Consider the following 57,118-nt stretch of genomic DNA (forward strand, 5'->3'; position numbering starts at 1 on the left):
GCGACAGTCAGCCCGCTGCCACCGGCGAGGTCACTCAGGCCTTGCCCCCGGTCGTCGAACCCGCTGCGCCGGTGGACCTGTCCGAGAGCGCCACGCAGCGGCGCGCGACGCTGGAATCGCGCGGTCAGGCGAGCCCGGCCGAACCTGCTGCCGCCGAGTCCGCCCCGGCGGACCCGGCCGTATCCGATGAGGCTTCCGGCGAGAGCCGCAGCGGCCTGCTGCGCCGGCGTCGTCGCCCCCTGGAACCGACTCCCAATCTCACCGCCGCCTTTGAGAAGGTGCGCGCCGCCCGCCGCCGTCCGGCACTCGAGCACTCCCGGCAGCGCGCCACCGTGGCCCGATACACCGGTCGGGTGCTGCTCGCGCTCTCGTGCACGCTGGTGCTCGTCGGCACCGGCTACATGTGGAACACCAAGCGCGGCTGGGACGGCAGCTGGAACACCACCGCGGCCATCGACACCAACGATCCCAACATCCGCAACAAGGGTGCCCAGTTCGGCGATGAGACGTATCTGATCGTCGGGACCGACAGCCGGGCCGGCAAGAACGCCAAGATCGGCGGCGGGGACGCCGACACCATCGAGGGTGCCCGCGCCGACACCATCCTGCTGGTGAACATCCCCGCCGACCGCAGCCGGGTGGTCGCGGTGTCGTGGCCGCGTGACCTGCAGGTGGACCGGCCCGAGTGCCAGCAATGGGATGCCGAGACCGGGGAATACGGGGAAGATCTGTATCCGGCCGTCGGCGTCAAACTCAACGGTGTCTACGCCGCAGGCGGGCCGTCGTGCATGGTCAGAACGCTCACCCAGATGAGCGGCCTGAACATCAATCACTTCATCGCCATGGACTTCGAGGGCTTCGAGAAGGTCGTCAATGCGATCGGCGGGGTCAACGTCTGCTCCACCGTCCCGCTGTACGACTACGAGCTCGGCTACATCCTGCGCCGTCCGGGCACCAAGAAGCTGACCGGCAAGCGCGCCCTGAACTATGTGCGCGCCCGCAACATCTCGGTGGAGGGCAACGGCGACTACGGGCGCATCAAACGTCAGCAGCTGTTCATGTCTTCGCTGCTGCGTTCGACGCTGTCCAGCGATGTGCTGTCGAATCCGTCGAAACTGAACCGCATCGTCAGCACGTTCATCGAGTACTCGACGGTCGACGGCGTCGACACCGACTCGCTGATCGAGCTGGCCAACTCCATGGAGGGTGTGGACGCCGGCCGGGTCACCTTCCTGACGATCCCGACCAGCGGCACCTCGATGGACGGGGAGAACAACGAGATCCCGCGCACCGAGGACATCGACGCGATCTTCGATGCGATCATCGACGACAAACCGCTGCCGGGCGAGAAGAAGGAACAGCCCGCCGCCAAGCCCAGCGGCACCCCCGGCAGTGCCGCACGCACCACCAAGACCGCCACCGCCGGTCAGACCGATGCCACCGCCCAGTACCCGGGCAACATCACCGTGCGTGTCCTGAACGGTTCCGGGGAACCCGGTGCGGCCACCGCAGTGATGAACCGGCTGATCGCCGAGGGCATCAACGTGCCTGGCGTCGCCGACGCCTCCAAACGACGCGAGGACACCGTCGTGCGCTACGGATCCGGCGAGAAGGACAGCGCGGCCACCATCGCCAAGATGTTCCCCGGTGCGCGCATCCAGGAGGACCGCACGGTCAAGGCGGGCGTGGAAGTGATCCTCGGCTCCCAGTTCCAGGGCGTCTCGACGGTCGCCTCGCCGCCGGCCCCCGGTAGCACCGTCACCGTCGGGCAACTGCCGCTGGCCAACACCAACAGCGACCTGCCCAACGATCTGTCGGTGACCAACGCCGGCGACACCACCTGCTCCTGAGCTGTTCACGCGGCCGTCACCCGCTGGTCGGTCGATACCGGGCCGGCGGACGTAGCATAGTGCGCATGCGGGATGCCTATCGAGAGCAGATGGACGCGTTGAACGCCCTGCTCGGCGAGATGTGTGACACCGTCGGCGCCGAGATGGAACGGGCCACCCAGGCTCTCCTGGAAGCCGACCTCGAGCTCGCCGAACAGGTGATCACCGACCACGATCAGCTCGCCGAACGGTCCGCCGAGGCCGAGGAGCTGGCCTTCGAGCTGCTGGCGCTGCAGGCTCCGGTCGCCGGTGACCTGCGCAGCGTCGTCGGCGGTTTTCAGCTGGTCTCCGAGATCGACCGGATGGGCGCCCTGGCGCTGCACGTGGCCAAGGTCGCCCGCCGCCGCCATCCGTCCCGCGTCCTGCCCGAGGAGGTGGCCGGCTACTTCGTCGAGATGGGCCGGCTGGCGGTGGAACTGGCGCGCAACGCCCACCAGGTACTCGAGAGCCAGGACTACGAGGATGCCCTGTCTCTGATGGAAGACGACGATGCGATGGACGATCTTCACCGGCATCTGTTCACCGTCATGATGGACCGGGACTGGGAGCACGGTGTCGCCTCGGCCGTCGATGTGACGCTGCTGGGCCGCTACTACGAGCGCTACGCCGACCACGCGGTCTCCATCGCCCGCCGCGTGGTCTTCCAGGCCACCGGCAAGACCCCCGAACAGCTCAAAGAAGCCGGCTGATCCCGGCCCGGTCCCCGACCGGCCTACCGATGCAGAAGGCCTCGACGGTGATCCGTCGAGGCCTTCGCCTTCGCCCTGCGGGCCGCTAGCCGAAGCGGCCCGAGATGTAGTCCTCGGTCTGCGTGCAGGTCGGGTTGGCGAAGATCTCCGCCGTCGGTCCGACCTCCACCAGTTCGCCCGGCTGACCGGTCGCGGCCAGGTTGAAAAACGCCGTCTGGTCGCTCACCCGGGCCGCCTGCTGCATGTTGTGGGTGACGATGACAATCGTGTACTGCTGCTTCAGCTCGGTCATCAAGTCCTCGATCGCCAGCGTGGAGATCGGGTCCAGCGCCGAACACGGCTCGTCCATGAGCAGGACCTGCGGGGCCACCGCGATGGCGCGGGCGATGCACAGGCGCTGCTGCTGGCCGCCGGAGAGGGCGCCGCCGGGCTTGTTCAGCCGGTCCTTCACCTCGTCCCACAGGTTCGCTCCACGCAGGCTGGTCTCGGCGACCTCGTCCAGCCGGGCCTTATCGCGCACCCCGGCCAGTTTCAGCCCGGCCACCACGTTGTCGCGGATCGACATCGTCGGAAACGGATTCGGGCGCTGAAAAACCATGCCGACGGTGGTGCGCACACCGACCGGATCGACGCCCTTGCCGTACAGGTCCAGATCGTCCAGCAGCACGGTGCCGGTCGACCGGGCCCCCGGTGTCACCTCGTGCATCCGGTTGAGTGTGCGCAGTACCGTCGACTTCCCACACCCGGACGGGCCGATGAACGCGGTCACCGTCTGCGGTGGAATCGTCAGGGAGACGTCCTTGACCGCGTGGAAGTCGCCGTAGTAGATGTTCAGGTCGGACAGGGTCAGGCTCTTGGCCACGATCAGCCTCTTTCGGTCTTGATTCGGGAGCGCCGCGCCAGCAACCGCGCGGCCAGATAGACGATCGCCACCACGATGACGAGCGTGAGAGCGGCACCCCAGACCAGGTCGTAGCCGGAGGGGCCCGCGTTGTAGTTCTGCAGCATCATCAGCGGCAGCGACTGCTGATTGCCGTCGAACGGATTGATGTTCATCGCCCGGGTCGATCCCACCAGGATCAGCACCGGAGCCGACTCGCCCATCACGCGGGCGATCGACAGCATGACGCCGGTGATGATGCCGCCCATCGCGGTCGGCAGCACCACCTGCAGAATCGTCTTCCACTTGGGAACACCGAGCGCATAGGAGGCTTCCCGCAGCTCGTTCGGCACAATCTTGAGCATCTCTTCGGTCGAACGCACCACCAGCGGCACCATCAGCAGCACCAGTGCCAGCGCCACGGCGAAACCCGATCGCGGCAGATCCAGCGTGGTCCGCCAGACGGCGAAGACGAACAGCGCCGCCACGATCGAGGGCACCCCGGCCAGCACGTCCACCATGAAGGTGGTGATCCGCACCAGCCGGGAGCGGCGGTCGGCGTATTCGACCAGGAAGACCGCCACCGCGATGCCCAGCGGCACCGACACCACGCTGGCCAGCAGGGTCTGGATCAGGGTGCCGACGATGGCGTTGGCGGCTCCGCCGTACCGCTCGGACGCGGTCCACCATCCCGGATCGAGGATCGGGCCGATCCCCCGGGACACCAGCGTCCACACCAGCCAGCCCAGCGGCAGCACCGCCAGCACCACCGCCGCGACCACCGCGATGCGGACGGCCGCATCCACGATCCGGCGGCGCGGCGAGGCGGTGCGCAGGACCGGCCCGGCCGGCCTCGTCATCGTCGTCATATCAGGTTCCCCTTCGGGTGATCACCGAACGCGCGGCGGCGTTGACGATGAAGGTGAGGATGAAGAGCACCAGACCGGCCGAGATGTAGGCGCCGGTCTTGGCCGGGCTGTCGAATTCGGCGGCGTTGTTCGCGATCACCGTCGCGAAGGTCTGTCCGCTCTCCATCAGGTTGAAGTCGATCGGTCCGACGGTCGAGATGATCAGCAGCAGCGCCATCGTCTCGCCCAGGGCGCGGCCCAGCCCCAGCATCGAACCGCTGAGGTAGCCGGAGAAACCAAACGGCAGCACCGCGGTGCGCACCACCTCCCAGCGAGTGGCGCCCAGCGCCAGCGCGGCCTCCCGCTGCGCCGGCGGAGTCTTAGCGAAGACCTCGCGGGTGACGGCGGTGATCACCGGCAGAATCATCACCGCCAGCACGATGCCCGCGGTGAGCAGGGTGCCGCCGGTGGACATGTTCGCCGCATTCTGTGGCGGCTGGAAGAACGGCAGCCAGCCCAGATCATCCACCAGCCAGCGGTTGACGCCCACCAGCGCCGGCCCCAGCACCAGAATCCCCCACAGGCCGTAGACGATCGACGGCACCGCCGCCAGCAGGTCGACCAGGTAAGTGATCGGCCGGGCCAGACGCGGTGGCGCGTATTCGGTGACGAACAGCGCGATCCCCAGCGCCACCGGCATGGCGATGAGCAGTGCGATCACCGAGACCACCACCGTGGCGTAGAACTGCGCCGGGATACCGAATTTCAGATCCGGTCCCGACACCACCCAGGTTCCGGTGTAGGTGAAGAAGTTCTCGGTGTTCTTCGTCAGCGCCGGGATCGCCTGAATCAGCAGAAACAGGGCGATCAGGCCGATGGCGGCGGTGACCAGCAGACCCGAGCCGGTGGCCAGCGTCGCCATCATCCGGTCGCCGAAACGGGAGACCGTGGCCAGGCCGCGCGGTGAGCGTGGGCGCTCCTCCGGTGGCCGGTCCTGTGCAGGCCCGGCGTGGTCGCGGGCCGTCGGTGAGGTCATCAGCTGGGTCGGCGCCGGGGCGGTCACAGCGCGTCGATCGTGCCGCGCAGAGTCTGCGCATAGCCCTGCGGCAGGGGTACGAAGCCGAGCTCGGTCAGCCCGTCCTGTCCGCGGTCCAGGATGGTGGTGAACGACGACTTCATCGCCTCGGCCAGACCGGCCTCGGTGTAGCCGGCCGAGCACACCACCGAGTACGGCGTCAGCAGCAGCGGGTAGGCACCCTTCTCGGTCTGCGCGTACAGCGCATCGGTATCGACAACGAGGTCCTTGCTGCCCGGCTCGGCGAAGGTGATGTTCTCCAGGGCGGCAGCCGCCGAACGCGCGGTCAATTCGGTGGGCCCGGCGCCGAAGTCCAGGCGGGCCACCCCCAGCTGGTTCTCGGTGGCGAAGCCCCACTCGACGTAGGTCACCGCGCCGGGGGTCTTCTTGACGGTATCGCCGACACCGGTCGACTTGGCCGCCCCGGAGCCGCCGGCGCCCGCCCACTCCTTACTCGGCTGATACGGCCACTGTGCCGGCGCCGCACCGCGCAGATAGCGGGTGAAGTTGTCGGTGGTCCCCGACGAATCCGAGCGGTGTACCGGCACGACCGGGGTGTCCGGCAGCGTGACCCCCGGGTTGAGGGCGGCGATCTCGGGATCATTCCACCGGTCGATCTTGGAATCGAAGATCTTCGCCAGGACCGGTGCGTTCAGGGTCAGGTCGCTGACGCCGGGCAGGTGGTAGGCGATGGCCACCGGACCCACCACCAGGGGCAGGTGCCAGGCCGGGTTGCCGTTGCAGCGTTCGGTGGCAGCGGTCGCCTCCTGCGCCGACAGTGGTGAGTCGGTGCCGGCGAAGTCCACATCGCCGGACAGGAACTTCTTGATCCCGGCGCCCGAACCCGAACCGGTGTAGTCCAGGACGGCGCCGCCGTCGTCGGTGAGCACATCGGCGAAGTGCGTCATCGCCTTCTGCTGAGCCGTGGAGCCCTCACCGGTGATCACCGGACCGGAACCGGAGCCGCAGGCGGTCAGCAGCAGCCCGGCGGCCAGGGCGGCCGAGAGCGCGGAAACCGAGCGGACGCCGATCAGCCGGCGGCCGGGGGCAGAGACGCCGGACGGGGACGACGCATACGAGGACGACGGAGACGGGGAGGACGAGTGCGGGGATAACGGAGACATGCCGCGAAGTTATCCACGCCTGGTGGAGCCGAGGCGGCGGCAATGTGACCGGAAAGCGAACTCTGTCCGACTACCGGTTGGCCCCGACTACCGGTCGGCCCCTCTTGTTAGCGGTAGGCCACATCGATCGCGTACTGCTCGAAGCCGAGCCGGCGGTAAGTGGCCAGTGCCGCACTGTTGTCGCCCTCGACGTACAGCTCCACCTCGCCCAGACCGCGGTCGGCCAGATAGTGGAGTCCGGCCAGGGTCAGCAGCGACCCGAGTCCACGGCCCTGGGCCTGCGGATCCACGCCCACCACGTAGACCTCGCCCAGCGGCGCTGGGCCCTTCTCCCCCGCCGGATGCACCTTGGTCCAGTGAAAGCCCAGCAGTCGTTCGGAGTCGTCGGCGTCGAAGGCCAGGAACAGCCCGGCCGGATCGAACCAGTCCGCGCCGGTCCGATCGGCCATCTGCCGGGCCGACCAGCCGCCCTGTTCCGGATGCCAGTGGAAGGCGGCGTTGTTCACCCGCAGAATCTCGGGATCGTCGGCCGGTCCGGCATAGGTGCGCACCACGATGTCCGACCGTCGGGGCAACGGCGGCAGCCCGGCCCGCTGTCCGGGGGTCCGGACCAGCGGCCGGCGCAGCTGCAACAACTCCCGGACCTTGGTCAGACCCAGTGCCGCCGCCAGCTCGGTCGCCGCGTCCAGATCCCCGTGCGCCCAGACCTGCGGCGCACCGTCACCGGCCTGCCGCCCTTCGGCCAGGGCCGCCGCCAGCAGCCGGGAACCCTCGCCGGCGCCGCGGTGGGCCGGATCCACCACGGCCTCGATCGCCGCACCACCGGCCGGTGAGACGACGACACCGGCATAGCCGTGGCCGGTGAGCACATGCCGCGAGTCGGGGGCGGTCAGCGCCAGCCGGAACTGCTCGGACAGCGGGGCGACCCCGTCGGCGGCTTCGGCGGCGGCGATCAGCGCGCCGATCGACTCGGCGTCGGCCGGTTCGAGGGGTCCGTGGACGATGCGAGGTACAGCGGTATCGGTCACGCCTTCACGGTAGCGGTCCCCGCGTGCGCGGCAGCGGGATCGGGGGTCTGGCCGCTGCCGGACCGCGCCGGTGCCACCGGCTCCGCGCCGTCCCGGGGCCGCGGTGGGCGGACCGCCTTGTACCCCACATTGCGGACCGTACCGATCAGCGACTCGTGTTCGCTGCCCAGCTTCGCGCGCAGGCGGCGTACATGGACGTCGACGGTGCGGGTGCCGCCGAAGAAGTCGTAGCCCCACACCTCGTGCAGCAGTTGCGCCCGGGTGAACACCCGGCCGGCATTCTGCGCGAGGTATTTCAGCAGCTCGAACTCCTTGTAGGTCAGATCGATCGGCCGGCCCCGCAGCCGCACGGTGTAGGTGGCCTCGTCGATCACCAGCTCGCCCAGCGTCACCCGGTCGTCGGCCGGGTCTGCGCCCTGGCTACGTGCCATCAGCAGCCGCAGCCGCGCATCCAGTTCGGCCGGCCCGATCTGTGGCAGCAGGAAGTCGTCGATCCCCCAGTCCGCGGTCAGCGCCACCAGGCCGCCTTCGGTCAGCACCGCACCGACCCGCGAACCGCCGGTCTGCAGCAGTCGGCACAGAGCACGGGCGCCGGCCAGGTCCCGGCGGGCATCGACCAGGACCGCATCGGCATCGCCGACGTCGACCAGCGAGGAGGTTTCGGCCGGGGCGATCCGCACCCGGTGCGGTAACAGGGACAGGGAGCTCAGCACCGCGTCCGCGGTGGACTCATCGGTCAACAGCAACAGATCCACTACCACTCCCATCTCGAGGTGGCTCATATGTGGGCTGTCGATCGACGCTGGTCGCAGCACCAAGAACTCGAATGACAGAATAGCGGCAATGTCGACTCCATCCCGAATCTCCGGTGCCGCGCGGCTGCGTCGCGGGCTCGCCTGGTCGGCTGTCGCGGTGGCGATCGTGCTGGCGGCGGCGTTCCTGGCCGATCTGGTCATCGCCTCGCGCGCCGAGCATCGGCTGGCCCGGGCGGTGCTGGAATCACCGGCGGTGGTCTACGAGCCCGAGGTGATGCTCACCGCCTTCCCGTTCCTGCCGGCCGCCGGTTCCGGCGAGTTCGGTCTGGTGCACATCAGTGCGCGCGGCGTCCCGATCGGCGGCTGCGCGGACCGGGGTGCCTGCAGCGCCGATGTCGACGCCCGCCTGCACGATGCCCGCCTGGGGGATGTCTGGGACCTGACCGGCTCCACCCCGCTGGCATTCGAGCGGCTCACCGCCGAGACCCGGATCAACTCGGTCAATCTGGGCCGGCTGATGGGCATCGTCGACCTGTACATCAACACCCCGGCCCCCGTGGACAAGGTCGGTGGCGGCGGACCCGGCGATGGGCTGCTGGAGCGGACCGAAGGCATCCTGCTCAGCGGCACCGTCCCGTTCCCCGGCTCACCGGCCCGCGACGGCAAGTACCCGCCGTCGGCATCGGAGTACTCCTACCCCAAGGCGAAGGTGAGTGTGAGCGCACGTGTCGCCGTCGTCGACGGACGGGTGGTGATCGAGGCGACCGACTTCTACACCGGTCCCGAAGAGCACTTCGCCGACCCGGTGCCCGCGGAGTTTCGCTCACACGTACTTAAACTCTTCTCGGCGACGCTGCCGGATCTGCCTCTCGCCTGGGGAGTACCCGTGACCAGCGCATTGTCCCGCGGCAGCGATCTGATTCTGCTCGGTGAGCGTTCGGGCGGCACCGTCGAGGCGCGGGACTACTGACGCTCCGGCGGTACGTTCGGCTCAGTGAAGTTCCCGGCGGCAGCGGCGGGACGACAGAACCGAAAGGAACGCCACATGGCACGCACCGATGTGCTGGTCAGCGCCGACTGGGCTGAACAGAATCTGGACAACCCCGAGGTGGTCTTCGTCGAGGTCGACGAGGACACCTCGATCTACGACCTGAACCACATTCCCGGTGCGGTGCGCCTGGACTGGCGCAAGGATCTGCAGGATCCGGTGCGCCGGGACTTCCTGGACGCCGACGGCTTCGCGGCACTGCTGTCGCAGCGTGGCATCGGCAACGACGACATCGTCGTGCTCTACGGCGGCAACAACAACTGGTTCGCCGCCTACGCCTACTGGTACTTCAAGATCTACGGCCACAAGGACGTGCGCCTGCTCGACGGCGGCCGCAAGAAGTGGGAGCTCGACGGCCGCCCGCTGAACTCGGACACCGTCACCCGCGAGGCCACCACCTACGTCGCCGCCCCGGCCGATACCTCGATCCGCGCCTTCCGCGACGAGGTGGTCGAGTCGATCGGCCTCAAGAATCTGGTCGACGTGCGCAGCCCCGACGAGTTCAGCGGCAAGATCTCCGCTCCGGCGCACCTGCCGCAGGAGCAGGCGCAGCAGCGCGGCCACGTCCCCGGTGCGATCAACATCCCGTGGTCGGCCACCGCGAACGAGGACGGCACCTTCAAGAGCGACGACGCCCTCAACGCCCTCTACATCGAGAAGGGCTTCGACGACGCCAAGGAGACCATCGCCTACTGCCGTATCGGCGAGCGCTCGAGCCACACCTGGTTCGTGCTGCAGGAACTGCTGGGCAAGAAGAACGTCAAGAACTACGACGGCAGCTGGGTCGAATACGGCTCCCTGGTCGGTGTCCCCGTCGAGATCTGATCCCCGCGATCTGAATCTCCCGTGATCTGAGAGGAACTACAACCATGTGTGCAGCACCCAAGCAGGGGCAGACCATTCCGGCCGGCGTCGACGTCGAGAAGGAGACCGTGCTGACCGGACAGGTGGTCGACGCCGCCGGCACCCCGGTCCCCGGCGCCTTCGTCCGGCTGCTCGACCAGTCCGGCGAGTTCACCGCCGAGGTCGTGGCCTCGGCGACCGGCGACTTCCGATTCTTCGCCGCCCCGGGAACCTGGACGCTGCGGGCACTGAGCTCGCAGGGCAACGGCACCGCGACCGTCGCGCCGGAGGGCCCCGGCATCCACGGACAGGACGTGACCGTCGCACAGTGATACACCCGCCGACACCCCGCCTGGGTGCCGGCGATCCCCCAGCCTGGACCCCGGCTGCCGTTCGGCAGGCGGGGTCCGGTGCATCCGGGGGCCCGGACCGCGACGAACCGCGGTGAGTGGGATAGGCCATAACAGTGCTGACCGGAGCATGAATCGACACCGGCAGGGGGTATCATCGAGCCGTGGTCATCTTCTTTGAGGTTCTGCTGGGGCTCGCCTCGCTGCTGATCGTGTGGTGCGCCCTCTACATCATCTACCGTCTGGTCAACGACGAGTCATGACTCGCTCGGGCAACGAGGCCATCGCCGACGCCGAGCAGCGTGCTGCCGAGACCGCGGACAAGAACGTCCCGACGGTCGGCGATCTTCCGCTGCCCGTCGACACCGCGAATCTGCGGCTCGGCCCCGATCTGCACCCGGGACTGCTCGGCCTGCTGCCGCTGGTCGGCGTCTGGGAAGGGGACGGCGAAGGGCACAACCCGGTCTCCGGCGAGGATTACACCTTCGGCCAGCAGATCATCGTCTCCCATGACGGCGGCAACTATCTGTCCTGGCAGTCGCGGTCGTGGGTGACCGACGAGGACGGCGGATACCTCCGCCCGGATCTGCGCGAGTCCGGCTTCTGGCGGATCAGCGAGGACGACACCATCGAGCTGCTGCTCACCCACGCCGAAGGCTCCATCGAGCTGTACTACGGCCGCCCCCTCAATCAGACGTCGTGGAATCTGACCACCGACGTCACCATCCGGACCGAGACCGGTGCACACACCGGCGCGGCCAAGCGCCTGTACGGTCTGGTCCCCGACGGGGATCTGGCCTACGTCGAGGAGCGCCTGGATGCCGAGGGTGATCTGACCCCGCGGCTGTCTGCCAAGCTCCGCCGCGTCATCGGCTGAGCCTCCCCCGGCCCGGTCTGCCGGCTGTTCAGCCGGCGTCTTCTCCCAGACTCAGTAGACGGGCTCCGGCCGCCCCGGCGGCGACCGCATGCTGATGGGTCACCAGCACCACGATCCGGTCCGGACCGAACAGCGCCGTCTGGCCGCGCGAACAGATCCGTTCCAGGATCACCCGGGCATCCTCGATGTCCAGGTGTTCGGCGGGTTCGTCGAGCAGCACGATCGGTGCCGGATGCAGCAGGGCGCGCGCCAGCAGCAGCCGCCGGCGCTGCCCGCCCGACAGTGCCGCGCCGCCGCCGTGCAGATCGGTGTCCAGCCCCTCGGGCAGCCCGGCCACCCAGGGACTCAGGCCGACCCCGTCGAGGGCGGCCATGATCTGGCCGTCGGTCGCGGCCCCGCACGCCACCAGCAGATTCTCTCGCACCGAGGTCGAGAAGATGTGTGCTTCCTCGGCGAAATAGCAGGTCGCGGCCTCCAGATCCACGGCGTGGCCGTCGCGGTGGCGGGCGGTGATCTCCCCGTCCAGCGGTGCCAGCAGACCGGCGAGCGTCATCAGCAGCGTCGACTTCCCGCAACCGCTGCGTCCCACCACCACCAGCCGCTCACCCGGTTCCAGCAGCAGGTCCAGTCCGTCCGCGGGGCCGAGCCGGCGGTCCCAGCCCCACTGCAGTCCGCGGGCCGCCAGGGCGGTCGGTGCCGGATCGATCACCGGATCGGGGCGCGAGACCGTCGCCCCGGCGTCGTCGACCAGTCCCAGGACCCGGCGCGCCGCCTGCCGGCCGGCCTGCCAGGCGATCCCCGCCTCGGTCAACGATCCGGTCATCTCGAACGACGACAGGGGCAGCAGCACCAGCACACCGAACAGCATCGGGGTGAACCGGGTGTCCAGGGAGGAGACGTCCATCAGCGAGCCGGACAGGCCCGAGGCCAGGTCGACGGCGATCAGCGCGGCGGCCACCACGCTCACCCCGAGTGCCAGCGGTGTCGCCGAGGCCGCCGACACCTGCCAGGCCGCACCGGCGTCCGCGGTCTTGGTCACCCGGTCGTCGGCGGCCTGCAGGTCGCCCAGGACCGTCTGTCGCCGGCCGGCGACCACCAGTTCCGGTCCGTGCCACAGCAGCGCGGACGTCTCCTCGGCGACCTCCTCGCGGGCCCGGGCGCTGCGGTCGAGCACCAACGATGAGCCGTGTGCGGCCAGCCACGGCGCCAGGACCCCGCTGACCAGCAGGGCGATCGCCAGCACGACAGCGGCCAGCGGTGACACCACCGCCATGATCGCTACGGCCGCGATGCTGGTGACCGCACCGACCGCCATCGGGATCAGGCCGCGGATCATCGCGCTGCCGATGTCATCAACGTCATCGGCGGTGCGCGCCAGCAGCTGCGACTGCCGCAGCCCCACCGAGTACGCCGGCGAGCCGTCGGCCAGGGACCGGTAGATCCGGGTGCGGGCATTGGCCATCGTGTTGAACGCCGTATCGTGCGTGGCCAGCCGCTCCAGATAGCGGAACAGCGCCCGCGAGATACCCAGGGCGCGCACCGAGGTGACCGCCACCGCCAGGTAGAGCACCGGCGGCATCTGCCAGGCCCGGGTGATCAGCCAGGCCGACAGCGCCGCCAGTCCCAGCGCCGACAACGCGCCGGCCGCACCGAACAGCACCGAAACCACCAGCGGCCGCGTCCCCACGCCGAAGAAACGCAGGGCCCGGATCATCGGGTCACCGGACATCGACGGCCTCCCCTGCCTCGGGGACGGTCTCGTCCCGCGGTTCGGCCCCGGTGCCCGCCGCCAATTCGATCACCGCATCGCCACCGCCGACCGCCACCGGATGGTGTGCCACCATCACCACGGTCGCCCCGGCGTCGGCGCGGGCGGCGATGGCCGCGAGCACACTGTCTTCGCTGTCGGCGTCCAGGTGGGCGGTGGGTTCGTCCAGCAGCAGCAGCGGCGCGGCCGAGGCCAGCACCCGCGTGAGCGCCAGCCGCTGGCGTTGCCCCGCCGACAGACCCGCGCCACCGGCGCCCAGGACCGTCTCCATACCTCGCGGCATCTCGGCCAGCACCTGCGCGAATCCGGTTGCGTGGCAGGCCTGTTCCAGCAGGTCCGGTTCGGGGGCGCCGAACAGCTCCAGGTTCTCGCGCACCGTCCCCGGCAGCACCACCGGATGCTGGGGCAGCCAGGCGATCTGCGACCGATAGCGATCGAGATTCACTCGATTCAGATCCGCGCCCGCCACGCTCACCGTGCCGGCGTCGGGCCGCAACAGCCCCAGGACGACGGAGATCACCGATGACTTTCCGCTGCCGTTGGGTCCGGTCAGGACGGTAACCCGGCCGGGGCGCAGGGTCGCGGTGACCGCGCGCGGTGCCCATCCGTCGCGGCCGCGCACACCCACCTCCGCAAGAACGATCTCCGTTCCCGCGAGGTCGACGTCCACACCGTCGCCGTGCTCCGGACGGCCGCCCTGGGTCTGGTCGTCGCTTTCGATGAACGCCAGCACCTCCCGTGCGGCGGTCATCCCGTCTTCGGAGTTGTGGAACTGGGCGCCGACCGCACGCAGCGGCAGATACGCCTCGGGCGCCAGGATCAGGGCGAGCACACCGGCGTAGAGGGTCATCTCCCCGTGCACCAGCCGCAGGCCGATACTGACCGCCACCAGCGCCACACTCAAGGTGGCGATCAGCTCCAGGGCGGTCCCGGACAGGAAGGCCACGCGCAGCGCCGACATCGTGGTCTTGCGCAGTTTCTGGCCCAGGTTCTGCACCCGCTGGGCCGGTCCCTGTGCGCGCCCCAGTGCCCGCAGGGTCGGCAGCCCGGTGATCAGATCCATCAGCTGAGCGGTCTGATCGCTCATCGCCTCGAGTTTGCGCTCGGTGCGGTCCCGGGTCATCAACCCGATCAGGACCATGAATACCGGGATCAGCGGCAGCGTGCAGATGACGATGATCGCCGAGGTCAGATCCACCATGGCGATCACCACCACCACGACGGGGGTGATGATGGCCGTCGCCAGCAGCGCCGGCAGATAGCCTGCGAAATAGTCGACCAGGCTGTCGAGCCCACGCAGCAGTACTGTCAGCGCCCGTTCGCGCACGGTGAGCAGTTCCCGCGGACCGGTGTGTTGCGGATCGCTGAGCCGATCCACTGCCCGCAGCCGCAGCTCGCCGATGGTGGCGTAGGCGGCCCGGTGCGCATACCGTCCGGCCAGGTAGCCCAGGGCCACACGCACCGCCATCGCCGCCACCAGCACCCACAGATGCAGTGACTGTGCGGCCAGACTGCGTCGTTCCGGATCAGTGATCAGCTCCGCCAGCAGCCCGGCCAGGGCGAAGGCGGCGACCACCGTGGCCACCACCGTCGCGGCCTGGAACACCGCCGTGAAGATCACGTACCAGCGCGCCGACGGCGAATACTTCAGCAGCCGAGGATCCAGCGGGGGCCTGCGCTGGTCGTCGTACCCCTCCGCCGGATCCTCAGCCACGAGTCACTTGCCGGTCTGCACCGAATCCGGGTCCGTCAGCGAGAGCCCGGCCGGGGTGTCCGGCACGTCCTCGATCGACAGCCGCTTGCGGAAGACCCAGTAACTCCATGCCTGGTACATCACCACGATCGGCGTGATCAGGCCAGCCGCCCAGGTCATCACCATCAGGGTGTACTCGCTGGAGGAGCTGTTGACGATCGTCAGCCCCTGATCGGAGCCCAGCGTGGACGGCATGACGTACGGGTACAGGCTGCCGAACAGCAGGACCACCGTGGAGACGATCGCGATCGCGGTGCCCAGGAAGGCCAGGCCCTCCTTCTCCTTGTTGGTCGCATAGACCACCACCAGCGCAGCCGCGGCGCCGATCGCCACGATCGCCCAGGTCCAGGTCTTGCCGTAGGCCAACTGCGTCCACACCAGGAAGGTGCCGGCGATCACCAGCATGGCCAGCGACAGACTCGCTGCGGTCTTCACCGCGTCCTGGCGCATCTGGCCCTTGGTCTTCAGAGCGATGAAGATCGCACCGTGGGTCAGGAACACGACCAGGGTGGTCAGACCGCCGACGATCGCGTACGGATTCAGCAGGTTCCAGAACCCGCCGGTGTAGACGTGGTTCGGATCGCGGAACTCGATCGGGACACCGCGCACGATGTTCGCGAAGGCCACACCCCACAAGATGGCCGGCACCCACGAGCCGATACCGATACCGACGTCGCACCAGCGACGCCACTTCACGTCGCTGATCTTGCCGCGCCATTCGATCGCGACGACCCGGACGATCAGGGCCAGCAGGATCAGGAACAGCGGCAGATAGAAACCGGAGAACATGGTGGCGTACCAGCCGCCGAAGGCCGCGAACAGTGCACCGCCGGCGGTCAGCAGCCACACCTCGTTCCCGTCCCAGACCGGACCGATGGTGTTGATGATCAGACGACGACGCTTGTCACCGTCGGGTTCGGACCGTTTGCCCAGGAAGGGCAGCAGCATGCCGACACCGAAGTCGAAGCCCTCGAGCACGAAGTACCCGGTGAACAGGACTGCGATCAGGACGAACCAGACGATCTGCAGAGTAGTGGGATTCATATCAGCTCACCCTTCTCTAGTAAGCGAAGGAGAGCTTGTCGCTCTCGTCGTCGTCGGTGGTTTCGGCGTCCGGATCAGCAGGAGCCTCGGGGCCCTCGAGCACGTAGCGGCGTTCGATCAGGAACCAGGCCACCCCCAGTGCGGCGTAGAGCAGCGTGAAGATGATCAGCGAGGTCCAGACCAGTCCGGAACTGTTGAACGAGACACCGTCCTGCACCAGCATGTTGATCTTGAACGGATCGGCCTCGTCGGGGTTGGCCCAGTTGGGGGCGACGACCCACGGCTGACGGCCCATCTCGGTGAAGATCCAACCCGAGGCGTTCGCCAGGAACGGCGTCGGCAGCATCCACAGGGCGAGCACCGCGAACTTGCGGGGCACCACCAGTCCGCCGCCGGGCCGCTTCTTACGCAGCAGCCACAGGCCGCCGAAGGCGACGATCACCGAGCCCAGCGCCCAGGTGATCATGGCGCGGAAGCTCCAGTAGGTGACGAACAAGTTCGGGGCGAAGTTCTGCCCGGCCGGGAACGCGGAGCTCTCAGCGACGGTGCGCGCCAGCCGGCCCTCTTCGCGTGCCTTGGCGAAGTCCCGCTCGTACTGCGCCTGCAGTTCCTCCACACCCTGCACACGACTGTCGAAGGTGTGATCGGCCAGGAACGAGAGCATGTTCGGGATGACGATGATGTGGTTGATGTGATCGCAGTTGTTCTGCGTACCGATACTCAGCACCGAGAAGCCGGCGCCATCCGCAGACTCACACAGCGATTCGGCGGCGGCCATCTTCATCGGCTGCTGCTTGAACATCAGCTGCGCCTGGGCGTCACCGGTGATGAACAGACCGATACCCGAGGCGATGGTCATCCACAGGGCGAACAAGGCGACCGGGCGCCACAGCTTGCGGTTGTCGTCCATCAGCTGTTCGGCGCTGGCACCGAGCTGGCTGGGTGCGGTGGTGACCGGTGCGGTACCGGCCTCCAGCTTCTTGGCGCGGATGCTGTTGCGGGCCATCCAGTACAGGCAGACCACCGCCACCACGGTCGCCGCGGTCAGCCAGGCACCCAGGATCACGTGGGGGAAGGCCAGCAGTGTCGTGTTGTTAGTCAGCACCTCGACGATGGAGGTCATCTGGGGGCGCTGCAGCTCCTCGCTCCACTCCACACCGACCGGATGCTGCATGAACGAGTTGGCGGCGATGATGAAGTACGCCGAGGCGGTGACACCGATCGCCACAAGCCAGATCGTGGCCAGGTGAAGCGTTTTGTTCAGTCGCTGCCAGCCGAAGAACCACAGACCCAGGAAGGTCGACTCCAGGAAGAAGGCGAGCAGGCCTTCCAGCGCCAATGGTGCACCGAAGACGTCGGCGACGAACCGGCTGTACTGACTCCAGTTCATGCCGAACTGGAACTCCTGGACGATGCCGGTGGCCACGCCGAGGGCGAAGTTGATCAGGAACAGCTTCCCGAAGAACTTGGTGGCCCGCAGCCACGCCTCGTTACCGGTCTTCCACCAGACGGTCTGCATGATCGCGATCATCGGCGCGAGGCCGATCGTCAGCGGCACCAGGATGAAGTGATACACGGTGGTGATGCCGAACTGCCACCGCGATATGTCGACCACGTTCACGCGGGTCTTCCTTCCAGCCAGGTCGGCGAGCGGGGCTGCCGCTCACGACATCGGTGCACCCTGCGGACCCGAGCAGCCGCAGTGAGGGTGGAACTGCTACCCCCACACTTGTACTACTACTTTCCGTAGTGCGTGCCGTAACCGTACGACTCCGCCGGTGCCCGAGCCAGTCGAAACCGGGCCCTTGTGCCCTGGTCAGCGGCCCGTACTGGACCAAGAGGCGCAGTTCGTGGCTGAAGACACACTCCTCGGCGGCCGATCAGGCGATCGCCGAACGAACCAGCGCCGCCATGTCTACGCCTCCGCCGCCAGCCAGCGGCACCTCGTCGAAGGTATGGATCGATGTCGCCAGGGTCGCCGATAGGAGGTCCTTCAACTTCGAGAGCGCGTCACTGACAACGAGGCCACCAGGGGGCAGGCACAACCTGCAGGCGGGCCCGCTAACCGGGGCCGGTGTGTCTCAGGCAGCGACTCTCCCGGGTGCAGTAGACGCCGACACCGATAGCTGCAGCAGCATGGCCGGGACTGCTACCCCGGACACGATCGGCAAGCAGTTACGCCTCCATCAGCAAGGCCAAGACATCAACAGCCGACGACCCCTCAAGTCGCTCACCGTCCAGACTGCGTACGCGTGCGGCAAGCGTCACCGCGGACACCAGCCACACTCCATCGGCGGCCAGTAGATCGTCGACACTCAGGGAAGCCTCGCGCGCACCCAGCGCTGCTGCGGTGATGCCCGGCAGGATGGGCAGGCTCCGCGGCGGGGTGAGAAGTTCACCCTCGCGAGCGATTACGACAGAGGACCGCGGCCCCTCGTAGACCACCCCCTCCGGTCCGATGAGGATCGCGTCGTCAGCGCCCCGTGCGAGCGCCTCCCGCGAGGCCGCAGCATGCCCGGCGTAGGCCAGTGACTTGATCCGGGCCAGCGGTGGCGGCGACCATTCCAGAGTGACGGCGCTGACCCCGTCGCGGCGGGCGGCCGCGACCCGTTCGGGAACATCGTCGACCGTCAGATAGCAGGTCGGCTCCCCGGGCCGACTCTCCCGTCCGCGCGAGTACACGATCCGCAACATGCCCTCACGGCCGCGGCAGCCCGCACCGCGGACCCACCCCCCGACCGCGACATCGACCGCCCGTCGCAGCGCCGGCACATCGGGGACGGGCAGATCCAGTTCTGCCGCACCGGCCACCAACCGCTGCAGGTGCGGCTCCACCAGGCGGGCCCGCCCCTCGCGCACCAGCAGAGTCTCGAAGACGCCGTCGCCGCGCCGCGCCGCCAGATCGTCGGCGTACAGCAGCGGCTGCTCCGGATCATGCAGTCGTCCGTCGCCGGTCACCAACACCGAGGTCATACCGATCAAACTAGGCCACCGACCGTTGGGGACAGAACTCGTCGGGGCAGAACTCGTCGGGGCAGAACTCGTAGACTCGAAGCCATGGCCGTCGATCCGTCTCCGATCCTGCTTCGTCACTCCACCGCCGTGCCCACTCCGGACGGCGATCTGAGTCCCGGTGTCGCCTGGCACTACGGCGACCCCCTGGGCGAACAACGCACCGCTGTGCGCTCGGCGGTGATCGTCGACCGCAGCGATCGGGCGGTGATCGAGCTGGCCGGTCCCGACCGACTGACCTGGCTGCACACCATCGTGTCCCAGGACGTCGCCGAGCTCGGCGACCGGAAGAGTGCCGAAAGTCTGTCGCTGGACGGCAACGGCCGCGTCGAAGACCACTTCGTCCTCACCGACGTCGACCTGGTCACCTGGGTCGACACCGAGCACGACCGCGGTGACGCTCTGCGCCAATACCTCGAGCGCATGGTCTTCCGTTCCGATGTGACCGTCACCGCCCGCCCGGACATGCGTGTGCTGACGCTGATCGGCCCGCAGGCCCGTACCGGCCGACTGGCCGAGATGCTCGAGATCCATCCCGAAGCCCAGGTGTACGACGCCGGCGATCTGCCTGAGCAGCATCACGAGGACGAGCCGCTGGGGTTCTGGCGGATCATGCCGCCGACCGGGGAGGACCGGGACGTCCCGGTGGTGGATCTGGTGGTCCCCGACACCGAGGTGACCCAGTGGTGGACCGAGATCGTGGCCGCCGGTGCCGGCGAGGCCGGGGTCTGGGCACAGGAGGCCCTGCGCGTGGCCGCCATGCGTCCCCGCCTGGGTATCGACACCGATGAGCGCACCATCGCCCACGAAGCCGACTGGATCGGCGGTCCCGCCGAATACGGCGCGGTCCACCTGGAGAAGGGCTGCTACCGCGGTCAGGAGACGGTGGCCCGCGTGCACAATCTCGGCCGGCCACCGCGCAGGCTGGTGCTCCTGCACCTGGACGGCAGCGCCGGTGATCGTCCGTCGACCGGCGACCCGGTCACCCTCGACGGCCGCGCCGTCGGCCGGATCGGCACCGTCATCGATCATCACGAACTCGGACCCATCGCACTGGCCCTGGTGCGCCGGGCCGTCCCCGTCGACGCGCAACTGACCGTCGGCGACGGTGAGGGCACTGCCGCCCGCATCGATGCCGACTTCTACACCTCGGACGATTCGGTCCCCGCCGGACGGGCCGCAGTGAACCGTCTACGCGGCCGCGACTAGGGAAAACCGCTGTTCAGCGTGCTTCGGCGCGCGCGGCGAGGCCACGAGTCCACACGTTTGCTCCGAACCGGGTAGACTGCTCCGCAGGAATACAAATAACGAGAAGAACGGGGCCGCCACCACGTGGCCGCCCCGTCATTGTGCGAGGGGGTCCCCTATGGGCCGTGGCCGGGCAAAAGCAAAGCAGACGAAGGTTGCTCGTCAGCTCAAGTACGCCACTCCGAACACAGACCTCGATAGCCTGCAGCGTGAGCTGTCAGGCGCCCGCGGTCAATCACACTCTCCTGCCGACGACTGGTCCGATGAGGATGGTTGGGCGCAGGACGACTGGCAGCGCGCCTGACGCGCTCTCACCCGTAGAGCCCTGCACTTCTCGATCGAGGGTGCAGGGTTCTCTGGTGCCTCCCACCTCACCGCCGGATGATCGGCCGGTCGAGCGCCCATTCCTGCGCTGCACCGCACCCGATATCCTCCGGCGCTGACGCTCTGTCCGACTTCGGGAAACCGCTACGGCAGCGTCGTCGGGACTGTTCACGGACCGTCGCCCTCGGGTCGCACGTGCGCGGACGCGCAACGACCCCTCGTCTCGGCCCAAGCATCCTCAGCGCTGATGAACGCTGCAGCCGCACGACTCTTCTGGGCTGACCACCCTGGCAGGACTGGGCCGGTTCCGGCGCCGTGACCTGTCAGGAAAAACCCCGTGTACCGCGATCGCGGTACACGGGGCTGGTCTGGCTCAACTCCCGGGCCGGGCACCCGGCTCAGAAGCGCGGGTAGTCGCCGATCAGTTCGGCGCTGCCCGGCGCTGCGGACTCCTCTGCCCGGTTCACCGAGCCCAGGATCCAGTTGTCGACGTGCCGCGCGGTCAGAATGGCCTGGGCGCGATCGGTGTCCTCCGGCGCCACGATGGCCACCATGCCCACACCCATATTGAAGGTCCGCTCCATCTCGGCGCGCTCCACGCGGCCGCGCTGGGCGATCATCGAGAACACCGGCGCAGGCGCCCAGGACGCGCGCTCGAGTTGCGCGGACAGACCGGCCGGCAGCACGCGCCCCAGATTCTCCGCCAGTCCGCCGCCGGTGACATGGGCAAAGGTGCGCACCTCGGTCTCGGCGGCCAGCGCCAGGCAGTCCTTGGCGTAGATGCGGGTCGGTTCCAGCAGTTCCTCGCCCAGGGTGCGGCCGAACTCCTCGACGTGGCCTTCCAGGTCCATCCGACCCCACTCCAGGAGCACCTTGCGGGCCAGGGAGTAGCCGTTGGAATGCAACCCCGAACTGCCCATGGCGATCACCACATCGCCGGGCCGGACGCGATCGGGACCCAGAATCGAGTCGGCCTCCACCACGCCCACTCCGGTGGCCGAGATGTCGTAGTGGCCGTCTTCCATCAGTCCGGGGTGTTCGGCGGTCTCCCCGCCCAGCAGCGCGCAGCCGGCGTCGTAGCAGCCGTCAGCGATGCCGCGCACGATGTCGGCGACCATCTCCGGCACCACCTTGCCGATGGCGATGTAGTCCTGCAGAAACAGCGGCTCGGCGCCGCAGACCACCAGATCGTCGACGACCATCGCGACCAGGTCCCGGCCGACGGTGTGGTGGATCCCCAGCGCCTGGGCGACGGCCAGTTTGGTGCCGACCCCGTCACTGGAGGCGGCGAGCACCGGCTCGCGGTAGTCGCCCTTGAGGGCGAACAGCCCGGCGAAGCCGCCGAGGCCACCCATCACTTCGGGCCGGGTCGCACGCTTGGCGTGCGGCGCGAACAGTTCAACGGCCCGCTCACCGGCGTCGATGTTCACACCGGCGGCCGCGTACGACGCTCCGGCTCCGCTGTCGAGGGGGTTGGCGGCGCCGTCGCTCATGGTCGAAGCACTCCTGGTCGAGTCGATGGATCAGTCGCAGCTCAGGCTACCGGAGACGGCTACGGCCGCATCACCGCGCTGACGTTGTCGTTGGCTGTGGTGAGCGGGTCCACACCATCGGCGACGGTGGAACTCTTCATCATCGTCTCCAGAACCGCCTTGCCCATCGACGTCTCTTCGGGCAGCGGGATCGGATAGTTGCCGTCGAAACAGGCCTTGCACAGTGATTCGGCGGGCTGTCCGGAGGCCTCGACCATTCCGTCCACACTGAGGTACCCGAGAGAATCGGCGTCGATGGCCTGCCGGACGCCCTCGACCATCGCCTCCTCCGACTCCATCCCGTTGGCGATGAGCTCGGCCGGAGAGGCGAAGTCGATGCCGTAGAAGCACGGCCAGCGCACCGGAGCCGAGGCGATGCGCACATGCACCTCGGCGGCACCGGCTTCGCGGAGCATCCGGATCAGTGCTCGCTGGGTGTTGCCGCGCACGATCGAGTCGTCGACCACCACCAGCCGCTTACCGCGGATCACTTCTTTGAGCGGATTGAGCTTGAGCCGGATACCCAGCTGACGGATCGTCTGGCTCGGCTGGATGAAGGTGCGCCCCACATAGGCGTTCTTCATCAGACCCTGGCCGTAGGGGATGCCCGACTCCTGCGCGTAGCCGACGGCGGCCGGCGTCCCCGACTCGGGCACCGGGATCACCAGATCACCGATCGCCGGCTCCTCCTGGGCCAGCCGGCGCCCGATGTCCACGCGCGCCGAATGGACGCTGCGCCCGTTGATGACGCTGTCGGGGCGGGCCAGGTAGACGTATTCGAAGATGCAGCCCTTGGGGGTGGCTTCGGCGAAGCGGGAGCTGCGCACTCCGTCGGCGTCGATCGCGAGCAACTCGCCCGGTTCGATATCGCGGACGAAGGAAGCACCGACGATGTCCAGCGCCGCGGTCTCCGAGGCGACCACCCAGCCGCGATCGAGGCGACCCAGTGACAGCGGGCGGATACCGTACGGATCGCGCGCGGCATACAGCGTATTCTCGTCCTGGAAGGTCAGACAGAAGGCGCCGCGCAGCGTCGGCAGCAACTCCAGGGCCGCCTGCTCGAGCGTCTTGTCGGCGGCGGCGTGCGCCAGCAGCGCTCCGATCACGTCCGAGTCCGACGTCGCGGTCTCGTTCTTACCGTAGATCCCCAGTTCCCGGGCTCGCTGCGCGAGTTCAGCGGTGTTCACCAGATTGCCGTTATGCCCCAGTGCCACCCCGTTCCCGGCGGGCGTGTGCCGGAAGATGGGCTGCGAGTTCTCCCACGACGTCGACCCGGTGGTCGAGTAGCGGCAGTGACCGATGGCGATGTGCCCGTGCATGGAGGCCAGCGTCTGCTCGTCGAAGACCTGACTGACCAGGCCCAGGTCCTTGAACACCAGCACCTGGGCGCCGTCGCCGACGGAGATGCCGGCCGCCTCCTGACCGCGATGCTGCAGCGCATAGAGGCCGTAGTAGGTCATCTTGGCGACGTCCTCGCCAGGCGCCCAGACGCCGAAGACCCCGCACTCCTCGCGGGGATCGTTTTCGATTTCGTCAGCCGCCGGAAGGTCGGTTTCTGAAGTGGAAAGGTCGGTCACCTGGACGCTCCGATTTCGTGGGCTGGGGACGGGCGTACGCGCTGCCGAGTTTACGTGCCCGTACCCGGTGTTGAACAGGCTCAGTCGCCAGATGTGACGCGAACGATGGGCAGGGCTGCAGCGATGTCGCCGGCCCGATGCCCCGAAGCACTGACGCGGTGGGCCGCGATCGAGGCCTCCAATTCGGCCAAACCGGTCGCCAGCAGCAACCACTCCCGAGGGGTGGTCTCCAGCACGTTCGGCGGTGTGCCCCGGGTATGCCGCACCCCCGACAGACACTGGACCGCCACGAACGGCGGCACCCGGACCTCGACGGCGTTGCCCGGAAGGTCCTGCGCCAACGCTCGCGCCGACAGCCGGACCGCGGCCGCCAGTTCGGTCCGCGACGGCGCCGGTACGGTCTCGTCGTGCAGCCAGTCGGTCACAGCCAGCACCGCGGCCCGCAACTGCGCCGGGTCGACGGTCGTGGTGCGTGCCATCTGCCGATCTCCTCCTGGTCGCCGCGCAGAGACCTCTGCGTCGAGCTCTCCGCGTCGAGCGTATCGAGACTAGAATTCGCCGGTGTGAGCCGCACCGCCGATCTACACGTCCACACCTCCTGGTCCGACGGGACCGACTCGGTCGCCGAACTGTTCGCCGCCGCCGCCGACGCCGGCCTCACGACGCTGGGCATCACCGACCACGACACCGCCGCCCACTGGGACGAGGCAGCCGAGCTGGTGCCGCCCGGTATGCGGGTGCTGCCCGGCACCGAGTTCTCCACCAAACATCCCGGCCCGGACGGCACCTTGGTGTCGGTACACTTGCTGGGCTATCTGTTCGATCGTCACGATCCGGCGATCGTCGCCGAATGGGAGCGGATGCGCACCGAACGCGCCGGCCGCGGCGCGCGGATCGTGGAGAACCTGATCGCCGCCGGCCTCCCGATCACCCTCGAACGGGTCGAGGAGATCGCCGGCAACAGCGCCATCGGCCGCCCCCACATCGGACGCGCACTGGTCGAAGCCGGCGTCGTCGGCTCGGTCGGTGAAGCGTTCACCGAACTGCTCAACGAGAAAGGGCCGTACTACGCGTCACTGCGGGCGCTGCCGTTGACCGAGGGGATCGCCATGGTCACCGCCGCCGGCGGCGTCCCGGTCATCGCCCACCCGCGCGCCCGGGCCGCCGCCACAGTGCTGACCCGACAGGTACTGGAATCGATGGTGCCGCTCGGGCTGGCAGGCCTGGAGGTCGAGCATCCCGACCACGATGCGGCCGCGCGCACCGAGCTGGCCGGGATCGCCAGCGACCTCGGGCTGCTGCAGACCGGGTCCAGCGACTATCACGGCACCAACAAAACACTCCGTATCGGGCAGGAACGCACCAGCGACGACGTCGTCGAGCAGATCATCGAGCGGGGAGCCATCGCACCCTTCGGCGGTTGATCAGCCGCGCCGATCGATCAGCGGCGCTTGACTATGCCCGCGATCCCCACACCGACCAGCGCGATACCGCACAGCAGGGTGAGAATCAGCCCACCGCCGACGTTGACGCCGCTGTCGGCGATGTCGACGATGTCGATCAGGGCGACTGCGGCGATCAGTAATCCGCACAGCAGTCCTACGATGCCGGCTGCCAGATGGATTCCAGACTGCTTCCTGATCAACCCGCTGGCCAGCGCCACGGCCGCGGCGATCAGCGCCAGCACCAAGGTGATCCAGCCGTCCCTACCGTCGTCGGTCCCGCTGACACTGAGGACCCCCAGCGACGCCCAGGTCATATTCGCGGCGATGATGGTCACCAAGCTCACCCCGAGCATGATCCAGGCGATGACCGCCACCGCGGGACTGAGCGGTACGACCGGCGCCGGCGCGTAGCCGAACGGCGCGGGCGGGTAGTGCGGCTGCTGCGGGTACTGCTGTTGCGGGTACTGCTGTTGCGGGTACTGCGGCTGCGACTGCTGCGCGTACGGCTGCTGCTGCGGCGGCTGTTGCGGGTACGGCTGCTGCGGCGGCTGTTGCGGGTACGGCGGCTGCTGCGGGTAGTGAGGAAACTGTGGCTGCTGCGGCGGATGCTGTCGCGGAGGTTGCGAGGGGCCCCACTGCTGAGGATCACCAGGATACGGTTCGGTCACCCCACCATCGTCCCAGATCAGCGGAGACGCGACCTTTGCAACCTCTGACGACAGCGAGTTCGCCCGCCGAGCAGCCAGCTGACAGTCGGCACCCGGTTCGCCAGGACCAGCGTGGCGGGTCAGCCGGCGCAGAAACGACGGCGTGTCAGGCGTTCGTCGCAGCGAACCACTTCGTCGTGGACGGAACCAGCGCGAGCACCAGGGTCACGATCGGGAAGAGCAGGACGATGAACCAGGCGATCCCCATCCCGGTCGCGTAGGCGGTATCCAATTCCACGCCCGGCCGGTCGCTGACGTCGCTGAGGACTTGCTGCAACCAGATGCCGACGACCAGCCACACGATGATGTCGAGGACGCAGCCGCCGATGACCAGCCAGCGACCGATCACGTTGCGCAGGAGCATCAGCACACCGCCGGCGGCAAGCAATAGACCGACCAGAATGGCAGTGACCAGCTGCGCAGTGTTGAGTGTCTCGATCGAATCCACCTGCGATGCGGTCAGTCCGCTGATGTCGTCAACGGACGCCCCGGCTGTGTTCACCAGCAGCACCAGCATGTGGATCACGCCCAGCAGCGCCAGAATCGCGGCGATGCGCGACGTGACGCCCGAGGGGCCGCCGGTCGGCGGGGTTCCCGGGTACGGACCGCCGGCGAACTGCGGCTGATTCGGATACTGCTGCGCCGCCGGGTAGGGCTGGCCGGGGTACGCCGGCTGGCCTGGGTAGGACTGACCCGGATACGGCTGCTGCCCCGGATAAGACTGACCCGGATACGGCTGCTGCCCCGGAAACTGCTGCTGGCCCGGATACGGCTGCGGTCCGGGGTAGGACTGCTGCTGTCCGTAGTACTGCTGTTGTCCGGGGTGGGACTGCTGATCCTGCGGATCATAGGGCGACGGACCGTTCATGTACTTCTCCTTGAACTCGGATATGTCGCTGGTGGCACTCCAGCCGTTCCTCTGCCAGGGTGCCACCCGTGCGTCGGCCGGACTGAGGGCCGGCCGGGTTGGGGGGGGTTCGTACGTGAGAGCGCCCGAGCCGCAGGAAAGTTCCCTACGATTGCCAGATGGGCGAAGACGTCAGCCGCCAGAAGTTCACCGGGGACGATCGGGTCCGGTTCCGCGAACAGGTCTCCCGCGGCACCGAAGCCATCGCCCGCATGCTCGCCGAAGGTCTGTTCACCGATCAGGGCCGCAAACCCGAGCCGCTGCTGGGCATGGAGGTCGAACTCAATCTGATCGACGCCGCCGCCAACCCGTCGAAGGCCAATGCCGCGGTCCTCGAGGCGATCGCCGACCCGGCGTACCAGACCGAACTGGGCCAGTTCAACATCGAGATCAACGTCTCGCCCCGGCCGTTCGTCGGCGGCGACACCGTGAGCCTGGAGCAGAGCCTGCGCAGTTCCCTGAACCGGGCCGACGCCGCCGCGGCCACCACCGGCAACCATCTGGTGATGGTCGGTATGCTCCCGACCCTGAGCACCGAACACTTCGGTCACCATTGGATCTCGGCCAACCCTCGCTACGACCTGCTCAATGAGCAGATCTTCGCCGCCCGGGGCGAGGATCTGGAACTGGACATCACCGGGGTCCCGCTCACCGCAGGTGCCGTCGCCGACCGCCTGCACACCACCACCGACTCGATCCTCCCCGAAGCCGCCTGCACCTCCCTGCAACTGCACCTACGGGTGGCTCCGGAGGATTTCGCGGCCCACTGGAACGCCGCGCAGGCGATCGCGGGGGTGCAGGTCGCGATCTCCGGCAACTCCCCCTTCCTGGCCGGCCGGGCCCTGTGGCACGAGACGCGCATCCCCGTCTTCGAACAGGCCACCGACACCCGGCCGCTGGAACTGAAGAATCAGGGGGTGCGGCCACGTGTCTGGTTCGGGGAGCGGTGGATCAACACGATCTTCGATCTCTTCGAGGAGAACACCCGCTACTTCCCCGCCCTGCTGCCGGTGTCCACCGACGTCGATCCGCTCGCGGTCCTCGACGCCGGTGAGATACCGATGCTCGACGAGCTCCGCCTGCACAACGGCACGGTCTACCGATGGAATCGGCCCGTGTACGACGTTCTCGACGGCAAAGCACACCTGCGGGTAGAGAACCGCGTGCTGCCGGCCGGCCCGACCGTCGTCGACATCATGGCTAACGCCGCCTTCTACTACGGTCTGGCCCGCGGTCTGGTCGAGGAGGACCTACCGGTCTGGGCCGCCATGTCCTTCGACGCGGCACGGGAGAACCTGTCGGCCGGCGCGCACTGGGGTATGGACGCCCAGCTCTACTGGCCCGATCTCGGGTGGATCCGCGCCGACGAGCTGACGCTGCGCCGGCTGCTGCCGATCGCCGAGCGCGGCTTGATCGGCTACGGCGTCTCGGAGAAGGCCCGCAATCGCTATCTGAAGATCATCGAGGGCCGCTGCGTCACCAAACAGACCGGTTCGGTGTGGCAGCGTCGCGCGGTCGCCGCCCGGGAGAGCGCCGGACAGGATCGTCCCCAGGCACTGCGCGGCATGCTCGCCGATTACGTCGCCCTGATGCATGAGGGCGAGGCGGTGCACAACTGGCCGGTGCCGTGAGCGCTCCGATCGGTCTGCGCCATCGCCGTGGCACGACGATGCTCAAGTGGCATCGGGCCCGCCGCCGCGCGAGCGATACACCGTTCACCGCCAGCCGCATCGTCGAGGGGCTGCGCGCCGGCGCCTCCGTGGAAGTGGATCTGCTGATCCACCGCGACCGCGGCTTCGTCGTCCTGCACGACCGCAACCTGGCGCCCGGCACCACCGGACGCGGCCAAGTGCATCGGGCCTCGGCGCACAAGCTGCGCGCCCTGCGACTGCGTTCCGCCGACGGTCGCGCCGGAAACGACCCCGTCCTGCTGCTCGACGACCTCGCCGGGCTGCTCGACAGCATGGAACTGCCGCCCACCGCCTCGCTGCAACTGGATTTCAAAGAGGATGCGCGCGCTCTCGACGGTCGCTGCATCGCCTCCTTCGCCGCCGCGGTGGCACCCTTCGCCTCGCATGCGATCCTCTCGTGCGGGGACGCCGAGGCGGTGCGCGTGCTCACCGACGCGGTCCCCGGACTGGCCGTCGGCTACGACCCGTGCCATCGCGGTGCCGCCGACGCCCTGCTGGCCTCCCGCGACTTCGCCGGCTTCGTCGAAGCCGCGTGCACGGCGTCCCCGCGTGCGAGCATGATCTACCTGGAGATCCGGCTGATCCTGGCCGCCGACGACGACGGCGTCGACCTGATCGGCGCCTTCCACGACAGCGGACGCCGCGTCGACGCCTACACTTTCGCCGGTCCGGCGAACCCGGGGTGGCGGCCGGTGATCGATCGGCTGCTGGAACTGGGGGTCGACCAGATCACCGTCGACGATCCCGACGGGGTGGCGGCCCTCTACGGCGGCTGACCCCCGAATCGGCCGCCGGCTACAGCGGATCGGCCGGCGTGGTCGCGGTCAGACTTCCAGTGCCAGGAACGGCGCGAACGGCAGGTTGCGGACCACGAACCACGCCAGGGTGGCCACCAGCAGCAGCATCGGCGCATACCGGAGTTCGTGCCAGCCGCGGAGCGGTCGACCGCGCCACAAACCCGCCGTGTAGGTCACCAATGACGCCGCGGCCAGCACGACGAACAGGACGCCCAGTGCGTTGAAGTGCAGTGCCGCACCGAGGTCTCCGTGCAACAGGCTGTAGAGCATCCGCGACATCCCACAGCCGGGGCAGTTGACGTGCAGCAGAGCGTTGGTGGGACAGGGCGGAATGATGCCGCCGGGAGTGGTGGGGTCGGCGAACCAGATGATCGCGGCGCCGGCGCCCACGACGGCGAGCGCCGCCGCGGGACCGACGATCCGGTGCCGGGCCGCGGCGACAGCGACTGCACCGGCCCGTTCGACCGGCCCCGCGGAGATCCCCATGCCCTGCGCCACGCGCCGCTCTTAGCTGCTGAAGTTGTAGGTGTCGGTGTATACGTGCAGGTTGCCGGTCGCCGCAAGGATGATGAAGCTGACAACGGCCAGCGCTACGGCCACACCGAGCACGATCCACGCGATCTTCGAGTACTTGGCCGCGTCCGCCGCCGAGGTCTGCGCACCGATCTGATCGCCCATCGCCCACATCTTGTTGACCTGGCTCGCCTTGACGATCGCGACGATGCCGACGATGCCCGCGATGAACGGCAGGCAACTGCCGCAGCCCAGGATGAAACTGGCCACGGTGACAAGGATCGACGAGGTCATGCTGTTGGCCGGTGGCGCAGCCAGCGGCGCACCCCCGTATTGCGGGGCCCCGTATTGGGGCGCACCGCCGTAGGGCTGCTGCCCGTACTGCGGGGCACCCCCGTACTGCGGCTGCTGCCCGTACGGCGCACCGGGGATCTGGGGGTCCGGGATCCCTCCGTCGGGGATCTGCGGGTCCCGGTCTTGGGGGTCCTCGTTCGGTCCTGTCATGGTGTGACTCCTCTCACGCCGGGTACGGTACCGAAAGCGTAGCCGAGGACCTCAGCCGAACAGGCGCGGCAGCGTGCCCTCGTGAACCTCGCGCAGCTCGTCCAGGGTCACCGTGAACTGGTCCTGAACCTCGACGCTGTCGCTGCCCTGATCGACCACGCCGATCCGGGTCCACGGCAGACCGCGGGCATCGAGCATCGCGACCAGTCGAGACTCTTCGGTGCGCGGCACCGACACCAGGACGCGGCCGGTCGACTCCGAGAACAGCGTCACGAAAGGATCGGCGTCCTCGGGCAGTACCACCCGGCAGCCGGTCTCCCCGGCCAGTGCGGACTCGGCGACGGCCTGGATCAGGCCGCCCTCGGACAGGTCGTGCGCCGAGGTGATCAGTCCGTCGCGGGAGCCGGCCACCAGGACCTCGCCCAGCAGACGCTCGCGCTCCAGGTCCACCTGCGGGGGCACACCGCCGAGGTGGTCGTGCATCACCTGCGCCCAGATGGACCCGTCGAACTCGTCATGGGTCTCCCCCAGCAGAATCAGCAGGTCACCGGGGTCTGCACCGTAACCGAAACCGGTCGGTAGACGGCGATCGACGTCGTCGATCACACCGAGTACGGCGACCACCGGCGTGGGCAGGATCGGCGTGGATCCGGTCTGGTTGTAGAAGCTGACGTTGCCGCCGGTCACCGGGATCCCCAGCTGCGCGCAGCCGTCGGCCAGACCGCGCACGGCCTGGCTGAACTGCCACATCACCGCCGGGTCCTCCGGCGAACCGAAGTTGAGGCAGTTGCTCACCGCACGCGGCGCCGCCCCGGTGGCCGAGACGTTGCGGTAGGCCTCCGCCAGCGCCAGCTGGGCGCCGCGGTACGGGTCGAGATAGGTGTAGCGGCCCGAGGCATCGGTCGAGATCGCGATGCCGCGGCCGGTCTCCTCGTCGATCCGGATCATGCCCGAGTCGGCGTTCTCGGCCAGCACGGTGTTACCACGCACATAGCGGTCGTACTGCTCGGTGATGAACTTGCGGCTGCACAGCGCAGGGCTGGCGAGCATCGTCAGGAAGGTCTCCCGGAGTTCGTCGCCGGTCTGCGGACGCGTCAGCTCCGCGGTGGTCGAGGCCACCAGCTCGTCCTGCCACTCGGGGCGGGCCAACGGGCGGTTGTACACCGGGCCCTCGTCGGCGACGGTCTTCGGCGGCACGTCGACCACGGTCTCGCCGTGCCAGTCGACCACCAGGTTCTCCCCGTCGGTCACCTCTCCGATCACGGTGGCCAGCACATCCCACTTGCGGCAGACCGCCATGAAGGCGTCCACGTCTTCGGGCTTGACCACCGCGCACATACGTTCCTGCGATTCGCTGGAGAGCACCTCGGCCGGGGTCATGCCCTCGGCGCGCATCGGCACCTTCTCCAACTCGATGTACATGCCGCCGTCACCGGCCGCGGCCAGCTCAGAGGTCGCACATGACAGACCGGCACCGCCGAGGTCCTGGATGCCGACCACCAGCTCGTCGCGGTACAGGTCCAGACAGCATTCGATGAGGACCTTCTCGGCGAACGGATCGCCCACCTGCACGCTCGGCAGCTTCTTGCGGTTGGGACCGGACTCGCCGTCGCCCTCGTCGAAGGTCTCCGAGGCCAGCACGGACACGCCGCCGATGCCGTCCAGTCCGGTGCGCGCCCCGAACAGAATGATCTTGTTGCCCTTGCCCGAAGCGAACGCCAGGTGCAGGTCCTCCTTGCGCAGCACACCCGCGCACAGTGCGTTCACCAGCGGATTGCCCCCGTAGCTGGCGTCGAAGACGGTCTCGCCGCCGATGTTGGGCAGGCCCAGGGAGTTGCCGTAGCCACCGATACCGCGGACCACTCCATCCACCACACGCCGGGTGTCGGGGGCGTCGACCGCGCCGAAGCGCAGCTGGTCCATCACCGCGATCGGCCGGGCGCCCATCGCCATGATGTCGCGGACGATGCCGCCCACACCGGTGGCCGCGCCCTGATACGGCTCGACGTAGCTGGGGCTGTTGTGCGATTCGACCTTGAAGGTCACCGCCCAGCCGTCGCCCACATCCACCACGCCGGCGTTCTCGCCGATACCGGCGAGCATGCCCTTCTTCATCTCCTCGGTGGTGGTCTCACCGAAGTAGCGAAGGTGCACCTTCGAGGACTTGTAGCTGCAGTGTTCGGACCACATCACCGAGTACATCGCCAGTTCGGCCTCGGTGGGACGACGGCCGAGGATCTCACGGATCCGTGCGTACTCGTCGTCCTTCAGACCGAGTTCGGCGTAGGGCTGCGGAACATCGGGAGTATCGGCGGCGTGGGAAACGGTATCTACCTGGGCGCTCACACCCAACAGTCTATGTCAGAGAAATGTGTGCGGATCCGGTGGTCGACCGCGGTCCCGGCGACTAACGTCTTCCCCACAGCTCTGGGGTTCGGGGGGACCATGACTGCAACTGATCTGCGGCGCATCGCACGCGACTACTTCGATGCCGGGATCGCCCGGCTGGGTACGCCGGAGGCGTTACTCGCCTTCACTCGAGCCAGCGAAGCCGACCCACAGATGGGCGACGCCTGGCTGGGTCGGCTGGCCGCCGGTGACAACAGCGGCGAGACGCTGTTCGGCCTCTACTCGGCCCGCACCTCCATCGGCGTGCAGCAGCGCCGCCTCGGGCTACCCACCGGTCTGCTGTGCGGCCGCGCCCCGACCGGCATGTTCGTGGACTATCCGGTCGCCGATGCCACGCAAGCAACCCTGGCCTATGCCGCCTCCCTGATGTCCGGAGACGACGTCGACGGCGCCCGACGAGTGCTCGCCGAACTGACCGGCGTCGATCAGCCGATCGTCGAATTCTGCTGGGCGGCACTGCATCTGCGGGCCCGCGACTGGCCGGAGGTCCTGGCCGCCCTGACCCGGGTCGATCACTGGGACGACGAGTACCTGGCGGCGGCCGGCACGCTACTGGCCGGCACCGCCTGCGTCCATCTGGGCCTGTTCGACGAGGGCATCCGCCGCCTGGAACAGACCCGCCGCGGTCCGCTCACCAACGCCCACGCACAAGCCGTCTTCACCATCGGGATGGCCCTGCGGGAGAACGACGACGAAGCCGCCGCTCGCACCTGCTTCCAGGAGGCCTTCGCCCTCGACCCGGGGCACGGCGAAGCAGCCCGGGCGCTGTCCGATCCGGCCTACCGGCTGGTGCTCTCGGGCCCCGGCAGCATCGTCGAACCGCACTGCCCCGCCGACCCGGCCGATCCCGCTCCCGACGCCCTCGACTCGCTGGAGCAGGAACTGGCCGAGCAGGTCGGCCTCGTCGAGGTCAAGGCCCAGGTGCAGCGTCTGCGGTCCACGGCGACGCTGGCCAAGCTGCGCGCCGAGCGGGGTCTGCGCACCGGTGAACGCAGCCTGCATCTGGCTTTCGCTGGTCCGCCCGGCACCGGAAAGACCACGATCGCCAGGATCGTCGCCAAGCTCTACCACGGGCTGGGCCTGCTCGGCACCGACCGCGTGGTGGAGGTTTCCCGCCGCGATCTGGTCGGCGAATACCTGGGCAGCACCGCACCCAAGACGGCGCAGGTCATCGACTCGGCGATGGACGGCGTGCTCTTCATCGACGAGGCCTACACCCTGATCCAGGAGGGCTTGACCGGCGGCGACGCCTTCGGACGCGAAGCACTGGACACCCTGCTGGCCCGGATGGAGTCCGACCGCGACCGGCTGGTGGTGATCATCGCCGGCTACGACGCCGAGATCGACCGGCTCCTGGCCGCGAACGAGGGTCTGGCCTCGCGGTTCGCCCGCCGCATCCGTTTCCCGTCGTACCTGCCCGCTGAGCTGACCCGGATCGCCGAGATCATCGCCCAGCGCCGCGACGCACGCCTGTCTGTTGCCGCTGCCCAGACCCTGCACCAGGCCTTCAGCGCGCTGTACGACGACGTCGTCGCCACCCCGACCGGCCCGCGTCGCGGTACCGATGTGGCCGGCAACGGCCGCTTCGTGCGCAATCTGATCGAGGCCGCAGAGGAGGAACGCGAGCTTCGGCTGGCCGGCGGCGACCTCCTCGACGAGGTCACCGACGCCGATCTGATGACCATCAGCGATCAGGATCTGCGCAACGCCCTGCGCACCGTGAACCGGCCGCACAGCGAGCTCCACTGACTCGGGCCGCTAGATCGAGACCGCCCGGATGTGCAGCAGGAGTCCCTTCTCGACTGCGTCGTCGTAGCTGATGGACAACATGCGCGAGCTCGACCGGGCTGTGTAGACCTGTTCGGAACGCTCCAGATTCGGCCGACGCACGATCTGCTGTGCCGGGCCGTCGCCCACCCGGTGCCAGCTGCGGGCGAGTTCCTCGCTGGCCCCCGAGTGCTCCAGCAGTCGCTCGCGGCTCTCGAGCGAGCGGGTGCGGACCGTCAGCTGTCCGGACGAATCACGAAAACCCGGGTGCCACTCACACGAGACCACTTCCTCCTCGCCGGACAACGTCAGTCCCGACTCCTTCGCGAACGGCAACGCGGAATCACAGGGATCGTTGCCGAACACCTGCTGGGCGACGTTCACGGCCACGGTTCCCGGGACGATGACGCCCGCGATCCCGGCCAGGGTCAACAGCAGCCGTGAGCGCACCCGTCGAGTATGCCTCGAGTGAAGAGACGGGCACCGCATAAAACCGGCTCCCGACCGGTCCGACTGCCACCGGCCATCGCCGCCGACGCTGTTTGTCGGAGGGTCGCGATACAGTGAGGGCACAACTTGAAAACACGCGTTGAGCAGCCACGATCGACTCTTCCGGAGGGCCGACCGGCCGGGCACCTGACAGTACACAGGATTGTTACACGTCTCTGGGGGATAGAGATGAATGCTCTGGAATTGACCGCATTCGCCGACCGGCTGGCCGACGATCTGACCATCGATCCGGCTGCGGTCGGGCCCGAAGCACCACCGGATGCGGCCGGTCTCGCCGACTTTCTGGACCGTGCTCGCCCGGTCGACGACGACCGCACCGTTCTGGCGATCGTTGCGGCGGCGATCGCTCTGAAGAACACCGTCGACCATCTGCTGGCCCGCGCTGCCGCCACGATGGAACGCACGAGCCTCCCGCAGCGCAAACGCCTGCGCACCGTCGGCGCGGTGCTGACCGGATTGGGGATGGCCCCGTCCGCGGCGTATCGCACCGCACGCCTGGGCGCCGCACTGACCTCCACCGCCGCGGTGAGCCGGGGCATGCGCGACGGCGCCGTCAGCGCCGAGATGGGCGACGCCGTGATCCGCGGCCTGGCACACATCGACCAGCGCACCATTGTGACCGAGCAGTTGCGTGACCAGGTCATCTCGTCACTGATGGTGCAGACCACTCCGGCAAAGGTCGATCAGAAGGCCCGGGCCTGGGCCCACCGGCTGGCACCGGACGACCCTTCCGACACTGCGGTGCCCCCGGCGGAGGACCTGGCCCTCAACGAGATGACCGTCCATCAAGGTCAGGACGGCCGCATCGAGGCCCGCCTCGACCTGGATGTGCTGTCCGGCGAGGAACTCAATGCCGCCCTGGACCCGCTGTGCCGGCCGATCCCCGAACCCGACGGCAGCCCCGACACCCGGTCCGCCGGGCAGCGCCGCGCGGACGCCTTCACCCAGATCGTGCGCACCTACCTGTCACATTCGGAACGCCCGCTCTCCGGCGGCGTCCTGCCCCATGCCACCCTGCTCGTCCCGGCTCGCCTGACCTCGCCCGGCCCCGCCGCCGATGCCTCGACTGCCACCGGCAGCTCCGGTCCCCCGGGAGGACAGACCACCGCTTCGGCCCCGACTCCGGCCGGGGCGGTGGTGCAGATCCCGCTGGCCGATGTCGACCAGGAGGTCACCCGGGTAGCGGAGTTCGGGTTCACCGGGCCGACGAGCGTCGCGATGGCCGAACTGCTCATGTGTGAAGCATCGGTCGCTGTGGCCCTGCTCGACGACGACGGTCTACCGCTGAACGTCGGACGCGAGCACCGGCTGTTCACCCCGGGCCAGCGCAAGGCCCTGGCCATCCGCGATCGCGGCTGCGCCTTCCCCGGCTGCGGCCTACCCCCATCGTGGTGCGACGCCCACCACATGAAGCACTGGGCGCACGGCGGCGCCACCGACCTGGTGAACGGCGTCCTGCTGTGCCGGCGCCACCACGGCTTCATTCACACCCTGGGCTGGGAGGTCTTCGCCGGCCCCGACCAGTACCCCTGGTTCCTGCCACCGCCGGACCCGGCACACCCCGACCGGTACCGAGAGCCGATCTGCGCCAATGCCCGACGAACCCTGACCAACCTGCCCACAGCAGCGTGAGCACGCGCCGATAGCACTCCTGACCCAGTAGCACTCCTGATCCGACAGCACCTTCCCCTGACACCTGACTTCCCGCCGTTACGGCGGGTGAATCCAGTGCCGGAACGGTTCCGGCGCGATGCGTTGTTTGAGAATTCCATACAGATTCGCGGCCGACGGAGAGAAGGGTGGCCGCGCCCCGCACGCCCGGCAGACCGGCACGCGTGACGGTGAAGGACGTCCCTGCGACGTCCGGCGCGGCCCCCTGACCTTCTCAGCCAACCACGACATCGAGAGCAGCTCCCTGCCGGCTACAACCCCAGATCGCGCAGAATCGCCGTCGCCGAATCGGCGGGGGTACCGTCCTCGGGCCGCACCACGATATCGGCGTTCTTCGGCGCCTCATAGGGGGAATCGATGCCGGTGAACTGAAGGATCTCGCCGGCCCGGGCCTTGGCGTACAGACCCTTCGGATCCCGGGCCTCGCACTCGGACAGCGGGGTGTCCAGGTACACCTCGTAGAAGGGCAGCCCCTTGGCCTCGTGGATCTCCCGCGCACGCCGGCGTTCGGAGGCGAACGGGCTGATCAGCGAGACCAGCACCACCGCACCGGAGTCGGCGAACAGCGCCGCCACCTCGGCGGTGCGCCGGATGTTCTCACGACGCTCCTCATCGCTGAAGCCCAGATCCGCGTTGAGGCCGTGCCGCAGATTGTCTCCGTCGAGTAGGTATGCCGGCCGGCCGCCGGCGACAAGCCGCCGCTCCAGTTCCATCGCCAGCGACGACTTTCCTGAACCGGACAAACCGGTCATCCAGATCGTCGCCCCGCGGTGGGAGCGCTGCTCGCGGGAGACCTTGGTGTCCTGCCACACCACATGGGTGTCGTGGGCGACCGGACCGGTGATCATCCCGGCGGCCACCGTGGCGTTGGTCGCCTCGTCGATCAGAATGAAGCTGCCGGTCTCGCGGTTGCGCCGGTACGAGTCGAACAGCAGCGGCTGCTGCGTCTGCAGCGTGAGCCGGCCGATCTCGTTGAGCGCCAGCTCCCCGGCCTCCTCGTCGCGGTGCAGGGTGTTCACGTCCAGCCGGTAGTTCAGCCCCGAGACCACCGCCCGGGTCTGCCGCGTCCCGCAGTTGACCAGGTACGACGAGCCCGGCTTCAGCACACTGCTCTCGGAGAACCAGCACACCATCGCGTCGATGTCGCGGTCGACGTGCGGGCGGTTGTTGGGTCGCACGATCATGTCGCCGCGAACGATGTCGATCTCGTCGTCGAGCTCCATCGACACGGCCATCGGTGCGAAGGCCTCATGGAGTTCGGCGCCGCCGGGTCCCCAGATCTTCTTGATCGTGGTGCCGAATCCACCGGGCAAGACCACTACGTTGTCGCCGACCCCGAACACACCGCCGCCGATGGTGCCGGCATAGGAGCGGTGGTCGAAGCCATCGCTGCGCTGCGGCCGGATCACATACTGCACACCGAAGCGCGCGTCGATCAGATTCCGGTCCGAGGCGATATAGACGTTCTCCAGATGCCCCAGCAGCGGCCGGCCGTCGTACCAGTCCATCGCCTCGCTGCGTTCGACGACGTTGTCGCCCTTGAGCGCCGACAGTGGGATAAAGGTCAGATCGCCGACATTGAGTTTGGCCGCAAAGGCGATGAACTCGTCCCGGATCTCCTCGAACCGCTCCTGCGAGTAGTCGACCAGATCCATCTTGTTGACGCAGATCGTCAGGTGGGGGATGCCCAGCAGCGAAGACAAGAAGGCATGTCGGCGCGTCTGCTCCAGGACACCCTTGCGCGCGTCGATCAGGATGATCGCCAGATCGGCGGTCGAGGCGCCGGTGACCATATTGCGCGTGTACTGCACATGCCCCGGGGAGTCGGCGATGATGAACTTGCGCTCCGGGGTGGAGAAGTACCGGTAGGCCACATCGATCGTGATGCCCTGTTCCCGTTCGGCGCGCAGCCCATCGGTGAGCAACGACAGATCGGCGAACTCGTCGCCGCGGTCGGCGCTGGTGCGCTCGATGGCTTCCAGCTGGTCGGCGAAGATCGACTTCGAGTCGTAGAGCAGCCGCCCGATCAGCGTCGACTTCCCGTCGTCGACGCTGCCGGCGGTGGCGATGCGCAACAGTTCCCCGGCCATCAGAAGTAGCCCTCCTTCTTCCGGTCTTCCATCCCCGCCTCGGAGATGCGGTCGTCGGCGCGGGTCGCACCGCGTTCGGTGATGCGGGTGGCCGACACCTCGGCGATCACCTTGGCCGGCGTATCGGCCTCACTCTCCACACAACCGGTGCACGTGGCATCGCCGACCGTCCGGAACCGGACGCGCTCGATGTGGCTGGACTCAGTGGGTCCGACCTGCAGGTACCGGGTCTTGGCCAACAGCATGCCGTCGCGCGGGACCACCTCGCGGTCGTGCGCATAGTAGATGGACGGCAATTCGATGCCCTCGGCTTGGATGTAGCGCCAGATGTCCAACTCTGTCCAGTTGCTCAACGGGAACACCCGGATGTGCTCGCCGCGCGAATGCCGGCCGTTGTAGAGGTTCCACAGCTCCGGCCGCTGATTGCGCGGATCCCAGGCACCGAACGAGTCCCGGAAGCTGAACACGCGCTCCTTGGCGCGAGCCTTCTCCTCATCGCGCCGGGCACCGCCGAAGACCGCGTCGAACCTGTTCTCAGCGATCCCGCGCAGCAGCGCCGCGGTCTGCAGCCGGTTCCGGGAAGCCCCGATACCGGTCTGCTCCACCACGCGTCCGGCGTCGATATCGTCCTGCACGCTCGACACCAGCAGCCGCACCCCGGTCTGGGCGACCACCCCGTCGCGGTAGTCGATCACCTCGTCGAAGTTGTGGCCGGTGTCGACATGCATCAGCGGGAACGGCATGGGCGCGGGCCAGAAGGCCTTCCGCGCCAGGTGGAACATCACCACCGAGTCTTTGCCGCCGGAGAACAGCATGCCGGGGCGCTCGAAGGTGGCGGCGACCTCGCGGAAGATGTGCACCGACTCGGCTTCCAGCTGTCCCAGGTCCGACAGTTCGTACCCCTGCTCGTATCCCTGCTTGTCCATCCCTCTCCCTACGGATTCGCCGACGGGCACGGCCGCATCGCTCTTCGAGTCAGCGTAGTCGCCGGGCCACCGTTGCCCCGCGACCACGCCACAGCGTAGTTTCGATGACTAGAGATACTTTTTTTTGAAAACCCGCGCTACCGCCGGTCTGCGCCGAACAAAGGAGAGAGCCACCATGCCCGACGTCACCATCGACGTACGCGAGATTCCGAAGCCGCAACGGCATCCGAAGATCTTCGGACTCTTCGACGGACTCGACGTCGGCGAGGCGCTGATCCTGGTGAACGATCACGACCCGATCCCCCTGCACCACCAGTTCGACGACCGCAACCCCGGCGGCTTCGAGTGGGAGTATCTGGTGCGCGAACCCGGTGACTATCAGATCCGGATCAGCAAACTGCTGGCCACACCCGCACCGCGCCGGATCGGGAACTCCGCCGACGCGGTGGCCGGCGGCGAGGCCGGGGTCGCCTGGAAGCTGGACCTGCCCACCCGCGATCTGGATTCGAACCTGATCACCCTGGCCCCCGGCGGCGGCATCGGCGAGCACACCGGCGCCGAGGTCGACGTACTGATCCACATCCTCGACGGCTCGGGCACCCTGGGCACCCAGGCCGGACCGATCGAGGTCACGGTGGGCGATCTGCTGTGGCTCCCCAAGGGGTCGCAGCGTTCCTTCACCGCCGGCGACGCCGGGCTGAGCTATCTGACCGTGCACACCCACCGCGAGCCGACACTGACCATCACTCCCCGCTGAGCCGTCACTCCCCGTTGAGGAGGTAACCGTGACCTATGTGATCGCAGAACCCTGCGTGGACGTGATGGACCGCGCCTGCGTCGAGGAATGCCCCGTCGATTGCATCTACGAGGGCGGACGCGCGCTGTACATCCATCCCGATGAGTGCGTGGACTGCGGGGCGTGCGAACCGGTCTGTCCGGTCGAGGCCATCTTCTACGAGGACGACCTGCCCGAGCAGTGGCTGCCCTATCTCACCGACAACGCCGACTTCTTCGACGAACTGGGATCGCCGGGCGGCGCGGCAAAGGTGGGCCCGACCGGCTACGACGCTCCGCTGGTCAAGTCGCTGCCGCCGATGGCCACAGGCGACTGAAGCCGGTCGTCAGCCTGCCTTCGGCGGTGGGGCGGCGTCGGCCGCTCACCGAGCGGCCTACCAACCAAGCACTTGCTAGGTTACAGTCGGCGGTATGAGTGATGCCGTCATCCCCCCACCCCTGGGCCCCGACGATCTGACCGCCGAGTCCAGTCCGGTCGCCTACGAGACCGGCGGGCCGGCCGGTGCCGTCGCCTATGTGACGCTCAACCGGCCCGAGTACCGGAACGCGCAGAACTCGGTGATGACATATTCGCTCGACGCCGCCTTCCGCAAAGCCACCGACGACCCGGCCGTCAAGGTGATCGTCCTGCGCGCCAACGGCAAACACTTCTCCGCCGGACACGACATCGGCACCCCCGAGCGCGACTTCGACACTTACTATCCCAACGTCGCCGCGCTGCACTGGGATCACACCCAGATCACCGGCGCCGACCAGCGTCTGGCCCGTGAGATCGAGGTGTACCTGGGCATGTGCCGGCGCTGGCGGGATATGCCCAAGCCGATGATCGCCCAGGTGCACGGCGCCTGTATCGCCGGCGGGCTGATGCTGGCCTGGGCCGCGGATTTCATCGTCGCCTCCGACGACGCCTTCTTCTCCGATCCGGTGGCCCGTATGGGCATACCCGGGGTGGAGTACTTCGCGCACGCCTACGTCCTCGGACCGCGCCGGGCCAAGGAGATCCTGATGACCGGCATGCGCTTCACCGCCGCCCAGGCCCAGGACTGGGGCATGGTGAACCACGTCGTCGAACGCGACGGTCTGGCCGGCAAGGTCGACCAGCTCTGCGCGGCGATGGTCGAGATGCCGATGCAGGGCCTGTTCCTGTCGAAGAAGGCCGTCAACATCTGCGAGGACCAGATGGGCCTGCGCAACGCGATGGACTCAGTCTTCGGCTGGCACCACTACGCCCACAGCGCCAACGCCGAGGGCGGCGGCGACTCCCTGGGCGGGATGGACGCCAAATCGATGAAGTCGGCGGGAGCACAGTCCTGATGGATCTGACGTTCGACGACGCCGCCCAGGCCTTCCGCACGCAGGTCCGCAGCTGGCTGGCCGAGCATGTCCCGACCGAGCCGCTGCCCTCGATGGACACCGCCGAGGGCTTCGAGGCGCACCGCGCCTGGGAGGCCGAGATGGCCGCCGACCGCATGTCGGTGGTCAGCTGGCCGGCCGAATACGGCGGCCGCGACGAGCCGCTGCTGCACTGGCTGATCTTCGAGGAGGAGTACTACCGGTCCGGTGCGCCCGGCCGCGTCTCCCAGAACGGCATCTTCCTGTTGGCGCCGACCCTCTTCGAGCATGCGAGCCCGGAGCAGCTCGCCCGGATCCTGCCGCGCATGGCGCGGGCCGACGACATCTGGGGGCAGGCGTGGAGCGAACCGGAGGCCGGCAGCGACCTGGCCTCTCTGCGCGCCACCGCCACCCGCACCGACGGCGGCTGGCTGCTCAACGGCCAGAAGACATGGAGTTCGCGGTCCAGCTTCGCCGATATGGCCTTCGGCCTGTTCCGCACCGACCCCGAACAGTCCCGCCACCGCGGGCTGACCTATTTCATGTTCGACCTGCGCGCCTCCGGCGTCACCGTGCGGCCGATCGCTCAGCTCGACGGCGAACCCGGCTTCGCCGAACTGTTCCTCGAAGACGTCTTCGTCCCCGACGATCCGGCCGATCCGGGCGCCTCCGGGGTGATCGGCGAGGTGGACAACGGCTGGAAGGTCGCGATGAGCACCGCCGCCAACGAACGCGGCCTCTCCCTGCGTGCACCCGGCCGGTTCCTGGCCACCACCGACCGGCTGGTGCGGCTGTGGCACCAGCGCCGCGACGAGGTCCCGGCCACCACCGCCGCCGGCCAGGGGGTGGCCGACGCCTGGATCGGGGCGCGCGCTTATGAGCTGTCGACCTACCAGACCGTCAGCCGGCTGGCCGCCGGCGGACAGCTGGGCATGGAGTCCTCGATCAACAAGGTCTTCTGGTCGCAGTGGGACATCGCCGCCCACGAGACCGCCCTGGATCTGCTCGGTGCCGACGCCGAACTGGAGACGGCGTGGTCCGGCGGCTACCTGTTCGCCCTGTCCGGCCCGATCTATGCCGGCACCAACGAGATTCAGCGCAACGTGATCGCCGAGCGACTCCTCGGCCTGCCCCGCGGAGACCGGTGACCATGGAATTCCTGCTCGATCAGACCCACGACGACCTCGCCGATACGGTCACCGCCCTCACCGAACGCGCCGGCGGCACTGCCGTGGCCCGGGCCTGGTCCGACGGCGACCGCGGACCGGCCCTGGCGGTCTACCGGCAGCTGGCGCAGGGCGGCATCACCGGGCTGCTAGTGCCCGAGGAGCTCGGCGGCAGCGGTGCCGGTCCGGTGGAGATGATGGTGGCCGTCGAAGCCCTCGGCCGGTCTGCGCTGCCGGGGCCGGTGGTGGAGACCTGTGCGGTGGTGCCGCACCTGCTGGCGGTGGCCGGCAACGGTGACGAGTTGGCACCGTTGCTGGCCGGCGACACTCTGGGCACGGTCGCCGCGCCGCCGCGACAGCCGCGCGCCGCCGACACCGAGGGCGCCGCGGTCTATCTGCTCGACGGCCGAACCCTGAGCCGGGGTGTGCCCTCCGACGTCCAGTCCACGGTGGACCCGGCCCGCACCGTCGCCGCCGTCACGGCCGGTCCGGCCCTGGTCGACGGGATCGACGTCGCCGCCGTCACCGACCTGGCCGCCCTGGCCACGGCCGCTTACACCCTCGGCCTGGGCTCGACGATGCTGTCGGTGGCCGCCGACTACGCCCGCGCCCGGAATCAGTTCGGCAAGCCGATCGGGTCGTTTCAGGCCGTCAAACACCACCTGGCCGATGTGGCGATCGCACTGGAGATGGCCCGCCCCCTGGTCTGGGGCGCTGCGCTGACATTGGACCGGTCCGACTGCTCGGCCGCCAAGGTCGCCACCGCCGACGCCGCCGACCTGGCGGCCCGGCGCGCCCTGCAGGTCCTGGGCGCCATCGGCTACACCGCCGAACACGATCTGGCCCTGTATCTGACCCGGGCGCGCGCTCTGCGCAGCGCCTGGGGGACGCCGGCGGTGCACCGCGCGGCGATCCTGGAGACACTGTGAACGCCCCGGGGCCAATGGGGTCGGTCACCAGCGAGGAGCTGCGGGCCCTCGGCGATGCGGTCCGCGACGTCTGCCGCCGCCGCGGCGGAACGGCCGGGACACGCACTGCGATGGCCGGTGCGGGCCGCCGGCACACCCCACTCTGGGAGGATCTGGCCGGCGGCATCGGCGTGGCCGGGCTGCTGGTGCCCGAGGCGTACGACGGTCTGGGCGCCTCCGTGCAGGAGAGCGCCGCCGTCCTGGAGGCGCTCGGCGAGGTCCTGGCACCGGTACCGGTGCTGTCCTCGGCGGTGCTGGCCACCGGCGCCCTGCTGGCCGCCGGCGACGAGGCCGCCGCGACCGAGTTGCTGCCGCGACTGGCTTCCGGTGAGCTCAGTGCGAGTCTGTGCTGGGCCGGACCACACGGGTGGGACCACCCCGGGGTGGTCGCCGAGGCCGGACTGCTCAGCGGCACCGCCGACTACGTCCTCGACGGCGAGACCGCCGAGGTCTTCCTGGTCCTGGCCGGTACCCCAGACGGTGCGGGCCCGATCACCCTGCACCACATCGCCGCCGACGCTCCCGGGGTCACCGTCACCGCACAGCCGGTGCTGGATCCGACCCGGCCGCTGGCCCGGGTGCACTTCGCTTCGGCGCCGGCACAGGCCGTGCCGGCTCCGGACGGACTCGTCGAGCACCTGCGCACCCTGGCCTGGGCGTTGCTCTCGGCCGAGCAGACCGGCGGGGCGGCACGCGCCCTGGAGATGACCGTCGAGCACACCCTCGCCCGCACCCAGTTCGGCCGGTCGCTCGCCAGTTTCCAGGCACTCAAGCATGCGATGGCAGACATGTACGTCCTGGTCGAGACTATGCGCTCGTGCTCGGCTGCGGCCGTAGCCGCCGTCGCCGCCGGCGATCGGCAGGCACCGGCCCTGGCCGCCGCGGCGCACGTCTACTGTTCGGAGAACTACCGGACGGTGACCGGTCAGGCGATTCAGTTGCACGGGGGCATCGGGATCACCGCCGAGCACGATATCGGGCTGTACTTCAAACGGGCCCAGGCCGATGCGCAGCTGTTCGGGCCGCCGCATCGGGCGGCCGCGCTGATCGAGCTGTAGCGCCGGCGGCTACCGTTCGGGCGCGGGCAGCCCCAGGATCGTATGCCCGCAACCTGCGACATAGGCCGCCCCCGCCGCGGTCCGCGCGAGCGCCGGCAGCTGGGCCAGCTCGTTGATCGCGGTGATCGCCGCCATCACCGTCACCCGGGCCTGGGCGGTGCGGTCCGACGGCGGCTCGCCGCCGTAGAGCCGGACCCATTCGGCGACGTAGTGCCGCTGCGCCGAACGCAGCAGCGTGGCATCCGGCTCGTCCAGGGAGCCGGTCTCGGCGACGATCGCCCGCATCAGCGCCGGATGGCCGACCGCGAAGGCGGCATAGGTCTGCGCTACCGCCGACAGCGCCGACCCGGTGTCGACGGCCCGCCGCATCACATCGTCGAGGGTGACCTGCAGGTACCCGTTTGCCCGATGCAGCAGGACCGCCAGAATCTCGGCTTTGCCGCTGAAGTGGTTGTAGATGCTCGACGGCGCCAGGTCGACGGCCGCGGCGATGTCGTCGATCCCGACACCGTCGTAGGTGTGCTCGGCGAACAGTGCCACCGCCGCCGACAGGATCTGCTCGCGGGTGCCGGTCCGCGACAGTCCCGGCGGGGCGGGCGTGTGTGCCGGCAGCCGCTCAGGCATCGTCGCGGCACGCCACGCCAGGGTGGTCAGGACCTCGGGCTCGGCCACCTCCGCGTGGTGGGTCGCCACACTCAAGAACACCGCCAGTACCGCCGTCGACCGCGCCCGCACCTCGCGTCGCGTGCTCTCCGTGGCGGCACCGGCGACGACGGCGTCCAGGCGTCCGAGGAGGTCCTCCCGGATCCGATCGGCGGTCGATGCCGGCAGATGCCGAGCCTCCCGGATCCACAGCCGGCCGGCATACCGGTGCTCGAGGACCCGGGCGGACAGACACGCCAGCCGGTCGGCCTCGTGTCCGCCGTCCAGTGCCGCACACAGCTGGTCGACGTAGGCGGCGAAGGCTTCCGTCAGCACCGCCTGTTTGTTGACGAAGTGGCGGTACAGCGCCGACGGCCGTACACCCACCTCGTCGGCGATCATCGCCATCGACACCGCCGAGTATCCGCGGTCGACGAACAGCCCGGTGGCCGCCGCCAGAATCAGCTCCCGCCGGTTGGCCGGACGCGTCCGCGGCAGGCTACCGGTCACGGCACTGACCATCCAGCTTCCACGGACCGCCCAACTTCCACTAGCCGCCCAGTTTCAGGGAGCGGCCGACGATCTCCTTCATGATCTCGCTGGTGCCGCCGTAGATACGGGAGATCCGCGCGTCGATGAACGCCCGGGCGATCGGGTACTCGAGCATGTAGCCGTAGCCGCCGTGCAGTTGCACGCACGCGTCGATCACGCGGCCCTGCAGTTCGGTGGCCCACAGCTTCGCCTTGGCGGCATCGACGGCGGTCAACCGGTCGGCGAGCAGTTCTTCGACGGCACGGTCGAGGAAGGTCTGCACGATGTCGACCTCGGTGACCAGTTCGGCCAGCCGGAACCGGGTCGCCTGGAAATCGCCGATCGGCTTCCCGAAGGCCTTGCGCTCACGCACATAGTCGATCGTCCAATCCAGGGCCGAGACCGCTGCCGCTAGTCCGGCGATGGCCACCGACAGCCGTTCCTGAGGGAGATTGGCGGTCAGCCCGAAGAAGCCGGCGCCCTCTTCCCCCAGGAGGTTCGCCGCCGGGACCACCACATCGGTAAAGCTCAGTTCCGCCGTGTCCTGGGCATGCAGGCCGACCTTGTCCAGGTTCCGTCCGCGTTCGAAGCCGGGCATATCGCGTTCGATCACCATCAGGCTCAGTCCTCGATGCGGATCCGGTCCGGTGCGGACCGCGGTGATGATCAGATCGGCGTTGATCCCGTTGGTGATGAAGGTCTTGGCGCCGTTCACCACGTACTCGTCACCGTTGCGCACCGCGGTGGTGGCGATGCCCGACAGATCCGAACCGGTGCCCGGTTCGGTCATGCCGATCGCCACCACCGTCTCGCCGGAGGCGACCCCGGGCAGCCAGCGCGCCTTCTGCTCGTCGTTGGTCAGGTCGAGCAGATACGGCATGCACACATCGGCCTGCAGGGTGATGCCCAGGACCGCCGGCGCCACCGCTTGCGCGGCCGCCTCTTCGGCGAGGATGGCGTTGAACCGGAAGTCGCGGATGCCCGCGCCGCCGAACTCCTCGGGTACCGCGGCGAACGCGCCCAGTTCGGCGGCTTCGACGAACAGCGAGCGCGGCACCACGCCGGCCTGCTCCCACTCGGGATAGTCGGGCACCACGCGCTGGGCCAGGAACTGCCGCACGGCGGCCCGGTAGTCGTCGTGTTCGGCTTCGAAGAGATTGCGCTTCATTCGGACTCTCAGATCAGTAATCGCCGCCGCGGGACCACACCCGCGGCCGACATCGTCGGGCTGGGATCGGGTACGGCGAAACGACGACGACAGCGCGGAGCAGCCCCTCACCGAAGACGGTTTCGCACGAACCTCTATTCACATTATGGCCCAGACAGCTGCGACCACGTGCGATAGTCGAGGAAATTACCGCCACACAAGCACTTACGCCTGTTCGCTTACGGAGGACAAGATGCAGATCACCCAGTCCCTGCGGCAAACCGCCCAGCTCACTCCCGACCACATCGTCACCATCTACGGGGACCGGCGCCGGACCGCTGCGCAGACCCTGGACCGGGTGTCCCGGCTCGCCGGTGCCTTCGTGGCGCTCGGTGCACAGACCGGCGACCGGATCGGCATCCTCTCGCTCAACAGCGATCGCTACCACGAGTTCCTGCTGGCGGCCCCATGGGCGGGCTGCGCGGTGAACCCGGTCAACATCCGCTGGAGCCCGGCGGAGATCGCCTATTCACTGGCCGACTGCGGCACCGACATCCTGCTGGTCGACGAGACCTTCGCCCCGATGATCAACACCCTCAAGGAGCTGGCGCCGAACCTGGCGACGGTGATCTTCACCGGCGACGGTGAAGCACCGGAGGGCATGCTCGACTACGAGGCGCTGATCGCCGGGTCCGACCCGATCGCCGACGCCGAGCGCGGCGGCGACGATCTCTACGGCATCTTCTACACCGGCGGCACCACCGGCGATCCGAAGGGCGTCATGCTCAGCCACCGCGCGTGCCTCACCTCGGCGATGGGCGCGCTGGTCACCACCGACATCCTGACCCGCGGCGCCACCCTGCTGCACGCCGCCCCGATGTTCCACCTGGCAGATCTGGCCGCCTGGCACGTGGGGTGCCTGACCCGCTCCACCCACGTGATCGTCCCGATGTTCACCCCGTCCGGGGTGATCGAGGCCATCGAGAGGCACCGGGTCGTCGGCGCTCTGCTGGTGCCGACCATGATCCAGATGCTGGTCGACTCCCCCGAAGCCGCCGACGCCGATCTATCGAGTCTGATCCACATCATCTACGGCGCCTCGCCGATCGCCGAATCACTCCTGGAGCGGACCTTCGCCCTGCTGCCCGAGGTACGCCTGACCCAGGCCTACGGCATGACCGAACTGGCACCGATCGCCACCCTGCTCACCGCCGACGATCACCTGGACCCGGCGCTGCGCCGCTCCTGCGGTCGTCCGGCAGTGCATTCGGATCTGCGCATCGTCGGCGCCGACGGACAGGAACTCGGCCGCGGTGAGGTCGGCGAGATCATCGTCCGCGGCGACCATCTGATGTCCGGGTACTGGAACAAGCCCGACGCCACCGCCGACGCCGTGCGCGACGGCTGGATGCACACCGGCGATGCCGGCCACATGGATGCGAACGGCTACGTCTTCCTGGCCGATCGACTCAAGGACATGATCATCACCGGCGGGGAGAACGTGTACTCGGTCGAGGTGGAGAACGCGATCGCCAAACACCCCGGGGTGGCCCAGACCGCGGTGATCGGGGTGCCCGATGCGCAGTGGGGCGAGCGGGTGCACGCCGTCGTGGTGCGCGCCCCCGGCGCGCAGGTCACCGAGGACGAGCTCCGTGAGTTCTGTCGCGAGCACATCGCCAACTACAAGCTGCCCCGATCGGTGGCCTTCATCGAGGAGCTGCCGGTCTCGGGAGCCGGCAAGATCCTAAAACGCAATCTGCGCGATATGACCTGGTAGCCGCCGCCCATCACCGAGAATCGAGCATATGGCTGAGCAGGACACCGACAGCCCGTGGTTCGGACGCCGCGATGCGCGCATGGGACCCTTCGATGCCGTCATGTACGGCATCGAAGGCGATCCGCTGCTGCGCACCGGGATCATCGCCGTGATCGATCTGGACCGATCGCCCGATCAGGACCAGGTGGCCTCGCGCACCGAGCGGCTGACCCGGATCTTCCCGCGACTGCGTCAGCGCGCCATCGGCGGCGGCTTCTCCCCCGCTCCGCCTCGCTGGGAGACCGACCCGCATTTCGACCTGGACTACCACATCCGGTGGCGCCGCCTGCCCGACGGCACCGGCGGGGACGCCCGGTCGGGGGTGCTCGCCTACGCCTCCCGAATGGGTGAGCAGGACTTCGATCACTCCCGACCCCTGTGGGAACTGGCGGTGCTCACCGATCTCCCCGATGGCGCGGCGGCGATGATCTTCAAGATCCACCACTCGGTCGCCGACGGCATGGGCGGAATCGCGATGAGCGCCGCCCTGTTCGATCTGACGCCCGAACCGGCCGAGCTGGGGCCGATGCCCGCGGTCGCCGCCGCCGATCCGGCGGGCGTATTGGGCCGGATGCGGCAGACCACCGCCTTCACCGTCGACGCGGTGCGCGAGACCGTGGTGGGTGCGGCCCGCGCGTACGGGCGCGGGGCCTGGAGCCTGCTCACCCGGCCGGTGCAGTCGGCCCGCACCGGCGGGCGCACGGCGATGGCGGCCGCGACGAGCCTGTCGCCGCAGGGCGAGCCGAAATCGGAGTTGATGCGCGAGCGCTCGCTGTCGTCCCGCTTCACCGCGATCGCCGTTCCCCTCGACCCGCTCAGACAGACCGCCCGCGATGCGGACGTGACCCTCAACATCGTCTTCATCGCCGCCGTGGCGGCGGCCGTGGGCAGGTACCACCGGGACCACGGCGAGGAGTTGCCGGCCTTCCGGGTCAATATGCCGGTGAACCAGCGCAAGCCGGGCGATGAGGCCACCGGCAACCACTGGATGCCGGCGCGGTTCCTGGTGCCGTGCGGCGATCTCGATCCGGCCGCCCGGCTGCACCAACTGCACGGCATCGTCGACGAGGCGCGCCAGGATCCGACGCTGGGGCTCTCCGATGTGCTGTACAAGGCGATGGCCGCCCTGCCCGATCCGGTGACCGAACGGCTGGCCGGCAGCCTGATGAAGGGGGTCGACGTCGCCGCCACCAATGTGCCCGGTCCCCCCATTCCGGTGTACCTGTGCGGGGCGGCGGTCACCGGTATGACCGCCTTCGCCCCCAAGGCCGGGGCCGCGGCGAACATCGGGCTGCTCACCTACAACGCGATCGCCCACATCGGCGTCAACGCCGACGTCGTCGCCATCCCCGACGTCGACGAGTTCACCGCCTACCTGACGCAGGCCTTCGCCGATTACGGCGGCTGAGGCGGGCCGGAGCAGCGCGCACGGGCGAGCGGCCTCACAGCCACTCGTCGCCGCCGTTCCAGGTGAGGAAGTCGCTCAGCGCCTCCTGCGCGGGCGTGACCCGCGGGTGTTCGGTCGACAGGTATCCGCCGCGGTAGAACAGCAGCGGCTTGTCCTGAAGCACCTCACCGAGGGTCTGCGCGCGGCCGACGACGATGTGATGATCGCCGCCGTCGAAGATGTTCTCCACCGTGCACTCCACCCAGGTCAGGCAGTGCCGGATCACCGGCAGCCCGAGCGGGGACGCATCCCAGTCGACCCCGGCGAACTTGTCCTGGCCGGGGGCGCCGAACTTCGCGCTGACCGACTGCTGCCGGTTGGCCAGCACGTTGACGCAGAACGCGCCGCGCTCGGCGATCACCGGCCAGGTCCGCGAGGACTTCATCGGACAGAACAGCACCAGCGGCGGGTCCAGGGACAACGCCGTGAAGCTCTGGCACGCGAACCCCACCGGCGCCTCGTCCCCGTCGAGGGTGGTGATGATGGTGACGCCGGTGCAGAACTGACCCATCGCGGTGCGGAACTGCCGCGAATCGAAGTCGGCGGACCCGTACGGCGACAGCGGCGCCATCGGTCAGCCCTGCATTCCGATGGTGAAGTCGTGTCCCCACAGGCTGACCGCGGTCGACTCCCGGGCGATCCACTCGTCGTCGTCCACCTGCCGTCCCTCACAGCCGAATTCGACGTCGAAGCCACCGGGGGTCTTCATGTAGAAACTCAGCATCAGATCGTTCACGTGCCGGCCCAGGGTCGCCGACATCGGCACCTTCCGGCGCAACGCGCGATCGTGGCACAGACCCACATCGTCGGAGTTCTCCACCTCGACCATCAGGTGCACGATGCCGGTGCTGTTCGGGATCGGCAGAAAGGCCAACGAGTGGTGCCGCGGATTGCAGCCGAAGAAACGCAGCCAGGCCGGCTCCTCCCCCTCGGCGCGACCGACGAACTGGGGTGGCAGCCGCATCGAGTCACGCAGCCGGAAACCCAGTACATCCCGGTAGAAGACCAGCGAGGCGGCGTCGTCGGTGGTGGTCAGCACCACATGCCCGAGTCCCTGTTCGCCGGTGACGAAGCTGTGTCCGTACGGGCTCACCACCCGGCGGTGCTGCAGGGCGACGCCGTGGAAAGCCTCGAGCACGTTGCCGTCGGGATCGGCGAAGACGATCAGGCCGTCGACGGCGCGATCGGCCTTCTCCTCCGGGGTGCCCTCCCGGAACTCCACCCCGGCCGCGGTGAGCCGGTCCCGGACCTCCTGCAGCCCCTGCGCGTTGGCGCACTCCCAGCCGGAGGCGGCCAGATGGTCGCGGTCGGACGGGACGATCACCAGGCGTGCCGGGAAGTCGTCCATCCGCAGGTACAGGGCGCCGGGCACCAGGCCCTTGCCCTCGACCATCCCCAGCACCTTCAATCCGTACTCGCGCCAGGCGTCAATATCGGTGGCGTCGATCCGCATGTAACCCAGCGAGCGGATCGGCGAAAGCTCGTCCGGGTGAGCCGAACGGCGAGAGATCGTGTTCTGTGTCATCGCGCGATCACACCATCGTGTCGCCGATAGGCAGCCCGAACTCACCGTTGCCGAAGGCGACGTAGGCCCGCTCGGGATCGTTGGCGGCGTGGACGCGGCCGGCGTGCGCATCACGCCAGAAGCGCTGGATGGGCGTGCCGTTCTCCAGTGCGTGGGCACCGGAGTTCTCGAAGAGCAGGTCGATCGCGTCGATCGCCCGGCCGGTGGCCCGCACCTGGTCGCGGCGGGCGGCCAGACGCAGATCCATCGGCACCTCCTCGCCGGCGACGATCAGGTCGTATTCGGCCTGCAGATTACCGGCCAGCTGGCGCCAGGCGGCGTCGATATCGCTGGCGGCCTCGGCGATGCGGACCTTGGCGAAGGGATCCTCCTTGGCCTTCTCGCCGGCGTACGCCGCGCGCACGCGCTTGCCCTGATGCTCCACGTGCGCCTGGTAGGCGCCGTAGGCCATACCGATGATCGGCGCAGAGATGGTACTGGGGTGGATGGTGCCCCACGGCATCTTGTAGACCGGGGCGGTGTTGCGCTCCAGACCCGGCGCCTCCCCGGTGCTCATGGTGCGGAAGCTCAGCATCCGGTGCCGCGGCACGAAGACGTCCTTGACGTCGATGGTGTTGGAGCCGGTACCCCGCAGGCCGACCACATTCCAGACGTCGCGGATGGTGTAGTCCTCGCGCGGGATCAGGAAGCTGACGAAGTCGACCGGTTTGCCGCCCTTGAAGACCGGACCGCCCACCACCACCCAGTCGGCGATATCGCAGCCGGACGACCAGGCCCACGAGCCGTTGACCTTGTAGCCGCCGTCGACCACCTCACCGGCGCCCATCGGTGCATACGACGAGGAGATCCGCACACTCGGATCCTCGCCCCAGACGTCTTCCTGTGCCTGCTGCTCGAACAGGGCCAGGTGCCAGTTGTGGATGCCGACGATGCCGGCCACCCAGCCGGTCGACCCGCAGGCCGTGGCGATGCGTCGCACCGCCTCGTAGAAGGTCACCGGATCCACCTGGTAACCGCCCCACTGTTCGGGCTGCATCAGCTTGAAGAAGCCGGTGCCCTCCAGCAGGGCGACCACATCGTCGGGAATCCGTCGCGCATCCTCGGTCTCCTGCGCGCGCTGTGCCAGCTCGGGCAGCACCGCATTGATCCGATCGAGCACCTGCTGTGCGGCTTCACTTCGCTGGGCCATGGCCCCTCCGTTCTCGTGGCGTACTTGGGTCGCTGAGTCAATATTAGAACACGTTCTCATTCTGATGTGGAACGTGTTCTACTATTGGCATATCAACGCTGTTCACAAGGAGGGCGGCCTCACCATGACGACGACCGACACCGGAATCCGGGAAATCGACACCGGCACCCCGCCGACCCGCTTCGCCCGCGGCTGGCACTGCATCGGCCTGGTGGACGAGTACACCGACGGAAAACCCCACTCGCTGGAGATCTTCGGCACCAAGCTGGTGGTGTGGGCCGATACCGCCGGCGAGGTGAAGGCGCTGGACGCCTACTGCCGGCACATGGGCGCCGACCTGTCCAAAGGGCAGGTCCGCGGCGACAATGTGGCCTGCCCGTTCCACGGCTGGCAGTGGAACGGCAAGGGCCGCTGCGCCCAGGTCCCCTACGCCAAGCGCAATCCGAAGCTGGCCAAGACCCGCACCTGGCCGACCATGCAGCGCAACGGCCAGGTCTTCGTCTACAACGACCCCGAGGGCAATCCGCCGCCCGAGGACTGCATCATCCCCGAGGTCGCCGAGTACGGCGACCAGGGATGGACCGACTGGAAGTGGAACACCCTGGTGATCGAGGGCTCCAACTGCCGCGAGATCATCGACAACGTCGTGGACATGGCGCACTTCTTCTACGTGCACTACGCCCTGCCCGACTACTTCAAGAACGTCTTCGAGGGCCAGACCGCGGCGCAGTACATGAACAGCCACGGGCGCCCGGATGTGGGCATCTCCGCGGCCTACGGCGACACCCGGCTGGAGTCGATCGCCGCCTATTACGGGCCGTCGTACATGCTCAACCCGATGGTGCAGTACTACGGCGAGTACGCGGTGGAGACCATCTTGACCAACTGCCACTACCCGATCGATGCGAACTCTTTCGTGCTGATGTTCGGAGTGATGGCCAAGATCCCCGAGGGCCTGTCCCCCGAGCAGGCCGACAAGATGGCCGACAAGATCACCGCCGGCATCGAGGTCGGCTTCTTGCAGGACGTCGAGATCTGGAAGCACAAGACCCGCATCGACAACCCCCTGCTGGTCGAGGAGGACGGACCGGTCTATCAGCTGCGCCGCTGGTACGAACAGTTCTACGTCGACATCGACGATGTCACCGACGAGATGACCGACCGCTTCGAATACGAGATCGACACCTCCAAGGCCCTGGAGAACTGGAACATCGAGATCCAGGAGAACCTGAGCCGGCAGGCCGAGGAGCGCGCCGCCCAGCAGGCCGCCGAGGCCGCGACGGCCACCGAGAACTCGTCGCTCTGATGACCGGCGGCGGAACCGACGGGGCGGGCGGCTGGGCCAAGGCTCCGGATTACACCGGCGATCCCGCGCGCCTGGCCGCCATCGCCACGGCCACCGCGCGCGATCGGCGGCACTACCTGCGCGGCGGGATGACCGAGCTGGAATGCCGCACCTGTCACGCCTGCGTGCTGGTGAAGAAGACCAGCCCGCATCACACCAGCGTGCAGTGGAACGACGAGGCGCTCGCGCGCTGCCAGGAGATCGCCGAGATCCGCGCCGAGGGCGGCAACCCGGCCATGCTGCCGACCTGTCCGCGCCTGTCGGCATCAATCGACCACGGGGTCGCCGAGGGGATCGTCCCGCGCGAATCCCCCGAGACCGACCCCGACGGTTACTGGTAACGCCCGTCCTGGTTTATCCTCCATACTGAAACGTGTTCTAGTTCTTCGCGGCGGCCATGTCCGACCGCAGAGGGGAATCCCTATGCCGCAAGAGACCGTCGACGTCGTCGTGGTGGGGGCCGGCGGGGCCGGCCTGTCGGCCGCCCTGACCGCCGCCAGCCAGGGGCTGCGCACCGTGCTGATCGAGAAGTCGCCGTACTGGGGCGGCAGCACCTCGCGGTCCGGTGGCGGCGTGTGGATTCCCAACAACTCGGTGCTGCGCCGCGACGGGGTCACCGACACCCCGCAGGAGGCCCGCACCTACGCCCACGCGATCATCGGCGAACACGCACCGGCCGACAAGATCGATGCCTATCTGGATCGCGGCCCCGAGGCGCTGGACTATCTGATGGCCCATGCCCCGCTGGATCTGGAATGGGTCCGCGGCTACTCCGACTACTACCCGGAGGCCCCCGGCGGGCGGGCCGGCGGCCGGTCGATCGAACCGCGCCCGTTCGATGCCCGACGCCTCGGCGACGACCTGAACACCCTGCATCCGCAGTACACCAAGGCCCCGCTGAACATGGTGGTGCTGCAAAGCGACTACAAGTGGATGAACGTCGGCTTCCGGCACTGGCGCGGGGTGGCCAAGATGGCCAAGGTCGCCGGCCGGTTCACCTGGTCGCGCTCGCGGAACAAGAAGATGATCGCCATGGGCGCGGCCCTGGCCGCCGAACTGCTGCTGGGCTGCCGGGCCGCCGGAGTGGACCTGCGGCTGAACACCCCGCTGACCGGGCTGCTGACCGACGGCGACACCGTGACCGGGGTGCGGCTCGAGCACGACGGCCAGGAGGTGGACCTGCGGGCCCGCTACGGGGTGATCCTGGCCAGCGGCGGTTTCGAGAACAACGCCGATATGCGGGCGCGGTACCAGCGCGCACCGATCGGCACCGACTGGACCACCGGGGCACCGTCGAACACCGGCGACGGCATCCTGGCGGCCGCGCGGATCGGCGCGGACCTGTCCCTGATGGACGATGCGTGGTGGGGCCCGACGATCCCGCTACCCAAGGGCCCCTGGTTCGCCCTGTCCGAGCGCAGCGTGCCGGGCACCTTCATGGTCAACCAGCACGGGGAACGCTTCATGAACGAGTCGCTGCCCTACGTCGAGGCCGTTCACCAGATGTACGGTGGCGAATTCGGCCAGGGCGAAGGCCCCGGCGCCAATGTGCCGGCCTGGATGATCATGGACCAGCGATGCCGCAACCGGTATCTGTTCGCCGGGATACCCGCACGCCAGCCGCTGCCCAAGAGCTGGCTGGAGTCGGGGGTGGTGGTCAAAGCCGTGAGCATCGCCGAACTCGCCGAGAAGATCGGCGTCGACCCGGCCGCACTGAGCGCCACCACCGCACGGTTCAACGGCTTCGCCCGCAGCGGCACCGACGAAGACTTCCGCCGCGGCGCCAGTGCCTACGACAACTACTACGGCGATCCCACCAACAAGCCCAACCCGAATCTGGGCGCGGTGGACAAGGCGCCGTTCTACGCCGTCAAGATGGTGCCCGGCGACCTGGGCACCAAGGGCGGTGTGGACACCGACGCGACCGGCCGGGTGCTGCGCGCCGACGGCAGTGTGATCGACGGCCTCTACGCCGCCGGCAACACCAGTGCGCCGGTGATGGGCCACACCTACGCCGGCCCGGGTGCCACCATCGGCCCGGCCATGGTCTTCGGCTACCTGGCCGCACTCGACGTACTCGAACGCTCCCGCTCAGACGCCACCGACGATCCCGCTACCGACGCCACCGCAGGAGTGCAGTAATCATGCCCATCGATCCGGCCATCGCCGTCGGCGCCGACCTGGGCGCCACCACCTTCTCCTGGACGCCGCGCGAAGTAGCCCTCTACAACCTCGCCGTCGGCGCCGCCGCTGACCCGATGGACCCGGCCGGGCTGGAGTACGTGTGCGACGCCGACCCGAAGGTCCTGCCGACCTTCGCCACGGTGGCCGCCACCTTCCTGGCCACGCAGCCGCCCACCGTCCGCTTCCCCGGCGTCGACATCGATCTGGCCAAGGTGGTGCACGGCAGCCAGGAGGTGCAGGTGCACCGGCCGCTGCCGCCGTCGGGCACCGCCACCACCTCCACCCGGATCGCCGAGGTCCAGGACAAGGGTTCGGCCGCGGTGATCGTGCAGGAGTCGCAGACCGTCGACGAGACCGGCAGCCCGCTGTGGA

Annotated in this window: 52 protein-coding genes (1 of these 52 cut by a window edge); 25 read left to right on the forward strand and 27 right to left on the reverse strand. The window is 68.6% G+C overall.

The genetic code is table 11. The annotated features are described in order from the left end of the window. Together GOHSU_RS10665 and phoU are read left to right on the forward strand one after the other, a co-directional pair. A partial coding sequence (locus tag GOHSU_RS10665; RefSeq protein WP_005941098.1) for an LCP family protein occupies positions 1 to 1,850 on the forward strand: 1,850 nt, incomplete at its 5' end. 65 nt (positions 1,851 to 1,915) lie between these two features. Continuing rightward, the gene (phoU, locus tag GOHSU_RS10670; RefSeq protein WP_024332915.1) at positions 1,916 to 2,578 is read left to right on the forward strand and encodes a phosphate signaling complex protein PhoU; all 663 of its coding nucleotides are present in this window, start codon (positions 1,916 to 1,918) and stop codon (positions 2,576 to 2,578) included. Between the two features lie 85 nt (positions 2,579 to 2,663). On the opposite strand, the gene pstB is transcribed toward phoU, so the two are convergent. From pstB to GOHSU_RS10700, 6 genes are all read right to left on the reverse strand, one after another. Further along, complete coding sequence (gene pstB, locus GOHSU_RS10675) at positions 2,664 to 3,440, reverse strand: phosphate ABC transporter ATP-binding protein PstB (RefSeq protein ID WP_005941102.1); 777 nt, start codon at positions 3,438 to 3,440, stop codon at positions 2,664 to 2,666. A gap of 2 nt (positions 3,441 to 3,442) precedes the next feature. Beyond that, entirely contained in the window at positions 3,443 to 4,327 is an 885-nt protein-coding gene (pstA, locus tag GOHSU_RS10680; RefSeq protein ID WP_024332916.1) for a phosphate ABC transporter permease PstA, read from the reverse strand. A 1-nt stretch (position 4,328) separates the two neighbouring features. Further along, complete coding sequence (pstC, locus tag GOHSU_RS10685) at positions 4,329 to 5,342, reverse strand: phosphate ABC transporter permease subunit PstC (protein ID WP_029760085.1); 1,014 nt, start codon at positions 5,340 to 5,342, stop codon at positions 4,329 to 4,331. Positions 5,343 to 5,365: 23 nt separating this feature from the next. Beyond that, complete coding sequence (gene pstS / locus GOHSU_RS10690; RefSeq protein WP_024332917.1) at positions 5,366 to 6,412, reverse strand: phosphate ABC transporter substrate-binding protein PstS; 1,047 nt, start codon at positions 6,410 to 6,412, stop codon at positions 5,366 to 5,368. A gap of 200 nt (positions 6,413 to 6,612) precedes the next feature. Beyond that, positions 6,613 to 7,533: a mycothiol synthase gene (mshD, locus tag GOHSU_RS10695; protein ID WP_005941111.1), complete on the reverse strand. Its 921-nt coding sequence runs from the start codon at positions 7,531 to 7,533 to the stop codon at positions 6,613 to 6,615. Then, positions 7,530 to 8,288, reverse strand: coding sequence for a winged helix-turn-helix transcriptional regulator (locus GOHSU_RS10700; protein WP_024332918.1), 759 nt, complete (start codon positions 8,286 to 8,288; stop codon positions 7,530 to 7,532). Before GOHSU_RS10700 ends, mshD begins: the two co-directional genes overlap by 4 nt. 88 nt (positions 8,289 to 8,376) lie before the next feature. Here GOHSU_RS10700 and GOHSU_RS10705 point away from each other — a divergent pair, with 88 nt between their 5' ends. The 4 genes from GOHSU_RS10705 (at position 8,377) to GOHSU_RS10725 (ending at position 11,406) form a co-directional block, all read left to right on the forward strand. Further along, a complete protein-coding gene (locus GOHSU_RS10705) occupies positions 8,377 to 9,258 on the forward strand; it encodes an LmeA family phospholipid-binding protein (protein ID WP_005941117.1) in 882 nt (293 codons plus the stop codon). 75 nt (positions 9,259 to 9,333) lie between these two features. Next, positions 9,334 to 10,161: a sulfurtransferase gene (locus GOHSU_RS10710; RefSeq protein WP_005941121.1), complete on the forward strand. Its 828-nt coding sequence runs from the start codon at positions 9,334 to 9,336 to the stop codon at positions 10,159 to 10,161. A 44-nt stretch (positions 10,162 to 10,205) separates the two neighbouring features. Further along, positions 10,206 to 10,511, forward strand: a complete 306-nt coding sequence (locus tag GOHSU_RS10715) for a DUF1416 domain-containing protein (protein WP_005941124.1) — start codon at positions 10,206 to 10,208, stop codon at positions 10,509 to 10,511. A 277-nt stretch (positions 10,512 to 10,788) separates the two neighbouring features. Beyond that, positions 10,789 to 11,406 carry a heme-binding beta-barrel domain-containing protein gene (locus GOHSU_RS10725; protein ID WP_005941127.1) on the forward strand — a complete coding sequence of 206 codons (618 nt, stop codon included), beginning with the start codon at positions 10,789 to 10,791 and terminating at the stop codon, positions 11,404 to 11,406. Positions 11,407 to 11,434: 28 nt separating this feature from the next. Here the strand turns inward: GOHSU_RS10725 and cydC are convergent, their stop codons facing one another. The 5 genes from cydC to GOHSU_RS10750 form a co-directional block, all read right to left on the reverse strand. After that, a complete protein-coding gene (cydC, locus tag GOHSU_RS10730; protein WP_005941129.1) occupies positions 11,435 to 13,135 on the reverse strand; it encodes a thiol reductant ABC exporter subunit CydC in 1,701 nt (566 codons plus the stop codon). Continuing rightward, positions 13,125 to 14,888, reverse strand: a complete 1,764-nt coding sequence (cydD, locus tag GOHSU_RS10735; protein ID WP_005941133.1) for a thiol reductant ABC exporter subunit CydD — start codon at positions 14,886 to 14,888, stop codon at positions 13,125 to 13,127. The genes cydC and cydD overlap by 11 nt, the downstream gene beginning before the upstream one ends. A 3-nt stretch (positions 14,889 to 14,891) precedes the next feature. Then, the gene (gene cydB / locus GOHSU_RS10740; protein ID WP_005941136.1) at positions 14,892 to 15,971 is read right to left on the reverse strand and encodes a cytochrome d ubiquinol oxidase subunit II; all 1,080 of its coding nucleotides are present in this window, start codon (positions 15,969 to 15,971) and stop codon (positions 14,892 to 14,894) included. A 16-nt stretch (positions 15,972 to 15,987) separates the two neighbouring features. Continuing rightward, positions 15,988 to 17,592 (reverse strand): cytochrome ubiquinol oxidase subunit I, encoded by a 1,605-nt coding sequence (locus GOHSU_RS10745; protein ID WP_005941140.1) that lies wholly within the window; start codon positions 17,590 to 17,592, stop codon positions 15,988 to 15,990. 554 nt (positions 17,593 to 18,146) lie between these two features. Then, positions 18,147 to 18,953, reverse strand: coding sequence for an aminotransferase class IV (locus GOHSU_RS10750; RefSeq protein WP_005941142.1), 807 nt, complete (start codon positions 18,951 to 18,953; stop codon positions 18,147 to 18,149). A 75-nt stretch (positions 18,954 to 19,028) separates the two neighbouring features. Here GOHSU_RS10750 and ygfZ point away from each other — a divergent pair, with 75 nt between their 5' ends. Both ygfZ and GOHSU_RS16605 read left to right on the forward strand, forming a co-directional pair. Next, positions 19,029 to 20,192 (forward strand): CAF17-like 4Fe-4S cluster assembly/insertion protein YgfZ, encoded by a 1,164-nt coding sequence (gene ygfZ, locus GOHSU_RS10755; protein ID WP_005941146.1) that lies wholly within the window; start codon positions 19,029 to 19,031, stop codon positions 20,190 to 20,192. Between the two features lie 157 nt (positions 20,193 to 20,349). Then, positions 20,350 to 20,535, forward strand: a complete 186-nt coding sequence (locus GOHSU_RS16605) for a DUF3073 domain-containing protein (RefSeq protein ID WP_005941148.1) — start codon at positions 20,350 to 20,352, stop codon at positions 20,533 to 20,535. Between the two features lie 418 nt (positions 20,536 to 20,953). Here the strand turns inward: GOHSU_RS16605 and purM are convergent, their stop codons facing one another. The 3 genes from purM to GOHSU_RS10770 all read right to left on the reverse strand — a co-directional run bounded on the left by purM (position 20,954) and on the right by GOHSU_RS10770 (position 24,143). Continuing rightward, entirely contained in the window at positions 20,954 to 22,048 is a 1,095-nt protein-coding gene (purM, locus tag GOHSU_RS10760; protein WP_005941151.1) for a phosphoribosylformylglycinamidine cyclo-ligase, read from the reverse strand. A gap of 59 nt (positions 22,049 to 22,107) precedes the next feature. Continuing rightward, positions 22,108 to 23,664 (reverse strand): amidophosphoribosyltransferase, encoded by a 1,557-nt coding sequence (gene purF, locus GOHSU_RS10765; RefSeq protein WP_005941154.1) that lies wholly within the window; start codon positions 23,662 to 23,664, stop codon positions 22,108 to 22,110. Between the two features lie 80 nt (positions 23,665 to 23,744). Then, positions 23,745 to 24,143 (reverse strand): sterol carrier family protein, encoded by a 399-nt coding sequence (locus GOHSU_RS10770; protein ID WP_005941156.1) that lies wholly within the window; start codon positions 24,141 to 24,143, stop codon positions 23,745 to 23,747. Positions 24,144 to 24,227: 84 nt separating this feature from the next. Here GOHSU_RS10770 and GOHSU_RS10775 point away from each other — a divergent pair, with 84 nt between their 5' ends. Then, on the forward strand, positions 24,228 to 25,088 hold the full coding sequence (locus GOHSU_RS10775) for a PHP domain-containing protein (RefSeq protein WP_005941158.1): 861 nt from the start codon (positions 24,228 to 24,230) through the stop codon (positions 25,086 to 25,088). 17 nt (positions 25,089 to 25,105) lie between these two features. Here GOHSU_RS10775 and GOHSU_RS17030 read toward each other — a convergent pair whose 3' ends face one another. Together GOHSU_RS17030 and GOHSU_RS17085 are read right to left on the reverse strand one after the other, a co-directional pair. Continuing rightward, positions 25,106 to 25,777 (reverse strand): hypothetical protein, encoded by a 672-nt coding sequence (locus tag GOHSU_RS17030; protein WP_024332921.1) that lies wholly within the window; start codon positions 25,775 to 25,777, stop codon positions 25,106 to 25,108. Between the two features lie 145 nt (positions 25,778 to 25,922). Then, a complete protein-coding gene (locus tag GOHSU_RS17085; protein ID WP_005941167.1) occupies positions 25,923 to 26,684 on the reverse strand; it encodes a DUF3824 domain-containing protein in 762 nt (253 codons plus the stop codon). Positions 26,685 to 26,842: 158 nt separating this feature from the next. Between GOHSU_RS17085 and GOHSU_RS10790 the strand changes: the two genes are divergently transcribed. Next, positions 26,843 to 28,354, forward strand: coding sequence for a glutamate-cysteine ligase family protein (locus GOHSU_RS10790; RefSeq protein WP_005941170.1), 1,512 nt, complete (start codon positions 26,843 to 26,845; stop codon positions 28,352 to 28,354). Positions 28,355 to 28,392: 38 nt separating this feature from the next. Further along, a complete protein-coding gene (locus tag GOHSU_RS10795) occupies positions 28,393 to 29,190 on the forward strand; it encodes a glycerophosphodiester phosphodiesterase (RefSeq protein WP_005941172.1) in 798 nt (265 codons plus the stop codon). 48 nt (positions 29,191 to 29,238) lie between these two features. On the opposite strand, the gene GOHSU_RS10800 is transcribed toward GOHSU_RS10795, so the two are convergent. The 3 genes from GOHSU_RS10800 to purL are packed head-to-tail and all read right to left on the reverse strand — an operon-like array spanning position 29,239 to position 32,574. Continuing rightward, positions 29,239 to 29,709 carry a DUF2752 domain-containing protein gene (locus GOHSU_RS10800; protein WP_005941174.1) on the reverse strand — a complete coding sequence of 157 codons (471 nt, stop codon included), beginning with the start codon at positions 29,707 to 29,709 and terminating at the stop codon, positions 29,239 to 29,241. Between the two features lie 9 nt (positions 29,710 to 29,718). Then, entirely contained in the window at positions 29,719 to 30,228 is a 510-nt protein-coding gene (locus GOHSU_RS10805; protein WP_005941176.1) for a CD225/dispanin family protein, read from the reverse strand. A 51-nt stretch (positions 30,229 to 30,279) separates the two neighbouring features. Continuing rightward, positions 30,280 to 32,574 (reverse strand): phosphoribosylformylglycinamidine synthase subunit PurL, encoded by a 2,295-nt coding sequence (purL, locus tag GOHSU_RS10810; RefSeq protein WP_005941179.1) that lies wholly within the window; start codon positions 32,572 to 32,574, stop codon positions 30,280 to 30,282. 99 nt (positions 32,575 to 32,673) lie between these two features. Between purL and eccA the strand changes: the two genes are divergently transcribed. Further along, complete coding sequence (eccA, locus tag GOHSU_RS10815) at positions 32,674 to 34,386, forward strand: type VII secretion AAA-ATPase EccA (RefSeq protein WP_081597779.1); 1,713 nt, start codon at positions 32,674 to 32,676, stop codon at positions 34,384 to 34,386. Positions 34,387 to 34,395: 9 nt separating this feature from the next. Here eccA and GOHSU_RS10820 read toward each other — a convergent pair whose 3' ends face one another. Then, positions 34,396 to 34,854, reverse strand: coding sequence for a hypothetical protein (locus GOHSU_RS10820; protein ID WP_005941185.1), 459 nt, complete (start codon positions 34,852 to 34,854; stop codon positions 34,396 to 34,398). Positions 34,855 to 35,082: 228 nt separating this feature from the next. Between GOHSU_RS10820 and GOHSU_RS10825 the strand changes: the two genes are divergently transcribed. After that, entirely contained in the window at positions 35,083 to 36,546 is a 1,464-nt protein-coding gene (locus tag GOHSU_RS10825; RefSeq protein WP_005941188.1) for an HNH endonuclease signature motif containing protein, read from the forward strand. 290 nt (positions 36,547 to 36,836) lie between these two features. Here the strand turns inward: GOHSU_RS10825 and cysC are convergent, their stop codons facing one another. Both cysC and cysD read right to left on the reverse strand, forming a co-directional pair. Next, positions 36,837 to 38,675 (reverse strand): adenylyl-sulfate kinase, encoded by a 1,839-nt coding sequence (gene cysC / locus GOHSU_RS10830; RefSeq protein WP_005941190.1) that lies wholly within the window; start codon positions 38,673 to 38,675, stop codon positions 36,837 to 36,839. Then, positions 38,675 to 39,601 carry a sulfate adenylyltransferase subunit CysD gene (gene cysD / locus GOHSU_RS10835; RefSeq protein WP_005941192.1) on the reverse strand — a complete coding sequence of 309 codons (927 nt, stop codon included), beginning with the start codon at positions 39,599 to 39,601 and terminating at the stop codon, positions 38,675 to 38,677. Before cysD ends, cysC begins: the two co-directional genes overlap by 1 nt. A gap of 175 nt (positions 39,602 to 39,776) precedes the next feature. Here cysD and GOHSU_RS10840 point away from each other — a divergent pair, with 175 nt between their 5' ends. The 6 genes from GOHSU_RS10840 to GOHSU_RS10865 all read left to right on the forward strand — a co-directional run bounded on the left by GOHSU_RS10840 (position 39,777) and on the right by GOHSU_RS10865 (position 44,920). After that, entirely contained in the window at positions 39,777 to 40,358 is a 582-nt protein-coding gene (locus GOHSU_RS10840; protein WP_005941194.1) for a DUF2249 domain-containing protein, read from the forward strand. Positions 40,359 to 40,386: 28 nt separating this feature from the next. Then, positions 40,387 to 40,713, forward strand: coding sequence for a ferredoxin (gene fdxA, locus GOHSU_RS10845; protein ID WP_005941200.1), 327 nt, complete (start codon positions 40,387 to 40,389; stop codon positions 40,711 to 40,713). A 94-nt stretch (positions 40,714 to 40,807) separates the two neighbouring features. Beyond that, entirely contained in the window at positions 40,808 to 41,710 is a 903-nt protein-coding gene (locus GOHSU_RS10850) for an enoyl-CoA hydratase (RefSeq protein ID WP_005941204.1), read from the forward strand. Continuing rightward, positions 41,710 to 42,876 (forward strand): acyl-CoA dehydrogenase family protein, encoded by a 1,167-nt coding sequence (locus tag GOHSU_RS10855; protein WP_005941207.1) that lies wholly within the window; start codon positions 41,710 to 41,712, stop codon positions 42,874 to 42,876. The genes GOHSU_RS10850 and GOHSU_RS10855 overlap by 1 nt, the downstream gene beginning before the upstream one ends. Positions 42,877 to 42,878: 2 nt before the next feature. Beyond that, positions 42,879 to 43,823, forward strand: coding sequence for an acyl-CoA dehydrogenase family protein (locus GOHSU_RS10860; RefSeq protein ID WP_005941210.1), 945 nt, complete (start codon positions 42,879 to 42,881; stop codon positions 43,821 to 43,823). Between the two features lie 14 nt (positions 43,824 to 43,837). Beyond that, entirely contained in the window at positions 43,838 to 44,920 is a 1,083-nt protein-coding gene (locus GOHSU_RS10865; protein WP_005941212.1) for an acyl-CoA dehydrogenase family protein, read from the forward strand. A gap of 9 nt (positions 44,921 to 44,929) precedes the next feature. On the opposite strand, the gene GOHSU_RS10870 is transcribed toward GOHSU_RS10865, so the two are convergent. Both GOHSU_RS10870 and GOHSU_RS10875 read right to left on the reverse strand, forming a co-directional pair. After that, the gene (locus tag GOHSU_RS10870) at positions 44,930 to 46,072 is read right to left on the reverse strand and encodes a TetR/AcrR family transcriptional regulator (RefSeq protein ID WP_162138713.1); all 1,143 of its coding nucleotides are present in this window, start codon (positions 46,070 to 46,072) and stop codon (positions 44,930 to 44,932) included. A 40-nt stretch (positions 46,073 to 46,112) separates the two neighbouring features. Next, entirely contained in the window at positions 46,113 to 47,261 is a 1,149-nt protein-coding gene (locus tag GOHSU_RS10875; RefSeq protein WP_005941219.1) for an acyl-CoA dehydrogenase family protein, read from the reverse strand. A gap of 232 nt (positions 47,262 to 47,493) precedes the next feature. On the opposite strand from GOHSU_RS10875, the gene GOHSU_RS10880 reads away from it, so the two are divergent. Then, positions 47,494 to 49,017, forward strand: coding sequence for a long-chain-fatty-acid--CoA ligase (locus GOHSU_RS10880; protein ID WP_005941221.1), 1,524 nt, complete (start codon positions 47,494 to 47,496; stop codon positions 49,015 to 49,017). Positions 49,018 to 49,045: 28 nt separating this feature from the next. Continuing rightward, positions 49,046 to 50,464, forward strand: a complete 1,419-nt coding sequence (locus tag GOHSU_RS10885) for a wax ester/triacylglycerol synthase domain-containing protein (RefSeq protein WP_005941224.1) — start codon at positions 49,046 to 49,048, stop codon at positions 50,462 to 50,464. A 34-nt stretch (positions 50,465 to 50,498) separates the two neighbouring features. On the opposite strand, the gene hsaB is transcribed toward GOHSU_RS10885, so the two are convergent. From hsaB to hsaA, 3 genes are read right to left on the reverse strand one after another with little or no spacing between them, the layout of a single operon-like run. After that, positions 50,499 to 51,074, reverse strand: a complete 576-nt coding sequence (gene hsaB / locus GOHSU_RS10890; protein WP_005941228.1) for a 3-hydroxy-9,10-secoandrosta-1,3,5(10)-triene-9,17-dione monooxygenase reductase subunit — start codon at positions 51,072 to 51,074, stop codon at positions 50,499 to 50,501. Between the two features lie 3 nt (positions 51,075 to 51,077). Continuing rightward, the gene (gene hsaC, locus GOHSU_RS10895) at positions 51,078 to 52,028 is read right to left on the reverse strand and encodes an iron-dependent extradiol dioxygenase HsaC (RefSeq protein ID WP_005941231.1); all 951 of its coding nucleotides are present in this window, start codon (positions 52,026 to 52,028) and stop codon (positions 51,078 to 51,080) included. 7 nt (positions 52,029 to 52,035) lie between these two features. Then, positions 52,036 to 53,217, reverse strand: coding sequence for a 3-hydroxy-9,10-secoandrosta-1,3,5(10)-triene-9,17-dione monooxygenase oxygenase subunit (hsaA, locus tag GOHSU_RS10900; RefSeq protein ID WP_005941234.1), 1,182 nt, complete (start codon positions 53,215 to 53,217; stop codon positions 52,036 to 52,038). Between the two features lie 124 nt (positions 53,218 to 53,341). Here hsaA and GOHSU_RS10905 point away from each other — a divergent pair, with 124 nt between their 5' ends. From GOHSU_RS10905 to chsH3, 4 genes are all read left to right on the forward strand, one after another. Then, positions 53,342 to 54,523: a 3-ketosteroid-9-alpha-monooxygenase, oxygenase component gene (locus GOHSU_RS10905; protein WP_024332926.1), complete on the forward strand. Its 1,182-nt coding sequence runs from the start codon at positions 53,342 to 53,344 to the stop codon at positions 54,521 to 54,523. Next, positions 54,523 to 54,903 (forward strand): hypothetical protein, encoded by a 381-nt coding sequence (locus GOHSU_RS10910; RefSeq protein ID WP_005941240.1) that lies wholly within the window; start codon positions 54,523 to 54,525, stop codon positions 54,901 to 54,903. The genes GOHSU_RS10905 and GOHSU_RS10910 overlap by 1 nt, the downstream gene beginning before the upstream one ends. Positions 54,904 to 54,985: 82 nt before the next feature. Further along, a complete protein-coding gene (gene kstD / locus GOHSU_RS10915; RefSeq protein WP_005941243.1) occupies positions 54,986 to 56,704 on the forward strand; it encodes a 3-oxosteroid 1-dehydrogenase in 1,719 nt (572 codons plus the stop codon). A gap of 2 nt (positions 56,705 to 56,706) precedes the next feature. Then, positions 56,707 to 57,118 carry the 5' end (the start) of an enoyl-CoA hydratase ChsH3 gene (chsH3, locus tag GOHSU_RS10920; RefSeq protein WP_005941246.1) on the forward strand. The gene runs 452 nt beyond the window's last position, so only the first 412 of its 864 coding nucleotides appear in the window; it begins with the start codon at positions 56,707 to 56,709; its stop codon lies beyond the right edge, outside the window.

The sequence above is a fragment of the Gordonia hirsuta DSM 44140 = NBRC 16056 genome (assembly GCF_000333015.1).
Lineage (GTDB): Bacteria > Actinomycetota > Actinomycetes > Mycobacteriales > Mycobacteriaceae > Gordonia > Gordonia hirsuta.

What these genes read in the sequence shown, in the direction of transcription:
- pstC (WP_029760085.1), bottom strand. Translation starts at nt 5,342, where the DNA reads ATGACCTCACCGACGGCCCGCGACCACGCCGGGCCTGCACAGGACCGG.
- GOHSU_RS10790 (WP_005941170.1), top strand. Translation starts at nt 26,843, where the DNA reads ATGGGCGAAGACGTCAGCCGCCAGAAGTTCACCGGGGACGATCGGGTC.
- GOHSU_RS10715 (WP_005941124.1), top strand. Translation starts at nt 10,206, where the DNA reads ATGTGTGCAGCACCCAAGCAGGGGCAGACCATTCCGGCCGGCGTCGAC.
- eccA (WP_081597779.1), top strand. Translation starts at nt 32,674, where the DNA reads ATGACTGCAACTGATCTGCGGCGCATCGCACGCGACTACTTCGATGCC.
- GOHSU_RS10825 (WP_005941188.1), top strand. Translation starts at nt 35,083, where the DNA reads ATGAATGCTCTGGAATTGACCGCATTCGCCGACCGGCTGGCCGACGAT.
- GOHSU_RS10805 (WP_005941176.1), bottom strand. Translation starts at nt 30,228, where the DNA reads ATGACAGGACCGAACGAGGACCCCCAAGACCGGGACCCGCAGATCCCC.
- hsaC (WP_005941231.1), bottom strand. Translation starts at nt 52,028, where the DNA reads ATGACACAGAACACGATCTCTCGCCGTTCGGCTCACCCGGACGAGCTT.
- GOHSU_RS10710 (WP_005941121.1), top strand. Translation starts at nt 9,334, where the DNA reads ATGGCACGCACCGATGTGCTGGTCAGCGCCGACTGGGCTGAACAGAAT.
- kstD (WP_005941243.1), top strand. Translation starts at nt 54,986, where the DNA reads ATGCCGCAAGAGACCGTCGACGTCGTCGTGGTGGGGGCCGGCGGGGCC.
- GOHSU_RS10840 (WP_005941194.1), top strand. Translation starts at nt 39,777, where the DNA reads ATGCCCGACGTCACCATCGACGTACGCGAGATTCCGAAGCCGCAACGG.
- GOHSU_RS10850 (WP_005941204.1), top strand. Translation starts at nt 40,808, where the DNA reads ATGAGTGATGCCGTCATCCCCCCACCCCTGGGCCCCGACGATCTGACC.
- GOHSU_RS10905 (WP_024332926.1), top strand. Translation starts at nt 53,342, where the DNA reads ATGACGACGACCGACACCGGAATCCGGGAAATCGACACCGGCACCCCG.
- pstA (WP_024332916.1), bottom strand. Translation starts at nt 4,327, where the DNA reads ATGACGACGATGACGAGGCCGGCCGGGCCGGTCCTGCGCACCGCCTCG.
- GOHSU_RS17085 (WP_005941167.1), bottom strand. Translation starts at nt 26,684, where the DNA reads ATGAACGGTCCGTCGCCCTATGATCCGCAGGATCAGCAGTCCCACCCC.
- GOHSU_RS16605 (WP_005941148.1), top strand. Translation starts at nt 20,350, where the DNA reads ATGGGCCGTGGCCGGGCAAAAGCAAAGCAGACGAAGGTTGCTCGTCAG.
- phoU (WP_024332915.1), top strand. Translation starts at nt 1,916, where the DNA reads ATGCGGGATGCCTATCGAGAGCAGATGGACGCGTTGAACGCCCTGCTC.
- GOHSU_RS10910 (WP_005941240.1), top strand. Translation starts at nt 54,523, where the DNA reads ATGACCGGCGGCGGAACCGACGGGGCGGGCGGCTGGGCCAAGGCTCCG.
- GOHSU_RS10705 (WP_005941117.1), top strand. Translation starts at nt 8,377, where the DNA reads ATGTCGACTCCATCCCGAATCTCCGGTGCCGCGCGGCTGCGTCGCGGG.
- hsaB (WP_005941228.1), bottom strand. Translation starts at nt 51,074, where the DNA reads ATGGCGCCGCTGTCGCCGTACGGGTCCGCCGACTTCGATTCGCGGCAG.
- GOHSU_RS10860 (WP_005941210.1), top strand. Translation starts at nt 42,879, where the DNA reads ATGGAATTCCTGCTCGATCAGACCCACGACGACCTCGCCGATACGGTC.
- GOHSU_RS10885 (WP_005941224.1), top strand. Translation starts at nt 49,046, where the DNA reads ATGGCTGAGCAGGACACCGACAGCCCGTGGTTCGGACGCCGCGATGCG.
- GOHSU_RS10880 (WP_005941221.1), top strand. Translation starts at nt 47,494, where the DNA reads ATGCAGATCACCCAGTCCCTGCGGCAAACCGCCCAGCTCACTCCCGAC.
- GOHSU_RS10725 (WP_005941127.1), top strand. Translation starts at nt 10,789, where the DNA reads ATGACTCGCTCGGGCAACGAGGCCATCGCCGACGCCGAGCAGCGTGCT.
- cysD (WP_005941192.1), bottom strand. Translation starts at nt 39,601, where the DNA reads ATGGACAAGCAGGGATACGAGCAGGGGTACGAACTGTCGGACCTGGGA.
- hsaA (WP_005941234.1), bottom strand. Translation starts at nt 53,217, where the DNA reads ATGGCCCAGCGAAGTGAAGCCGCACAGCAGGTGCTCGATCGGATCAAT.
- cysC (WP_005941190.1), bottom strand. Translation starts at nt 38,675, where the DNA reads ATGGCCGGGGAACTGTTGCGCATCGCCACCGCCGGCAGCGTCGACGAC.
- purM (WP_005941151.1), bottom strand. Translation starts at nt 22,048, where the DNA reads ATGAGCGACGGCGCCGCCAACCCCCTCGACAGCGGAGCCGGAGCGTCG.
- GOHSU_RS10875 (WP_005941219.1), bottom strand. Translation starts at nt 47,261, where the DNA reads ATGAAGCGCAATCTCTTCGAAGCCGAACACGACGACTACCGGGCCGCC.
- ygfZ (WP_005941146.1), top strand. Translation starts at nt 19,029, where the DNA reads ATGGCCGTCGATCCGTCTCCGATCCTGCTTCGTCACTCCACCGCCGTG.
- GOHSU_RS10770 (WP_005941156.1), bottom strand. Translation starts at nt 24,143, where the DNA reads ATGGCACGCACCACGACCGTCGACCCGGCGCAGTTGCGGGCCGCGGTG.
- GOHSU_RS10855 (WP_005941207.1), top strand. Translation starts at nt 41,710, where the DNA reads ATGGATCTGACGTTCGACGACGCCGCCCAGGCCTTCCGCACGCAGGTC.
- GOHSU_RS10865 (WP_005941212.1), top strand. Translation starts at nt 43,838, where the DNA reads ATGGGGTCGGTCACCAGCGAGGAGCTGCGGGCCCTCGGCGATGCGGTC.
- cydC (WP_005941129.1), bottom strand. Translation starts at nt 13,135, where the DNA reads ATGTCCGGTGACCCGATGATCCGGGCCCTGCGTTTCTTCGGCGTGGGG.
- GOHSU_RS10795 (WP_005941172.1), top strand. Translation starts at nt 28,393, where the DNA reads ATGCTCAAGTGGCATCGGGCCCGCCGCCGCGCGAGCGATACACCGTTC.
- cydB (WP_005941136.1), bottom strand. Translation starts at nt 15,971, where the DNA reads ATGAATCCCACTACTCTGCAGATCGTCTGGTTCGTCCTGATCGCAGTC.